Below are 42,198 nucleotides of genomic sequence, written 5' to 3'. Positions count from 1 at the left end.
GGGCTGGGCGCGAGCACCTGCGTCGCGCCGGCCTGGATTTCGGCCGAGGTCGTGAGCAGCGAGCGATCGAGCTCGTCGCTGATCCGCTGCGACGCCGTCTGGTAGCTGAAGACGCCGACGAGCACGCTCGCGGCGGCGCCGACGCCGGCGAACGCGATGACCAGCTTGCTGCGCAGGTTCACGACACCCGCACCGAATACCCGACGCCGCGCACGGTCCGGATCAAGTCGGTCGCCCCGGCCTTCTCGAGCTTGCGGCGCAGGTAGCCGATGTAGACGGCCAGGTTCTTCGAATCCGAGCCGAACTCGTAGCCCCAGATGCGCTGGTAGATCGTGGTGCGCTCGAGCACGATCCCGGCGTTGCGGACCAGCAGTTCCAGCAGGTCGAACTCGGTCTTCGAAAGCTCGACCTCCACGTCCTGCCACCGCATCCGTCGTGCGGCCGGGTCCACGGTCAGCGCGCCGAGTCGCAGAACCCTGGGCGTCACGGCGGCGTCGGGCGAGGTCCGCCGCAGCAGCGCCCGCAGGCGGGCGAGCAGCTCGTCGAGATCGAACGGTTTGACCAGGTAGTCGTCCGCCCCCGCGTCGAGACCGGCGACGCGGTCGGGCGGTTCGACGCGCGCGGTGAGCATCAGGATCGGCGTCGGGTCACCGTCGGCGCGCAGCACGCGGCACACGCCGAGCCCGTCGACGCCGGGCATCATCACGTCGAGGATCAGCACGTCGAAGCGGTCCCGCCGCGCCGCGGCCAGCGCGGCGACCCCGTCTGTCACCTCTGTGACCTCGTAGCTCTCCAGCTCCAGTGCGCGTAGCAGTGACTCGCGGATGGCGCGGTCGTCGTCGGCGAGCAGGACGCGGGGCTGCATGCCGCCATCATGCACCGGCGTTTCGTGGGATGCCGGAAGCGACGGCCCGCGCGGGCGGGAAAGGCAAGCAGACGGCAAATACCGTCCGTTGTGGACACCCGCATCCCGGCGCCGCTTCGGGTGACGTTGGTCCTTCGCCGCGATGCCTTGTGGCCGGCGCGCCGAACCCGGTGCCGGCGGTTTGCTGAGCGAGTCCGGCCAATCGACACCTTCAGGAGAAGCCGTGACCAGCGAAGCCGATTCGGCACCCGGACCGCGGGCCGGCGCCTGGACGAGCGCCGAAGCGGAGGTGCTGGGCCGCGCGGTCCTGCGCGCGCCGTCAGTGCACAACACCCAGCCCTGGACGGTCGAGCCGATCGCGGGAGCGGTCGTGCTACGCGAGCGGACGGATGTCGCGTTGCCGCGGCACGATCCCGATCGGCGCGACCTGGTGATGTCGTGCGGGGCGGCACTGGCGAACCTCGAGCTGGCGGTGCGGGTGCTCGGCCGGCGGGCGGACGTCACGATCCTGCCCGACACGGCCCATCCGGAAGTTCTGGCGCGCATCGATGCGACGGCAACGGCGCAGCCGTCGGACTCGGACCTGAGGCGGTTTTCCGCGATCACGACCCGGCGCAGTCAGCGGGCGCGGTTCACCGGAGCGCCCGTGGGGCCGAGGCTGGTCGAGCAGGTGGCGCGGGCCGCGGTGACGACCGGAGCCCAGGCGGTGCCGCTGCCCGACGCCGGTGAGCTGGCGGCGTTGTTCGGCCACGCGGCGCGAGCGATCCGTGACGACGGGGCGTACCAACGTGAGATCGCCTTGTGGACGATTCGCGACGAAGCGAGCCACCGCCACGGAGCGGGGCTCGGCCGCACCGTGGTTCCGGGCGGCGAGTTCCCGTGGGCGGGGCTGGTCCGACGCACCACCGACCTACCGGAGCTGCCCGTCTTGCGATCCAGGCTGGCGGCCGAGACGTTCCTGCTCTTCCTGACCACCGATGACGGCCGCGCCGATCACGTCCACGCGGGCTACGCGCTGGAGCGGTGCTGGCTCGAGGCGATCGCGCGCGGGCTGGCGGTGGCGGTGCTGACACAGCCCCTGCACGTGCCGGAGGTGCGATCGGCGCTGTGCGAGGACCGCGGCTTGCCCGGTTTCCCGCAGGCGTTGATGCGGCTGGGCCGTACGTCGCGCATCGCGCCGCCGAGCCTTCGCAGGGGCCTGGGTGAAGTCCCGATCGGGCAGCGGGGGAGCGAGTCGTGATCGATCACGTGGTCGTGGGTGTCGACGGCAGCGAGCCGGCGGCGGTGGCTGCCGGCTGGGCTGCCCGGGAAGCCTCGTGGTGGCACACGTCGCTGACTGTGCTCACCGTGAACGGGGTCGACGGTCCGTCCGTCGGCGGCGCCGAGTGGCGTGCGGCCAAGGAGGCGCTCGCGCTGGAGGTTGCGCGGACGACGCGTGACGAGCCGGCGGTGGCCGAGTCCGGTGTGTCGATCACCACCGAGACGAGCGGCGTCGGCGTAGAGGCCGCTTTGCGGCAGGCCTCCCAGCACGCGCTGTTGCTGGTGCTGGGCCCGCCCACCGGAACACTGTCCGGTTTGCTCGCGGGTTCACCTGACGCAGACCTCATCGCCCGCGCCGGCTGTCCGGTGGCGATCGTCCGCGGCAGTGGCGCCACGCGGGTGGACGGGCCGGTCATCGTCGGCGTGGACGGCAGCCCGACGAGCGACGCCGCGATCGGATGGGCGTTCGAGGAGGCGTCGCGGCGACGCGCCCGGCTGGTGGCCCTGCACGCGTGGCAGGACAACTACAGCGGCCGGCCGTTCGGGGAAAGAACGCGCACTGGCCCGGCGGCTGGCCGGTCGGCGCGAGCGCTTTCCGGAGGTCGACGTCGAGCTGGTCGTCGAGCGGGACCGGCCGAGCGACCGGTTGATCGAATACGGCAAGGACGCGGCCGTAGTGGTCGTGGGGCAGCCGCGGGCGAGGCGGCTTCACGGGCATGGTGCTCGGTTCCACCACCCATGCGTTGCTGCACCACGCCGACTGCCCCGTGCTGGTGGTGAGCAGGGAGCGGAACGGACAGACCTCGACAGGGGAGGAACGATGAACACGAGCACGACACCCGTCGCCGCAGTGATGACGCCCAGCCCGGTGTGCGCGCGGCTGGACACGCCGGTCACGGAGATCGCGGAAACCTTGGTCCGCCGCGGGATCAGCGCGGTGGCCGTGGTCGATCGCCAAGGTGCGATTGCCGGTGTGGTGTCCGAACGGGACTTGCTGCCGTTGTTGCGCTCGGATCGCCGTCGCGGCTGGTGGCGCCGAAACCCGTCGCCGCCGCGAACGGCGCGGGACGTGATGACGAGCCCGGCGTTGACCGTGGCTGCCGGTGCGCCCGTTGCCGACGTCGCCGCGCGGCTGGCCGAATCGGGGCTGCGACGGCTCTTCGTCGTCGCCGCCGGGCGGCCGGTGGGTGTTGTCGCGCGGCGCGACCTCGTCGGGGTGATCTCGCGCCCGGACGCTGAGATCCACCGCGAGGTGACGGTCCTGCTGAGAGAGTCCCTGCGGATCGGGCCGGATCGTGCGCGGGTGATGGTCCACGCCGGTGTGGTGACGGTCGCGGGCCGAGCCGAGCGGCGCAGCGAGATCGCGTCCGTGACCAGTCTCATCGAAGCGGTGCCCGGGGTGGTCGAGGTGTGCAACGGCCTCGACTTCGTGTGGGACGACGTGACCCGATGAACGGAAAGCACCCCGCGGCGCGGCTGTCGCGCGCGGTTTACGAGAAGGAGCTCGCCCGGCTGCAGATCGAGCTGGTGAAGTTGCAGGAGTGGGTGCGCGCGGAGGGCGCGCGCCTGGTCGTGGTGTTCGAGGGCCGTGACGCAGCGGGGAAGGGCAGCACGATCAAGCGGTTGACCGAGCACCTCAACCCGCGGGTGGCGCGGGTCGAGGCACTGCCGAAGCCGACCGAGCGGGAGCGCACGCAGTGGTACTTCCAGCGGTACGTGGAATTGTTGCCCGCCGCTGGTGAGATCGTGCTGTTCGACCGCAGCTGGTACAACCGCGCGGGCGTGGAGCGGGTCCTGGGGTTCTGCACACCCGACGAGTACCACCGGTTCTTGCAGCAGTGCCCGATTTTCGAACGCCTGCTCGTGGGCGACGGCATCCTGTTGCACAAGTACTGGTTCTCGGTGAGCCGCGACGAGCAGGAGCGCCGGTTCCGGGCACGGATCGACGACCCGCTCCGGCGTTGGAAGCTGTCCACGACGGACCTGGAATCGGTGTCCCGGTGGGAGGATTACTCCCGTGCGAAGGACGACATGTTCGTGCACACCGACATCCCCGAAGCACCGTGGTACGTGATCGAAAGCGACCAGAAGCGGCGCGGGCGGATCAACATGATCGCGCACCTGCTCGCCGGCGTCCCTTACCACGAGATCCCGCGCGAAGCCGTGACCATTCCGCCGCGGCCCCGCGACAGCGGGTATGCCCGGACGGACCGGCGGTTGCAGCGCGAGGTCCCCGACCACGCGGCGACGCTGATGGAGCACTCCGCGCTTTCGTCCCGCCCGGAAGGGACTTCCTCCCCTGACCGCGCTCATCGCGGTTGAGCGACGGTGGAGTGAGTCACCGGTCCGAGGTGGCGGGAACGGAGGCACGTCGTGACGGGAACGACAGTCCGCGCCACCGTGGTGGTCGGTGCCGGCGAACCGGAGGCGGCTTTGGCCGCCGCCCGGTGGGCGGCGGAAGAAGGGGTGCGCCGGGAGTGCGTGCTCCGGCTGTTCCACGCCGGGCTGTTCGACCCGGCCGACCTCAGCGGCCGCGAATGGTCGTGGGAAGAACCGCTGCTGCTGGAGCGCGCCCATCGCGGGATTCAACGAGTCGAAGCGGCCGCGGAGGGCGGTTCGACCGGGAGCCGGTTGCTCGCTCATGCGATGTGCCCGGCCACCGTCGTTCATTGAGACATCAGGAGGAGAGCCGTGCGCGCACGGGACATCATGACCCGGCCGGTGGTCGTGGTCGGGCCGGCGACGCCGGTGCGGGAGGCGATCGTGCTGCTCATGGAGCACGGCATCGCCGCGTTGCCCGTGGTCGACGAGGAAAACCGCGTCGTCGGTTCGTTCACGGAGGCCGACGCGCTGTGCGGGGTTCTGACCGGAGAGCCGGTCGCGCCGGGCCGGCTCGTGGAATCCGTGATGACCAAGCCAGTCGAAGTCGTCGAGCTTGACACCGATATCAGCGACATCGCCGCCCGGATGCTCGTCGACCGGCTGCGCAGCATCCCGGTGGTCGACGCGGGCGGTCTGGCGGGGATTGTCAGCCGGCGAGACCTGCTGCGCCCGCTCGTACGGCACGACGACGCCATCGCCGCGCAGGTCCGCGGCTTGTTCAAGGACTACACGGGCCACCGCGACCTGTGGTCTGTCTCCGTCACCGCAGGTCTGGTGACTGTCTGCGGCACGTTCGCCGACGAAGCCGAACGACGGCTCGTCGCCGCTCTCGCGAAGACGGTCGAGGGCGTCACCGCGGTGGAACTTGCCGGCAACACCTGACTTGTGCGGCCGCGATTCAGGCCGTCGAACGTGATCTCGAGGAGGAGTGGTGCACGCACAACCCGGCGACTGGCTCGTAGTGAAGGGTGTTCGAGTCGACCTGCCCGAACAGCGGGGCCGGATCTTCGCCGTCGGAGGGCCGGACGGCACCCCTCCCTTCAGCGTCCGCTGGCTGGCCGACGACCACGTGTCGACCGTGTTCCCCGGCCCGGACGCCATCGTCGCGACCGAAGCGGAGATCACCGTGCGTGACGAAGTGGACCGTGCGCGGTTCGAGCGGTTGCGGGCGCTGTGGCAGTCGGGCGGAGGTGCGGACAGTGTCCCGGCGTGACGACCGCGTGGTGCTGGCCGGCGTGGACGGTTCGGCTTCGGCGCGGCACGCTGCGGTCTGGGCCGCCGAGATGGCTGTGCGGCGGGGCGCGGTGCTGAGGCTCGTGCAGGCGTACGTGCTTCCCTCGCCGGGCGTCTCGGGCACGGCTGTGACAGCTGTCCGCGAAGGCTTCCGGGGCCGCGCCGAGTCGGGGGTGGCCGAGGCCGAGGGCGCTGTGTTGGCGAAGTGGCCTTCGGTGCGGATCGAGCGGTCTGTCGTGGAGGGCGGTCGGGTGGCCGTCCTGCTGCGAGAGTGTGCGGACGCCGAAGTGGTGGTGCTGGGCTCGCGCGGGCTGGGCGGGTTCACCGGGCTCTTGATCGGCTCGACCGCGGTCTCACTCGCCGCCCACGCACCGTGCCCGGTCGTCGTGGTGCGCGGGCGTCGGCCGGACGACCCGCCGCCGGTGGCCGGCCCGGTGCTTGCCGGGCTCGACGGGTCTCCCGACAGCAACGACGCTCTGGGTTATGCGTGCGAAGAAGCCGCGGCCCGCGGCACCGCGCTCGTGGCGGTGCACACCTGGAACGAGATCACGCCGGAGGGAAAGTTGCGGGCAGCGGGCACCCGCCTGGAGGACGTCGCCGCAACCGAACGCCGGCGGGTCGACGAGCAGCTCGCGCCCTGGCGCGAGAAGTTCCCCGACCTCCCGATCGACGTCCTGGTCGTCCGAGGACGGCCGGTCCGGGCTCTTCTGGAGCTCGGAGCGGACGCCCAACTCGTCGTGGTGGGCAGCCGCGGCCGCGGCGGGTTCACCGGGATGTTGCTGGGCTCCACCAGCCAAGCGCTGCTCGCGCACTCCGCGTGCCCGGTCGCGGTCGTTCGCCCGGGCGCGCAACCTTCATGAACTTTCGCAGGGCGACGGCGCGGAGGCCACTCGCCGTGTCGCAGACGGTGTGCGCGCCGTGCCCTCAGGGCGGCTTGTGATCCGGTCCGCGGTGATCGGGATCCCCGAACCCGTGCGGGTGGGCAAATTCTCTTGTGGACAGTCGTGGCGGGACAGTGCCGGCGGTGCGGGAAGCCGTGGTCCGGGGACTCGGACGGCTCGCGACCGGTGACGTTGGTCCTTCGCGGTGGTGACTCCGGACCGGCGTGGCAGGCCTTGCCCGGTGGCTACTTTCGATGCAATGAAAGAAGGGGCGAACTCCATGCGTGCACGAGACCCGTTCGCGATGCCGATCGTCGACGGCCGCCGCCTGGTCGGGATCGTCACGCGTGGTGACGTGGTCCGTGTGCTCGCCCGGGAAGACAGTGTGATCTGCGCCGACGTGCAGCACCGGCTGGAGATCCACGGCGGCACCGGTCGCCGGAAGGTCGCGGTCCGCGAGAGGGTCGTGCGGATCGTCGAGCGCTACGACGACAAGACCGGTCGCCACGTCGCGACCCTGCTCGCCCTGCGCGCGCAGGGCGTCGTCGGTGCCGAGACGGTTTCGTCGGAGAGGACCCGTGGTCATGACAACGCACAACAGCAACACCGTGGTGGTCGGTGTCGACGGTTCGGCACGTGCGGACGAGGCGGTCCGCTGGGCCGCGCGGCTCGCGTCCGGACGGGGGCTCGAGCTGGAACTCGTGAACTGCTTGCAGGGCGCTGCGCTCTACTACGGTGGCGGCCTGGCCGGAGGCGACGAGCTGTTCGAGCAATTTCGGCGGGAAGGTGATCGCCTCCTGACAGCGGCTCGCGAGCTGGCTCTGTCCGTGGACGCGGCCCTCACCGTGCGAACGGGCGTGCTCTTCGACGCTTCGACCACCGCCCTGCTCGACCGGTCGAGGCGGGTTCGGCTGATCGTGCTCGGCCGGACCGGCACCGGTGGCTTCGCCGGGATGCTGGTCGGCTCCACGGCCGCCACCGTGGCCAGCCACGCCGAGTGCCCGGTCGCGGTGGTCCGTGGGCGGCACGGCGATGGCCCGGTTCCGCTGGAGGGACCGGTTGTGGTCGGCGCGGACTGCACCCCGAACAGCGAGGCCGCCATCGCGGCGGCCTTCGAGGAAGCGAGTTTCCGCGGTGTACCGCTCGTGGCCGTGCACGCGTGGAACGACGTCACGTACGACTCCGCGGACAGCACGGCCCGCCTGATGCCCCAGCCGGAATCGCTCGAACCGACGGAGGAGCGGCTGCTGGCCCAGCGGCTGGCCGGCTGGCAGGAGAAGTTCCCCGAAGTGGCGGTCCGCCGGGCGTTGGTCCAGGACCGGCCGCGGCACGCGCTGCTCGCGGAGTCCGACCGGGCACAGCTGGTGGTGGTCGGCAGCCACGGCCGCGGCGGCTTCACGGGCATGCTTCTGGGCTCGACCGCCCAGGCGCTGATCCACCACTCGTCCTGCCCCGTGCTCGTGGTGCGGCCGGAGCCGAAGCGGTGACGGCTCTCGAGGCCACGGCCTCGACGCTTTCGCCGGTCGAGCCGGCCCCGGTCGACGCACAGTGGCGAGCGGCGAACTACCTGGCCGTGGGCCAGATCTACCTCACGAGCAACCCACTTGCTGCGTGAGCCGCTGGTGCCCGGCAGGTCAAGCCGCGCCTGCTCGGGCTCCGGGGGACCTCGCCGGGGCTGAGCTTCGGCTACGCCCACCTCAACCGTGCGATCCTCACCCACGACCTGGACGCGGTGTTCGTGACCGTCCCGGGCACGGCGGTCCGGCGCTGCTCGCGAACACGTGGCTCGAGGCGGTCGCGAATCCCGCTATCCGAACTGGATTCGCTGCTGCGTGGCGTCGGCTGGTGTAGTTGGAGGGCGACGAGCCCTCAGCGATGCACCAAGCGATGGCGGCGGCCCTCGACGCGTGGCCGACCCGGCGGCGCTGCGACGAAGTCGCGGCCGGCCCTGGCCGATGATTGTGCTGCGCTCACCCAAGGGCTGGACCGACCGGCCACTGTGGACGGAAAGCAGGTCGAGGGCACCTCGCGTGCCCACCAGGTGCCGCTCGCGCAGGTGCGCGAGGATTTCGAGCACCTCAGCGCGCTGGAGACATGGTTGCGGTCGTACCGGCCCGAAGAGCTGTTCGACGAACGAGGCTGCCCTACGGGTGCTCTCGATGGCCGACGACGGAGCGGGCCGCCGGCGGAACTCGTGGCGGGCGGACTGAGTAACGTGCACGACCGCGCGGAGTCGGCCGGCGGCCGGTTCACGCTCGATTCGCACCCTCGCCGCGGCGTGCGGATTCAGTGAACTGCGCCGTTGCCCTGAGTCCGGAGCCTCTCATCGGTCAGGCGGACGCGGCCGGGACCAGGCGTCGCCGCGGCGTCGGGCGTGACGGCCACGACCGGGCAGCGCGAATAGCGCACGCAGTCGCGCGAAACGCTGCCGGGCAGCAGCTCCCGCGTGCGGCCGGCGGGGTGTGCCGACGACGAGGAGATCGGCGTCGGTGGACGCGGTGATCAGCTCCGTGGCCGGATCGCCCGCGGCGTCGAGATCGTGACGTCCGCGGCGGAGGGGAACTCCGCGCGGATGCGCGCGATGTCGTCGTGCGGGGCGCACGCACCGGCGGGATGCCGACCGTGCGGCTGCAGCGCGAAAGACGTTCCCGGCGACAGGGTTTCCGTCGGCCGCACCAGCACGGCGTGCACGGAGTCATCGGGCTGGGCGGCAACGCCGAGCCCCCAGCCCTGCGCCGCTTCGCTCTGAGAGGAGCCGTCGAAGCCGACGACGATGAAGCGGCCGGAGGCCGGGTTCGCGGAATTCATCGCACACGCCTTTCCCCGGGTTTCCGGTCGAGCGTGGTCGAGGAGGTCGTGCGGGGGCCAGGGCATGAGGTCACCGGTGCGGGCGAGGACGTCTGCCGTGGGCGCGGTGACTTTGGGCCCCATCGGCGGGATCGCACGACGTCGACCTGATCGAGCGAGCCTCCGTGGCGTTGCCGAACCACGATCCGGAGGGCCACGACCGCATGGTGTCCTGCGGCGCGGCGCTCGCGCACCTGCAGGTGGCCGCGCGGGTGCTGTGCCGGGCGACCACCACGTCGTACCCCGCCGGTGGTGCGGTCGTGGCCACCATCCACGCCGAACCGGGCTTGAGCCCCGACCACGCCGAGCTCGCGCGCTACCACGCCATCGGGCGCCGGCGCAGCCACCGCCGCTGGTTCTCGGCCGAGCCTGTGTCCGAAGTGGACCAGGCGGCGGTGTCGGCGGCGGGCGGCGAGGCGAGCGTGCGCGCGGGCGGCGCTCGGCCCCGAATCGCTGCCTGCCGCGGGGGCTGGTGCGCTGCGAAACGCCGGTGCCGGACGATGCCAGGCTCACCGCGCGGCTCGAAGCGGAGCACCTCCTGGTCTTCTGCACGGAGGGGGACAGCCGGCGCGAGCACCTCGCCGCCGGCGCCGTGTGCGCCCGGACGTGGCTGGAAGCGACCGCGCGCAGTCTCGCCGAGTCGGTCCTCACCCAGCGCTGCACCTGTGCGGTTTCCGCGAGCTGCTCGCCGAGCGGTTGGACCTGCCCGGACTGCCGCAGGTGATCTTCCGCTACGGGCACCCGGTGGATCCCGTGCCGCCTTCGCCTCGTCGCCTCCTCGCCGATCTGCTTCCGGACTGAACCGGGCCGGCTCGACCAGGAGACCATGATGACCACAGCGCTTTCCCCGTTGTCGGCGGGCTCTGTCGGCCGCGGTCCGCGCTCCGTCACCGCACGACGCCCCAGCCGTGGCGGTTCGTGGTCGACGGCCACCGAACCGAAGTGTGGCTCGACGGCGGCCTCCTGACCGTCGCCGACCCGGACTCCCGCGAGGCGCGGCGGGTACAACCTGCTGATCATGTTGCGGGTCAACGGGTTCGGTATCGCGCCGCGGATCATGCCCGAACCCGCGCAGCCGGATCTGCTCGCCGTCGTGCGGGTCGACGGCGACGCACGCTCGTCTCTGCCCGACCGGCAGCTCGCCGATGCCGTCTGGCACCGGCACACCAACCGCCGCCCGATGTCCGCGCACCCGGTGTCGCCGGTCGCACGGGCCCGGCTCAAGGCCGCCGCGCTCGGTGAGGGCGGCGTGCTGGAGTTCCTCGACGCGCCAGGCCGATACCCGAAGGTGACCGCGCTCGTCCGCCGGGCGGAGGCCGAACTGCCGCTCGACGCCGAGTTCCGCGCTGAAGCCGCTCAGTGGACGGGCCGTGATCCGAACAGCCCGGACGGGGTGCCGACGATAGCCTTCGGCCCACCGCCGGACATCCCCGGCATTCGGCCTTGCGTTCTTCGCACGAGAACCCGGCCATCGCCCCCGCTTGTTCGAGCAAGATCCGGTGCGGGCCGCGGTGCTGACCCGCGACCAGGGTGCGGCCGCCGAGGTGCGTGCCGGGCTGGTGCTGCAACGAGTCCTGCTGCCCGCGACCGCGGAAGGCCTCGCCGCGTCGGTCGTGTCGCAGCCGTTCGAGGCGCGTGGCACCCGGGCGCCTTTGCTCGACCTCTTCCGCGGCACCGGCCGTCCGCACACGCTGCTGCGTCTCGGGCACGGCCTGCCGGGGCGGCGTCCGGTGGCGGAGGTGACGACCGGCGCGCCCCTGACGTGCCTGCTCGCTGACCACCTGGTGCGGACTCGGTGTCCTATGAGGACCGCTCCTCGGCGGGCAGGACGCGCAGCAGGTCCTGATACGTCACGATGCCCACCAGCAATCCGTTGTCCTCGACCACGGGCAGCGCGCGCACACCTGATTCGGTCATGCGGTGCGCAAGCGCAGTGGCGTCGAGGTCTGGCGTCACGGTCGGGGCCGGGGTGCGCATGACTGCGGACACGGTGCGGTGGCGGCTGAGCAGGACGCCCGTGTCAGGGTCCCCGGTGGCCGCGTCGCCGGGGAATCCGGCCTGGACGAGGTCCCTTTCGCTGATCAGACCCACGAGCTTGGCCGAACGGGTGACCACGGGCAGGGTGGTGAAGCCGTGTCGCGTCATCAGGTGAGCGGCTTCGGCGAGCGAAGCGTCGAAAGTCACGCTGATCACTGGGGTGGTCATGATGTCACGCGTTCGCATGGCGTTCTCCGTTCCGGCGGCCCGGCGTAGGTGCCTCGACCCTGATGCCGGCGACCCGGGCGGGCCAAGGGTCTTTGGTCCCTGGCGGGCCGCCGGGTGGGGCGTGCGCCGGGGACCGGTGACCCGGCGAAGCGGGCAGAAGGCCTCTTCGGATCAGCCGACGCGCGGCCCATGCTGATGAGCGGAAACCGGCCCGTCGAAACGAAAGGCGCGAGACATGTTTCCGTCGGCGAACCGCTTGTCGCGGTGGCGGCACCTGCTCGTTCCCGTGCGCGGGTCCGTCGCACGGACTTCGGACCGGTTGCAGGCCGGTCTGGTACTCGTGGTGATCCTCGGGGCCCTCGCCGCGATCCCGTTCTCGGCGGCCGCCGGCTCGTCGGTCTACGCTTCGCAGAAGGCGGTCTCGGTGCGGGAACTCGCCGAGTACGTGCCGGTGACGGCGACGCTCCTCGCGGATGGCCCGCCGATTTCCGTGAGCGGCCGCAGCGGCGCCGTCGGCAGCACGATGCCGACCGACGCGACGTGGGACTCCGCCGACGGCGTCCGTCACGTCGGGAAGGTGGATGCGAACGAAGGCTCCCACCGTGGCGATACCGTGCCGATCTGGGTGGATCGCACCGGCGTCGTGGTCGAGCCGCCGCTGAGCGCCGCCGCCGTCGTGAACGCGACCGCGGCCGCGGCCGGGCTGTTGTTCGCGGTGTGCCTCGGACTGGCGGTGGTTTACGGGATCGCTGTCTTCGCACTGAACCGTTACCGCAGGGGGGAGTGGCAGCAGGAGTGGTTCGCCTTCGTGAGCAAGAAAGCGCGCTCGTGAGCCCGGGGCGGCCGATCGACGACCATGACCGCGTGCCGACGAGGGTTCGAGGATGGTGGCCGAACCGTCCGCGGAGCAGGAGGTAGTGATGCACACCAGGCAATGGCACGTCGAACTGTTTCTCAGCGAGAACGAAGGGCGGACGAACGCCACGGCCCGGCTGCGCACCGGGTCAGGTGCGACGCTCGACGCGGAAGGCACGGCGCGGCTCAACCCGGCTGACCGCGACGTCCCGGAGATCGGGGACGAGCTCGCCGCCGCCCGGGCCCTGAGCGCGCTCGCGCATCGACTGCTGGACGTCGCCGCCGAGGACATCGAAGGCATCACACACGAGCCTGCTCGGCTCGACAGGTGAGGAGGTGGACGGGATGCGCGCGATCGTCGTGTACGAGTCCATGTTCGGCGACACCGAAGAGGTCGCACGAGCGGTGGCGGACGGGCTGGATTCCGCGGAGGTCGTCCCCGTCGACCGCGCGCCACGCGATCTGATGGGGTGCGACCTGCTCGTGGTGGGCGCGCCGACGCACGTTCACGGCCTGAGCCGGCCGTCGACGCGCAAGGCGGCGGTGGGAGCACGCTCCGGGCGGGACTCGCACGCACGAGCCGGGGATGCGCGAGTGGCTGGGCGGTTTTCACGTCCTGCCTCCGGGAACGACCACGGCCGCGTTCGACACCAGGCTCCGCAAACCTGTCTGGCTGACCGGCTCCGCCGCGAGGGCGGCCGGCAAGCTCTTGCGCCGCCTCGGTCATCCGCCGGTGATTCCGGCGACGAGCTTCTTCGTCGAGGTGGTGAACGGCGAAACGCGGCTGGTGGACGGAGAACGAGCACGAGCTCGGGAGTGGGGCGAATCCCTCGCCCGGGCCCGGCGGACCGGGTCCGGCCGCGGCTTAGGGTCCGGCGTCCCCGGGTGCCCCGTCACCGGTCTGCAGGACCACCGATGGGCGCTTCGGCCGAGCGGTGGAAGCACACTACGGCGATCACTCCGGCGACGGCCGGCACGAGCCCGAGCCCGCACGGCCGCCCGGACCGCAGGACCTGCGGACGTCGCGGCGGAATCCGACCAAGGTAAAGCTCGTATCGCAGAGCGGACGGGAGTGGTGATGACGACGGACATGTGGAGGTGACGGTCCGCCCGCCCGCGGGACGTCCGGCGGCGGTGCCGCGATCACGGTGCTTCTGACGTTCGGGGGAAGTCTCTGGCAGCGGGAAGGAGGAGCATCGTTGACGAGAGGGAACAGGCATTGATCGAAGAAGACGCGCGGCGTGAGGTCGCCGCGTGGTACTGCGATCCGCCGGTGCATGCTGGTCGGTGAACGGCGCGCGATCGAGGAGAACGAGAAGACCGTTTTACCCGAATCGACACCTGAGTCCGGATGCTGACGGGCGAGCCCGAGCCGGTTCCCGGAATCGCGGCGGGACCCGGCTCGAACGACCGTTCATTCCGGCCGGCTGTAGGCGGCCAGGGCCCGGTCCCGCGCCTCCTGGGAGATCGTCCGCACCAGCGTGGCGTGAGCCGCCTGGGCGAAGGGGCGGGCGATTCGCCAGTACCGGCGGAACTTCAGCCAGCTCTGCGGGTCCGTCATCTGCACTCGGGAGTCGACGGTCAGCAGGCTGTGGTGGATTCCGTAAGGCCGCACGCCGAACGCGATCACCAGCTTTCCGTATCCGGGTTCGGAAAAAGCCGCGAAGTCGTCCGGGTCGACCCGGCGCCAGGTGGTGACCGGGCGCCAGAACTTCCCTGCGACGCCGACGGCGAATTCGGTGCCCGGGTGTTCGCCGAGGAGCGCCCAGTCGGAACCGCTGTCGAGGTCGTCGACGGTCAGTCGGGTGGGCTGCCGTTGCGGCCCGTGCCGCCGGTCGCGCCAGCGAGCGGGCAGCTCGCGAAACCGCTCCGCGATCGTCAGAAATCCACTGTGGATGTCCGTCAGGTCGAGGTCGCGTGCCGCCGCGTATGTTTCTTTGACCGGTGCGTCGACGATCTCGTGGCGCACCAATGAGAAGTGGGGGTGCGGGGCGAACCGGTCGACGAGCAGATCGGGTGCCTGCGGGTGGGAATCCGTCATGGTGCCTCCTCGGGCGGGTGTGGAGTTCCAGGCTGGGCGCGCCCCGGTGCGTGCGCTAGGAGCGGAGGGTATGTGCGTGGCCGATTTCGTCATCGCCGGAAGTGACTTCGTGCCCTGCCGCGGGCTGTGGTGGGACGCGACGGTGAGGAGCGTCGATCGAAAGGCGGCATGCCATGAGGATTCTCGTCGCGGTGGCGACCAGACATGGGGCCACGAGGGAAATCGCCGAGCAGATCGCCGCGACGGCCGCGGCTTCGCTCGAGGAAACCGGTGTCGCGACGGAGGCCGAGGTGCGCGATGCCGAGCACGTGACGTCGTTCGCGGGGAACGACGCGGTGGTGCTCGGCAGTGCGGTCTACTTCGGGCATTGGCTCGACAGCGCACGTCGGCTCGTGCACGAGCACCAGGAGGAGCTGCGCCGCGTCCCCGTGTGGCTGTTTTCCAGCGGGCCGGCAGGGGAGCAGGCGCACCCGGGTGAGGATCCGGTGGACGTCTCGGACGTGCTGGTCGCTTCGGGTGCCCGCGAGCACCGGCTTTTCGGTGGCCGCATCGAGCGCGCGAAGCTGCGCTTCCCCGAACGGGCCGTGGTCGCCGCGCTACGGGTACCGGACGGCGACAACCGTGACTGGCCGATGATCCGGGCCTGGGCGCGGACCATCGCCGGCGAGCTGGCCACGGCGCCTGTGCAGCGGCAGGGCCGGCGATGACAGGGCGAGCCCCGACGAGCCGCGGTCGTGCCCATTCTGGTTCGTGAAGCGATTTCCCGGCTCTGTCACACCCGATCTTCACGGCCTGTGTCGCCGGTGGACGCGGCCCGTTCGCCGGGCGCGCCGCGTGGACGACGTCAGGGGGTCGCGCCCGGCGATGAACACAAGCCGGCCAATCCGTCGACAACGCAGCCCAAGGGGATGGCTGTCGGGTTGATGTCCACAGCGAGCCTCGCCTTCGCCGTCAGCTCGCCTTGCGGCGGCGGTGTCCGCTGAGGGTAACCGGCGGCTCCGGCCCGGTCATCCTCCTGCGCGCACTCGTTCGTCCGGCCGATCAGGGAGAAGTGCTGCCATCGCCGTCAATGGCGGCGGTGACGCAGCGAAGCGTGGCCGCCCGCACGGCCCGGCCTCGTTCGCCCGGCGGGAGAGCGCGTGCGATCGTGACGGCGCCGACGACCGAGGCGACCAGTGCCCACGCGCGTTCTGTCTGCTCGTCCGGTGAGCCGGGCATGGCCGGAGTGAGCAACTCGACCAGGGCCGCCATCCGACGCTCGTAGGTCTCCCGAACGGCATCACTCGCGCGCGAGACGTCTCCGCTGAGCGCCGGCATGAGACACCCGTCCACGACCTCCGCGCAGTGCTCGTCGCTCAGGTAGAAGTGGAGGAACTCCACGAGACGACGTCGGCGCTCACCCGGGTCGTCGGCCTCGATCACGGTGAACTCGACACCGAGTTGCTCCTTCACCACCTGCTCGAGGAACGCCTCCTTGCTGCCGAAGTTGGAGTAGATCGCCCCCGAGGTCACGTCGGCCGCAGCCGCGAGGCCGTCGACACCGACTCCGTGGAAGCCTTTCTCCTTCAGCGGGCGAGCTGCCGCGGTCAGGATCGCGGCGCGGGCCGTCTCCTTGTGGTCTTTCGGGTAACGCACGTCGAGTCCTCGTCTTCCCACTTGCCTTCACGCTGCCACGACCATACGATAGCGGTCGTTATATAGCGACCGTTATTCCATAACGGGCCGAACCAGGAGAGGTACGAGGACCACCCATGTCTGCAAACCACAACGAAGCCCCCACCCGCACGGTGGACGTCGGCGGAACGCCCTTCGCCTATCGGGAAGTCGGCGCCGGATCGGGCGTTCCGGTCATCCTGCTGCACCACTTCACGGCCAACCTCGACGACTGGGATCCCACCGTGGTCGACGGCCTGGCTGCCGAGCGCCAGGTCATCCTCGTGGACCTGCGCGGGGTGGGCGCTTCGGGCGGCACCACGCCCGACAACGTCGAGGCCATGGCCGCCGACGCCGTCGCCTTCGTGCAGGCGCTTGGCCTGACGAGCGTCGACCTGCTGGGCTTCTCGCTGGGCGGCATGGTCGCGCAGGCCTTCGTCCAGCAGGAGCCGGCCCTGGTCCGCCGCCTGATCCTGGCCGGCACATCGCCGGCGGGCGATGCGGGACCGGCCAACGCCTTCGGCGTACTGCAGAGTTCGGTCGAAAAGGCCACCGCCACGGGCCGGCACCCGAAACACGTCCTGTTCTTCTCCCAGACCTCGGCCAGCCAGGCCGCGGCCGACGCGTTCCTCGCTCGGCTCGACGAGCGCACCGCCGACCGGGACGCCGCGGTCACGAACGAGACCATCGGGGCCCAGGCCACCGCACTGGCCAAATGGGAGCAGAGCAGTTCGCCGACCGGCCTCGCGAACGTCTCCCAGCCCGCTCTGGTGATCAACGGTGACGACGACATCATGATCCCGACCATCAGCTCGTTCAACCTCGCGCACGTGCTGCCCCATGCCCAGCTGGGCATCTACCCGGACGCCGGTCACGGAGCCCTTTTCCAGTACCCCCAGCTGTTCGTCCAGCAGGTCCTGCACTTCCTCCGCGACTGACCGCCGCAGAAACGAGATCCGAACACCGGGTCGCGTGGCCGCGGCCCGGTGCTCCCCGTGACCGCAGCAGGCTTGCACTTTTCCTGCTCCGTCCGCGACGCTCTGCCGCCTCCCGTTGACGATGTTGAGTTCAGCGCGGCCAAACCCTTCTTCCGCGCCACCGCTGACATCGGTGGCCAGTGGGTGACCCACTTCGGCCGCGGCCACCAGTCGGATCTCCATGATCGGGTGGAGGGGTTCGGCCGCCCCCTGAGTGAGAGGACCGTCGGTTCCACGCAGCGAGAAGTCCCGCCCCTGGGCGTCGACACGGTGCGCGAGCTTCCCGGTGTCGGGCTGAACCTGGTTTCCTCGTCGCTGTTCACCTCCGGGGCCGGCTCCGTCGGCCAACACCAACGCCACGGTCTACGCCGTCGCGGAACGCGCGGCGGATCTGCTGCGGCAGAATCGCCGCTGACAAGGCCGCCGTACGGAGCAACTGCGTCGAATTGAAAGGTCAGTATGAGCGAACGCGTTGATGCACTCGAACGGACGACACCGATGTGCGAGCGGACGTCCCTGCCCCCGCTGTCGCTGCTTGGCGCGCTGCGGCGATCCGGCGAGTCCTACTGCGACCAGCTGACCGAACTGCCGGCGTACCTGGCCGGCACGAGCGCCCTCCGCGTGGTACCCGGCCTGACCGCGGTCCCGGCGCCGTGGTTGCTGGCATCGAGCGCCGAGAGCGCGGCGCTGGCCGGGGAGCTGGGCTGATGTTGTCCACACCGATCTACGACCCGGTATCGCGCGCGAGATCCCTCGAACTCGTCTGCTCGTAGTCCCGGGATCTACCGCAGCGTTGGGCGAGAACTCCGGCACAGGGATCGGTGGTCATGTCCCTGGTGCGATGAAGAACTCGAGAGCGATGTTGTCGGGGTCGCGGAAAGAGACGCCCGAGCCGTAATGCGCCTTCTTGATGCCGCCGTGGGTGATGGCGAGCTCGTCGAGGCGATCGCGCCACTGCTCGAGCTCCGCGAGGCCAGACAGTGCGAAGCCCACGTGGTCGAGGCCGGTGCGCGTCTCGGCGAAGCGGTCCTTCGACTCGCGGCCAGGGTGAGTGTGCAGACCGAAGAGCATTCCGCCGTCGAGGGCGAAGACCGTGTGGTGGAACTCGCCGCCTTCCTCGTCCTCGTCGAGTACGGGTTCGGCATCGAACAGGCGGCTGTACCACTCGGTGCTGCGCTTGAGGTCCGAAACCGTGATCGCGACGTGCTGCAGGCCGGGAAAAGCCATGTGAGCGACTCCGTTCCTTGGTCGGTATCGAATAAGGGCTCCGGGCCGGCGGCCACGCTGAATCCGGTTGTCCGGCGGGGCCTCGCATGAGCGACCGGCAGTACTAGGCGAGCAGCTTCCGTAGCCCGGCGATGCCGCTGCCGTACACGTCCTGGGCGAAGGTGCGGTTCAGCTCTTCCTCTTGACCCGCGTCGGCGTCGTACTCCGCCCACCACTCGACGAAGGACTCGCCGGTGTCGGTGACCGGGCTGACCCGGACCGTCGAAACGTAGCGGCGCACGCCGAACGGATTCGCCCCGGTGAACGCGTAGGTGAGCGTGCGACCAGGGTCGTCGAGGACGAGCAGCCGTTCGTCGAAGGGGTCGCCGCCCGCATCGAGGGTCAGCCTCCGGACGGCTCCGACCTGCCCGTCGACGCCGTCGGCGATCTCACTGTGGCCGACTGCCGGCAGGAAGGCGGAAACGTCGCCGAATGCGCGGACCTGGGCCCAGACCTTTTCGACGGGCGCGGCGACGACTCCGCTGGCGTACGGGCGCGGCATGGAAACCCCCAAATTGTCGGTCGAACACTCTCGTGCCGGCGCATCGTGGCAGCCGCTCGAAGGCCTGGAACGCACACCAGGCAGAGAGGCCGTCACGAACTCGGAATCAGTGACTCGGCTCACGCTAACCGCAACGGATTCTCAACAGAAGATCTTTGTGACGACCGGCCGCGCCTGCCCGCCGAGCGGGAGGAGCGCCCCGTCGAACGGTTCACGCCCTTGTCGTCCGTGCCGATCAGCCACACCCGGCGCCATCCGGTTCAGGGCACCATCCACGAGAGCAAAGGGGTGGACTGCAGGTAGACGAGCACGCACATCACCGCGAGGAAGAGCACGCTCCAGAGGAACACCCTGCGGAAGAGATCGCCCTCCCGGCCGGACATACCCACCGCCGCCGCGGCGATGGCAAGGTTCTGTGGGCTGATCATCTTGCCGAGCACCCCGCCGGACGAGTTCGCGGCGGCGAGCAGGGTAGCGCTCAGCTCGGCCTTCTGCGCGGCGACCACCTGCAGTGCGCCGAACAAGGAGTTCGACGACGTGTCGGAGCCGGTCACGGCGACGCCCAGCCAGCCCAGGATCGGCGAAATGAGCGCGAAGATCCCACCGGCGCCGGCCATCCACGTGCCGAGCGTCGTGGTCTGCCCGCTCGCGTTCATGACGTAGGCCAGCGCGAGCACGGCCATCACGGTCACGATCGCGGGAGCGAGCTGGCGATACGTGGCGAAGTAGATGCGCAACGCGGTCGCGGGCCGGATCCGGATCACGGGAATGGTGAGCAGCCCGGCGATGATGAGCAGCGTGCCGGCCGCGGCGAGCCAGTCGAACTTGAACATCGGCAGCGTCGACACCTTCCCGCTCGCGGACGCGATGTGCAGCCCGGGCCAGGCGAAGGTGCGCGTGACGCTGGTCAGCGCGTGCTGGATCGCCGGGATCTGTGCGAGCCCGAACACCACGATGATGATCAGGTAGGGCGAGTAGGCGCGGAACACCTCGGCGCCGCTGTCGCGGCGGCCGGCTTCGGTGTCACCGTCACCGCCTCCACCCGATGGACCGTCGCGGCCCGCCCGGGGAGCCTGCCGGTCGATCGTGGCCGTCGAGGTCGCCGCCTCCGCGCGCCCGTCCGGGCCCGCGCCGGCGGTGCGGGTGACCTCAGGTCCGCCGGCCTCGGTGAACCCCTCGACCGGCCGCCAGACCCGCAGGAACAGTACGATCGCGCCGGCGCTCAGCAGCGACGCGACGATGTCGGTGAGCGGTGCGCTCACGTAGTTCGAGATCGCGAACTGCGCGACGGCGAAGACCACGCCGCAGACGAGCGCCACGGGCCAGGTCTGGCGGACCCCGCGGGTGCCGTCGATGATGAACACGAGCGCGAGCGGGACGACGAACCCCAGCAGCGGGGTCTGGCGTCCGACCATTGCGGACAGGTCGTGCAGCGGCAGGCCGGTGACGGTGGCCAGCGTGGTGATCGGCACCGCGAGCGCGCCGAAGGCGACGGGTGCGGTGTTGGCGACGAGTGCGACGACCGCGGCCTTCAACGGCCGGAAGCCCAGCGCGATCAGCATGACGCTGGTGATGGCGACCGGGGTGCCGAACCCGGCCAACGCTTCGAGCAGCGCACCGAACGAGAACGCGACGATCACGCCCTGGATCCGCTGGTCGTCGCTGACCCGCGAGAACGAGCGGCGCAGCACGTCGAAGTGTCCGGTGTGGACCGTCATGTTGTAGATCCAGATCGCGTTGATGACGATCCAGAGGATGGGGAAGAACCCGAACGCGGCACCTTCGGCCGCCGCGAGGAACGCCGGGCCGGCCGGCATCGGGTAGACGAAGATCGCCACCACGATCGCGACCGCGAGTGAGATCAGCGCCGCGAGCCACGCCGTCATCCGGAGGATGCCGAGCAGGACGAACAGCACGATCAGTGGGACAGCGGCCACGAGCGACGACCATGCGAGCGAACCCGCGACGGGATCGAGAATCTGCTGGTACATGTGCCACCTCACCGTTGAGGACGACAACCTGGGATCTGCCGGCTTACGCCCCGGATCGGGACCTCCCGACAGCGTCCGCTGCCAGGCCACGGATCGAGGCATCGAGGACCTCGACGGTGTGGGCGACCTTCAGCTGCGCGCCGAGCCGCTCGGCCGACGCGGCCAGCTGCATCAGGCAGCCCGGGTTGGCCGTCACCAGCAGGGGTGCGCCGGTGGCGAGAACGTTGCGCGCCTTGCGGTCCCCGAGTTCCCCCGCGGCCTCGGGCTGCAGGATGTTGTAGATCCCCGCGGAACCACAGCACAGTTCGGCTTCGGCGATCTCCCGCAGCAGAAGCTCCGGGATGTCCCGCAAGAGCGCCCGGGGCTGCGTGCGGATCGCCTGCGCGTGCCCGAGGTGGCAGGCGTCGTGGTACGCGATCATGACCGGCAGCGGGTGGCGGGCGGCCACCGTTCCCCGCTCCACGAGGAATTCCGTGATGTCGCGCACCCCCTCGGCGAATCCTCGCGCGCGCTCGGCGTAGGCGGGATCGTCGGCGAGGAGGTCCGCGTACTCCTTCATCGCCGAACCGCAACCGGCGGCGTTGACCACGACCTGCTCAACCCCAGTCGCCGCGAAGGTGTCGATCAGCTTGCGGGCAAAGGATTGCGCCTCTTCCTCACGGCCGTTGTGGACACTCAGCGCACCGCAGCACCCCTGCCCTGCGGGCGCGATCACGTCGAAGCCTTCGGCGGTCAGCACGCGGGCGGTCGCCGCGTTGACGCCCGGGAAGAACTCCCGCTGCACGCAGCCCAGGAGCATGCCGACGGTGCCTCGCTTCGCACCCTGGGCGCAGGACTGTTCCGGCACCTGCTCGAACGGCTCGAGCTCCGGTGCCAGCGACTCCAGCGCCGCCAGCGCCGGGAAAGTCCTGCGCAGCAAGCGGCCGCGGCGCAACCAGCGGCTGAGGCCGGTGGCCTGGTAGGCCCGCAGCGGACCGCGCAAGGCGTGCAACCGCTTGGCGTACGGGAATACGCCGAAGACCGCGCGGCGCATCAGCCGGTCGCGGGCGGGGCGGTGGTGACGCCGCTCCACCTGCGCACGGGTGGCTTCGATGAGCTTGTCGTACTGCACGCCGGACGGGCACGCGGTCACGCAGGCCATGCACCCGAGGCAGGCGTCGAAGTGCTGCACCATCTCCGGTGTCATCGGCTCGCCGCCGAGGCCCATTTCCATCAGGTAGATCCGCCCGCGTGGAGAGTCCATCTCCTCGCCCCACAACGTGTACGTGGGGCAGGTCGGCAGGCAGAACCCGCAGTGCACGCAGTCACCGACGAGCGCCGCCGACGGCGGGTGGTGGTCATCGAAGGCAGGTTCGGACATTTAGATCCCTCCGGCGAAGCGACCGGGAGCGAGCCGGTGCTCGGGGTCGAACTGGTCTTTCACCCGGCGCATCAAGCTCAACCCCCGTACCGGCCCCCACGGGTCGAGCGCCGCCTTCACCGCAGGCGGAGCGTCCAGCACGACGACATCCCCGCCCCAGGTGGCCGACCGGTCGCGCAAGACCTGGACCAGCTCGGCGATCACGGCGGGCTCGGCGGCACCCGGCACCGCGGCGTACAGGAGACCGACGCCGGCCGAACCACGGGCCGAGACCGGTACGCCGTGACGCCGCGCCTGCTCGTCGAGCGCGTTCAGCAAGGCCGGCAGGCCCGTGATCCGGTGTGTGAGGCGCAGGGCCACGTCGCCTCGCCGCCAGGGGGCTCGGCCCCACCACTCCGGCGCGGCGTCGCACGGTTCGGCGCCGTCCCCGAGGAGTTCGAGGAACTTCGCGACCCGGCCGGCGACTCCCTGCGCAATGCCCTCGACGAGCACCGCGAGCGTCCCCGTCGCGCCGGCCGGGCGGTCGAGTTCGACCGCGTTCGGCACGAGCTGGGTGTGCAGAACCCGCCGCAGACGCTCGTACGCGACGCCTGTCGAGTCCACCGGCACCACGACCCAGCGAGCCACCGCCGGTCGCGGGTGCAGCCGGAACACCGCCTCGGTGACCAGGCCGAGCGTTCCCCAGGATCCGGTGAACAGCTTGCCCAGGTCGTAACCCGCGACGTTCTTCACGACCTTTCCGCCGGCCTTCGCCACCACGCCGTCGGCCCGGACGACCGTGATACCGATGAGCAGGTCGCGCACCGCGCCGTGGGAGAAGCGCAGCGGGCCGGAAGCGGCGGTCGCGATGAGCCCGCCGGCCGTTCCGGCGTCGGCCGCGCCAGGCGGCACCACGGGATCCGCTGCCAGCCGCTGACCCGCGGGGGAGAGGCGGTCCTGCAGCGTCGCGAGGCGCAGGCCCGCGTCCACGTGAACGACAAGGTCGCCGGCGCGGTGCTCGACGACGCGGTCCATGCGGCCGGTGTCCACGACCAGGTCGGCCTTCGCGGGCCGCTGTCCCCAGCCGAGTTTCGTCCCCGAGCCCCGGACGACGACGGCGAGCCCGTTGTCAGCGGCGATCCGCATGACGGCTGCCGCTTCCGCGGTGCTGCCCGGTGCCGCGACGAACGACGGCGCGATGCCGTCGACCTCGTCACCCACCTCCGCGGGTCGGGCATGCTTCGCGGTCGCCGCGCACAGCGCGTCCAGCATCGCCGGATCGGGCCCGCTCATCAGAAGACCTCGGCGATTCCGGCTTCCTGCAAGGGATGCGCACCCTTGTGCCGGCCTGGCACCTCACCGCACAGCCGCGGCGTCGGGAACACCTTGCCGGGATTGGCCAGCCCGGCCGGATCGAAGGCGCAGCGCACCAGCTGCATCGTGTCGAGGTCCGCCTCGGTGAACATCCGCGGCATGAACTTCGCCTTGTCCGACCCGACGCCGTGCTCGCCGGTGATCGATCCGCCGTACTCGATGCAGAGGTCGAGGATCGCCCCCGAAACCTCCTCGGCGCGCTCGGCTTCGCCGGGCACCGCGTCGTCGAACAGCACCAGCGGGTGCAGGTTTCCGTCCCCGGCATGGAAGACGTTGGCGACCCGGACTCCGCTGCTGCGCGAGAGCTCCGTCATCCGGTGCAGCACCTCGGGCAACGCGGTGCGCGGGATGACACCGTCCTGGACGATGTAGTCGGGACTGATCCTCCCGACGGCGGCGAACGCCGACTTGCGCCCCTTCCAGAACAACGCGCGCTCCACGTCGTCCTTCGCGATGCGGATCTCGAAGGCCCGGTGCGTGCGGCAGTGCCGCTCGACCTCCTCGAACTGCCGCTCGACCTCGTCGGCCGGTCCGTCCAGTTCCACGATCAGCACCGCGCCCGCACCACCGGGGTAGTCACAGTGCACGGCCGCTTCGGCCGCCTCGATCGCCAGCGCATCCATCATCTCGATCGCCGCGGGCACGACTCCGGCGCCGATGATCTCCGAAACCGCCGCTCCGGCGTCGTCGGTGCTCGGGAAGGCCGCGAGCAACGTGCGGACCGCTTCCGGCAGCCGGGTGAGCCGCACCGTCACCTCGGTGGCGATGCCGAGCGTGCCTTCCGAACCCACGATGGCCCCGAGCAGGTCGTACCCGGTCGGATCCGGCGCCTTGCCGCCGAGCCGCATGGCTTCGCCGTCGGCGGTCACGAAGGTGATGCCGGTGACGTGGTTGGTGGTGAAGCCGTACTTCAGGCAGTGCGCGCCACCCGAGTTCTCCGCGACGTTGCCGCCGATCGAGCACACCTGCTGGCTCGAGGGATCCGGCGCGTAGTAGTAGCCCTCGGGCTTCGCGGCCCGGGAAACGTCCAGGTTGATCACCCCTGGCTCGACCACCGCACGCTGGTTCTCCTGGTCGATCTCGATGATGTGGCGCATCCGCGAGGTGACGATGAGGACCCCGTCGGCGCGCGGCAGCGCACCACCGGAGAGGCCCGTGCCGGACCCGCGCGCGACGAACGGCACCTCGACCTCGGCGCAGGCACGCACGGTCTCCACGACGGCGGCCGTGTCCCGAGCGAGCACGGCGAGCGCGGGAGTGACCTTGTAGTGCGCGAGGCCGTCGCACTCGTAGGTACGCAGCCGATGGTGATCGTCGATGACCGAATCAGGACCCAGCGCCGCCCGCAGGCGCTCGGCCAGCGCCGCGATACCTGGTCGCACATCTCGTGGCTCGTAGGTCGTCATGCGCGCCCTCCCAGCCCGCTTGACTGTGGATACGGACGGCTTTTGAGCTACAGAAAGTAAACTCTGCCTTTCGGCACCGTAAGACGCTCCGGAAGGCCAGTCAACTCGAGTTCTCGGGCGGGGGACAGGGCCTCGCGGGTCGCGGGGGAAACCGCAGGTGGGCCGCGTGCGGCTACCCGGCCAAGCGCCGGATGCTGGGCCGTGCGGTGATCACGACCGAGCCGCCGCAACTCCAGCACTCGACCGCCATCCCCGGCGGAGTCCGCCCGGCGACCTCGCAGCTGGCGCATTCCCACGCGGTGAGGACGACGAACTCCATCGAGCCGTCGTCGTCGGACTTCGCTTCCACGACGCTCCACCGTTTTCTTGATCAGCATTGGTTCGACGCCGTAACAGGCAGCCGGTGCAGGACGAGGCAAGATAACGAAACGATATACCTTAAGTCAAGCCGGAGCGTGGTTTTTCGTTGCCCTTGACATCCCTGCGCGGCGTGCGAATACGCTGCGCACAGCGCGATCCCGTTCGAGATGCGGCGTCGGGCCAGTGCCGTCCTGGTCTCGGGAGTGGCCGAACGTCCTCGTGAGTCCGCCCGGGCCGTCACGGAAAGTAGCCCGCAAGCAGTCGGTTTGGCGACCGCAACCGCGATGGCGATCAGCGCCGGCCGGAGTCGTCGATGCTTGCTCGGGGCGTGGGTACGGATCGCCGGACAGCGAAGGTCTTTTCGCAGAATTTCATATCGTCGGCGAACTCAGGTTTTTGTAAATTCAGGCGTCGGTTTTTCTGCCGAACGTCGCCGAATATGACCAGGAGGTTCACACGTACTGACCAGAGAACGGCGGGCGAATTGGATCGAGGGCCCGCAAACAGAGGAGAATTCGCATGCCAGAAGTAGTGTTCAGCGTCGACCAGACGAAATCCATGCGCGATCAGGCCGTGCCGGGCCACAACCGGTGGCACCCGGACGTGCCGGTCGCCGCGATGGTCCGTCCCGGGCAGGAGTTCCGGGTGGAGTGCCGGGAGTGGACCGACGCCCAGCTCGGCAACAACGACTCGGCCAACGACGTGCGCGACGTTGACCTGAACCGCTGCCACATGCTCAGCGGTCCCATCGGCGTCGAAGGCGCGCAGCCCGGCGACCTGCTCGTCGTCGACATCCTCGACCTCGGCCCGGTTCCGCAGGAGACCGGCGACGCGCCGGGGCAGGGCTGGGGCTACACCGGCGTGTTCGCCAAGGCCAACGGCGGCGGGTTCTTGACCGACTACTTCCCCGACGCCTACAAGGCGATCTGGGACTTCCACGGTCAGCAGGCCACGTCGCGCCACCTGCCGGGCATCCGGTACACCGGAATCACCCACCCCGGCCTGTTCGGCACCGCGCCTTCGGCCGAGCTGCTCCAGCGGTGGAACCGCAGGGAGCAGGCGCTGGTCGACCGCGAGCCCGACCGCGTACCGCCGCTGGGCCTGCCGCCGTTGCTCGACGGGACGCTCGCCGGAACGGCCGACGGGTCGACCGCGGACCACATCGCCCGCGAGGGCGCACGCACGGTGCCGGCCCGGGAGAACGGTGGGAACCACGACATCAAGAACTTCACCCGGGGGTCGCGGGTCTTCTACCCGGTCTACGTCGACGACGCCAAGTTCTCCGGCGGAGATCTGCACTTCAGCCAGGGCGACGGCGAGATCACCTTCTGCGGCGCCATCGAGATGGGCGGGTACATCGACTTCCACGTCGACCTCATCAAAGGCGGCATGGAGAAGTACGGCATCACCACGAATCCGGTGTTCATGCCGGGAAACGTCGAACCCCGGTATTCCGAGTTCCTGTCGTTCGTGGGCGTCTCGGTGGATCGGGAGACCGACGAGAACCTCTACCTCGACGCGACCATGGCCTACCGCAATGCCGCCCTGAACGCGGTGGAGTACTTCAAGAAGTGGGGCTTCACCGGTGAACAGGCCTACCTGCTGCTCGGCTCGGCGCCCATCGAAGGCCGGATCAGCGGCATCGTGGACATCCCCAACGCGTGTTGCACGCTCTACGTGCCCACGGAGATCTTCGATTTCGACGTGCGCCCGACGAGCGAGGGCCCGGTGAGGGCCGATCGCGGACAGTGCGCGGTCACGTCCTGACCTGCAGAGCGGGTTCAGCGAGGCCGGACCTCGTTCGGTGTCGACCGACAGTGGCGAAACGCTCGGCTGGGACTCTCAGCCGAACGTTTCCCTGGCTGTACTGCCTGAGCGAACCGTGCACGACGAACGCCACCGGTCGCCCGTGATCGGTCGCGCGGAACCGGTTCGGATGGCAGGCCGCCGCAACGGACCGGGCTCCGAGCTCGCTGCCGGTCATCGTGGCGACGAATGCGGCCGGTGGTCCGGACATCTACGGCACGGCATCTGCCCGCCGCGTCCGGGCCGGATGCACCTGGAGCGGGTCTGAAAATGCTGCGCTCCCGGTGATTCACCGTGTGGAGGACGATCGCGGGTCGGCAGACGGCGGCAAGTCGGTGGCCGAAATGGACAAACAGCGCTAACGGGACAGCGGTCTGTCGACCTTTCCTGAACGCGCACTGATGCGGTCCGACGTACTCTTGTTCCCGGATGGGCCAACGGAACGCGCCGCCCGGTTCGCACCGGACGTGCCGTCGTCTCCACGCTCTCAGTGTCCTCGCACGGCCAGGCGACGAGGTGACGGCGATGTGCCCGACCGAGCGCGAAGGAGGCTGTGCGTGAGCCCCGATTCACCGTGCGTCGTCGGCAAGCAAGCCGTCCTGCCGCCCGTGGCGCGCCGGCTCCCGGCGCGAACGCGGCTGGCGATCGCGGCCGGGCGGCTCGGCGCGGCGATCTCGCGGGGGATGGGTCTCGGCAACGGCGGCGTCATCGGCGGGCGGATCGCACTCACACTGGATCCTCGCGTGCTGAGCCGGATCGGCGGCGGTCGGACAGTGGTGCTGGTGACCGGCACCAACGGCAAGACCACCACCGCGCTCATGCTCAGCCGGATCCTGGAGACGCTGGGCCAGGTCGCCACGAACAGCGACGGCGCGAACATGACCGACGGGGTAGTCGCCGCCCTGGTGGACAACCATCAGGCGCCCTTGGCGGTCCTCGAAGTCGACGAGACCTACGTGCCCGCCGTCGCCGCGCAGGTGCACCCGGCCTGCCTCGTGCTGCTCAACCTCAGCCGGGACCAGCTGGACCGGGTCGGCGAGGTTCGGACGACCGAACGGGCGTTGCGGGCGGTCGCCGCGGCATTGCCGGACACGACCGTGGTCGCCAACTGCGACGATCCACTGGTCACCTCGGCCGCCCTGGGCTCGGCTCACCCCGTGTGGGTCGGCGCGGGACAGCGGTGGCACGCCGACGCCGTGGCCTGCGCCCGATGCGGCCGAGCCGTGGTCCGGCAAAACACCTGCTGGCACTGTGCGTGTGGTCTTACCCGGCCGGATCCGCTGTGGACACTGACCGGTGATGCCGTGCAAACCACGGCGGGCTCGAAGATCACGCTCGGCCTCCGCCTGCCGGGCCGGGCCAACGCCGCGAACGCCGCGATCGCGGTGGCCACCGCCGCTCGGCTCGGTGTCCCGCCGGAGGTCGCCGTCGCACGACTTCGCCCGATCGCCGACGTCGCCGGCCGATACCGCCAGGCTCGGGTGTCCGGGCGCAGTGTGCGGGTGATGCTGGCGAAGAACCCGGCGTGCTGGGAGGAAACGTTGCCGCTGCTCGACTCCCGGTTGCCGGTCGTGATCGCGGTGAACAGCGGTGAGGCCGACGGGCGGGACATGTCGTGGTTGTGGGACGTGCAGTTCGAGCAGCTGCGTGGACGGCAGGTCGTGGCGGCCGGCGAACGGGCGACCGATCTGGCCGTCCGCCTCACTTACGCCGAGGTGCGGCACACGCTCTGCCCCCGTCCGTTCGCCGCGGTCGACTCACTGCCGCCCGGCCCGGTCGAGCTCGTCGCGAACTACACGGCGTTCCGAGATCTCCGGCAGCAGCTCGGCGATGACTGAGTCAGCCGTCCGGATCGGGGTGCTGCTGCCCGACATCCTCGGCACCTACAGCGACGGCGGCAACGCCCAGGTGCTGCGGCGGCGATCGCAGTGGCGGGGCATCGCCGCGAGCGTGACGGAGACCCGCCACGGCGAGGCGGTGCCGTGCTCGCTCGACCTGTACTTGCTGGGCGGTGGCGAAGACGATGCCCAAGCTCTTGCGACGGCGCACCTGCACGAGCATCCCGGACTGCAGCGGGCGGTCACACGAGGTGCCGTGGTGTTCGGCGTCTGCGCCGGGCTTCAGGTCCTCGGTATGAGCTTCACGACGCCCGACAACGTCTCCCATCGGGGTCTGGGCCTGCTCGACGTGGTGACGTCTCCCGGGCGGGGGCGTGCGGTGGGGGAGATCGTCGTCGACGTCAGACCCGAGCTGACGGCACAGCCCCTCACCGGCTTCGAGAACCACCTCGGCCGCACGCTCGTCGGCCCCGGCAGCTGTCCGCTCGGCTCGGTACGCACCGGCGTCGGCAACGGGGATGGCACAGAGGGCGCGGGAACCGGCCGGGTACTGGCGACCTACCTCCACGGCCCGGTGCTGGCGCGCAACCCCGCGCTGGCCGACCGGCTACTGGAATGGGTGCTCGGCACCCCGCCCTCGCCGCTGGCCCTGCCGGAGGTCGATGCCTTGCGGGAAGAACGATTGCGCGCAGCCATGCACGGCCCGCGGTGGTGATCCCCCCCCGGACACCCAGCGCTCGCGTCGGACCATCGCAGCACGAACCACGGCCGGCAGCCCGAACGGTCGGCGTTGCACCGGGGGTGAAATCACCAGGGCGCAGGCGCGGAGTCGCCTGACTTCACGGCGACTCAGACGTCGATCCGGGCCGCGCACCACCAGCCGCGTTCGGTGCGCTCGCACCGGACATGCCGCCGGGACACGGCTTTCGGAATCGCCCCGGTCGGGATGACGGCGCCGAGGTCGGTCATCTGGCAGCGCAGCCGCACCGTCGAGCCGTCCACGACGATCCCCTCCGCGGTGACCGGGATCAGGCTCCTGGTCCGCATCATGAGGATGACCTTGTCGAGCAACGCGACCAGCACCGAACCGTCCGTCGCGCCGCAGACCTCGAACGACCAGGCCGCGGACCCGCGGTGCAGACGTGTACGGGCGAAACTCTCCACCAGCGCGCGGACGGCTTCCGTCAGGCACGCTTCCCGCGTCGGTCCCCACGCTTCGATACGCAGGTCAGCGGCGTGCACGACGCGTGGCGTAGCGCGGGCGTCCTGCTTTGGCAACGGTTTCCGGTCGAACCTCCCCACCAGTGCAGCATCCGGGCGAGGGCCCGTGTCCGGCTTCACCCGGACCAGGCGAACCTTGGGCCCGGCCGAACCCGGCGCGCCCGCATCGGGTTTGGACCGGTCGAGTTTCACCAGTGGTGACCGAGTGGCCGGTTTTCCGGCCGGATCAACAACACCGGCCTCTCCTCGGTAGGAAAGTTGCGGTCGGTCGGCCGTGTTCGTGACCGTGTGCCGGGAAGTGGTGCATCCACACAGTGCGGTGCTCGCGTGCAAACTTGCGCAGGTGACAGCCCTCTTGACGGAATGTGAATTCGGACACACCCTGTAGGGAGGTGTGAGGGAGCCGTCGAGCGCAGACCGCCTCGGAGATCCTCACGCAGGGGAGGTCCATGTGGGGACCACACCGGGCGAACAGCCACCGTCGAGCGAACCCTCTTGGCAGCAGGGCAATCCTGCCCATCGGATCAGCTATCCCACCCCGAGTACCGGGCGCACCGTGCTCGTCGCCGCCACGGCGGCGCTCGGCGGTTTCCTCTTCGGCTACGACACCGCGGTGATCAACGGCGCCGTCAAGGCGGTCGGGGAAACCTTCAACGCGTCGCCGTTCGTCCTCGGGTTCGCAGTCGCCGCTGCGCTGATCGGCTGCGCGATCGGCGCCTGGTTCGCGGGTGCGATCGCGGACCGCTACGGTCGGATCCGCGTCATGTGGCTCGCGGCGATCGCGTTCGCGATCAGCGCGCTGGGCAGCGGCTTCTCGTTCTCGATCTGGGAACTGGCGTTCTGGCGGTTGGTCGGAGGCCTCGGTGTCGGTGCCGCATCCGTGATCGCTCCCGCCTACATCGCGGAGATCTCGCCGGCGCACCTGCGCGGCAGGCTGGGCTCGCTGCAGCAGTTGGCCATCGTGTCCGGCATCTTCGTAGCGTTGCTCGTGGACTACGCACTGGTCGCCGGATCAGGCGGCGCGCTGGATCCCCTGTGGTTCGGCCTCGCGACGTGGCGGTGGATGTTCCTGTCGCTGCTGATTCCCGCCCTCGCCTACGGCCTCCTGGCCTTGACGATCCCGGAGTCGCCGCGACACCTGGTCCAGAAGGAGCAGCTGGCCAGAGCGGCAGAGGTGCTGCGACGGTTTGTCGGCGGAGACGTCGACGCGAAGATCACGCAGATCATCCGGACGGTCAAAGGAAAGACCGAACGCACCGGCTTCGTGACCGTCCGTGGCCCGAGGCTGGGGTTGCTGCCGATCGTCTGGATCGGCATCGGACTGTCGATTTTCCAGCAGTTCACCGGCATCAACGTGATCTTCTACTACTCCTCGGTGCTGTGGCAGGCGGTGGGGTTCAGCGAGCAGAACGCACTGGCGATCACCGTGATCACGTCGGTGACCAACATCCTCACCACGGTCATCGCCATCGCACTGGTCGACCGGATCGGCCGCAAGCCACTGCTGGTGATCGGCTCGATCGGTCAGTTCGTCTGTCTGGGCGTGCTCGCCCTGCTCTTCGGCACCGCGCCGATCGTGAACGGCACGCCGGACCTGGGTTCGGCCGGGCCGATCGCGCTCATCGCCGCCAACGTCTACGTCGTGTTCTTCGGAGCGACGTGGGGCCCCGTGGTGTGGGTGCTGCTCGGTGAGATGTTCAGCAACAAGATCCGCGCGATGGCCCTGTCCGTCGCGGCGGCTGCGCAGTGGCTGGCCAACTTTGCCATTTCCACGACCTTCCCCGCGCTGTCGGATGTCGGGCTGGGACTTGCCTACGGCGTCTACACGTTCTTCGCCTTCGCGTCGATCTTCTTCGTGATCAAGTACGTCAAGGAGACGAAGGGGCGTGAGCTGGAGGAGATGGCCTGACGATGACCGAGTCGACGTCGACGGTCCGAGAACTTCCCGACGCACTGCGCGACGGTGATCGGTTCGCCGAGCGGTTGACCGGCCGACGCCCGGCGGTGTTCCTCGACTACGACGGTGTGCTGGCCCCGATCGTGAACCATCCCGAGGACGCCCTGATCTCCGACCGCATGCGTGCCACGGTGCGCGCGCTGGCCCTGCGCTGCCCGGTGTGCGTGGTCAGTGGCCGAGACCGGCTCGACGTGCAGCGGTTGATGGGGATCGACGACCTGGTGGTAGCAGGCAGCCACGGCTTCGACATCTGGAGCCCGGCCGCCGGCGAAATCCACCACGATGCCGCGAGCGGGTTCGAGGACGTCATCGGCGAGGTCACCGATCGCCTGCGCACCGAAACCGGCTCGATCCCGGGCGTGGTGATCGAACCGAAGAAGGCCTCGGTTGCGGTGCACTATCGGCTCGTCGACCCGGACCGGCGCCAACGGATCGCCACCGTGGTCGAGACCCTCCTCGCCGAGCATCCGGACCGGCTGAAGATGACGCCGGGCAAGATGGTCTACGAGCTTCTGCCGAAGATCGACTGGCACAAGGGCAAAGCCGTGCTCCACCTGCTCCGCGCCCTGCACCTGGACTCGCCGGACGTGGTCCCGATCTACCTCGGCGACGACATCACCGACGAGGATGCCTTCCGGGCACTGGCCGATCGTGGTGGAGTCGGCATCTTCGTCGGCCGGGCCGACGACCCCGAAGTGGCCGATCGCAGCACGTCGGCCGACTTCGCCCTCTCCTCCCCGGAAGAGGTCGCGCAGCTGCTGTCCACTCTGGCCGTCGGTGACGGCCCGCCCCCGGACGAGCGGAAATCCGTGTCCGACTGCGTGCTCGTCTACGACCACTTCGATCCCGGCGTCGAAGGTCTGCGGGAGTCGCTGACGTCGACGGGCAACGGATACTTCTGCACCCGCGGCGCAGCCGAGTGGGAGGACGCCGGCAAAGTCCACTACCCGGGCACCTACGCGCACGGTGGTTTCAACCGCGAGACCACCATCCTCGGGGGACGCCCGGTGCAGAACGAGGACCTGGTCAACCTGCCGAACTGGCTGGTGCTCAAGCTGCGCATCGAGGGCGAGGAGGCGATCAGGCTCGGCAACGTCGAACTGATCTCCTACGAGCACTCCTACGACATCCGGCTCGCGACCGTTCAGCGCGTCCTGCGCTTCCGCGACCGCGCCGGACGGGAGACGACGCTGCGCAGCCGCCGCTTCGTGAGCATGGCCCACAGCCACCAGGCCGGCATCGAGTGGACGCTGACGCCCGAGAACTGGTCGGGTCGCGTCGAGGTGATCTCCGGGCTGGACGGCCGGGTGACCAACCAGATGGTCGCCCGCTACCGCGAGCTGGAGGGGCGTCACCTCGACCCGGTGTCTCCGCGCACTTTCGGTCCGGAGACCATCGCGTTGAAGGTGCAGACCCGGCAGTCGGACATCTACGTCACCGAGGCCGCCCGCACCCGCGTCTTCCTCGACGGCGAGCAGCTTCCGGTGGAGCGCACCCTGGATCAGATGGATGACTACATCCAGCAGGTGATCACCTTCGACGTGGCGCGGGGCCGGCCGGCTCGGGTGGAGAAGATGGTGTCGCTGTTCACCTCGCACGACAACGCGATCACCGAAACGCTGGCGGCCGCGGGCCGGGGCGTCCTGCGCTACCCGGACTTCGCCGAGGCACTGGTGGAGCATGCTTCGGCGTGGACGGAGCTGTGGGAGGTCTGCGACCTCGAGCTCCCGCGGGAACCACGGGTCGAACTGCTGCTGCGGTTCCACGTGGCGCACGTGTTGCAGGTCTGCTCCCGGCACACCGCACGGCACGACGCGGGTGTCCCGGCCCGGGGGCTCAACGGCGAGGCTTACCGCGGGCACGTGTTCTGGGACGAGCTCTTCATCCACCCGTTCCTCAACTTCCGGCTGCCCGGCATCACCCGCGGCTTGCTCCTCTACCGCTATCGCAGGCTCACCGAGGCCCGCGCGGCTGCCCGGGAAGCCGGCTTCCAGGGCGCGATGTTCCCGTGGCAGAGCGGCAGTGACGGCACCGAGGAGACCCAGGTCGTCCACCTCAACCCGCTCTCCGGTCAGTGGGACCCCGACCTCAGCCACAACCAGCGCCACGTCAACGCGGCCATCTTCTACAACGTCTGGCAGTACTACCAGGCCACCGACGACCGGGAGTTCCTGCGCGACTACGGCGCCGAGCTGATGCTCGAGATCGCGCGGTTCTGGGCTTCGATCGCCCGGTACGACCCGGAGCGCGACCGCTACGAGATCCACGGCGTGATGGGACCCGACGAGTTTCACGAGCGCTATCCCGGCAGCGAAGAGGGCGGATTGCGCAACAACGCCTACACCAACGTGATGGTGGCCTGGATCGCCGACACCGCACCGCGGGTGCTGAGGCTGTTGCCGGCCAGCCGCCGCGCCGCGCTGCGCGCCCGCCTCGGACTGACCGATGACGAGCTGCACACGTGGGACGAGATGAGCCGCAAGATGTACGTGCCGTTCCACCCGGACGGCATCGTCAGCCAGTTCGAGGGCTACCTGGACCTGGACGAACTCGACTGGGAGCACTACCGGGCCGAGCATGCCAACATCCAGCGGCTGGACCGGATCCTCAAGGCGGAAGGCGAAGAACCCGACCGCTTCAAACTGGCCAAGCAAGCCGACGCGGTCATGTTGTTCTTCCTGTTCTCCGACGAAGAGCTCCGCACTCTCTTCCGCCGGCTCGGCTACGAGCCCGATGCGGAGCTGACCCGGCGCACGATCGACTACTACGACCGGCGCACCTCCCACGGTTCGACGCTGAGTCTCGTCACCCACGCCGGCGTGCTCGCCGCGCTGGACCCGAAGAGTTCCTGGGACCGGTTCATCGTGGCGCTGGAGAGCGACATCGGTGACGTCCAAGGAGGAACGACCAAGGAAGGCATCCACATGGGTGTGATGTCCGGGACCTTGGACCTGCTGCAGCGCTACTACGTCGGCAGCGCCGTGCGGGACGGCGTGCTGTACTTCGCGCCGACCCAGCTCAACCGGCTCGACGGCCTGGTTTTCTCGATGCAGTACCGCGGCGTGCCGCTGCGGGTGTCGATCACGGGCGACGAGCTGACCGTCTTCGCGCTTCCCCAAGGCTTCCGCGGGCCGGTCTTCATCGGCGTCGGAGACGAGGTCCACGAGCTCGGGGCGGGGGACAGCCGGGTCTTCACCCTGTCCCACGAATCCGGACCCGCAACCCGGGAGAGCCACCCGGGCCACGCGGAAGGGAGTCACCATGGCGAACGGCTTTGAGGGCGCGATCTTCGACGTCGACGGCGTGCTCGTCGACTCCCCGCACGAGCGGGCCTGGAAGGACTCGCTGCGCGAGCTGATGGAGACCGAGTGGGCCGACATCCGCGACCGGACCACGTGGTCGGACGACCGCTTCACCCCCCAGGTCTACCAGCAGGTGATGTCCGGCAAACCCCGAGCCGCCGGAGCTTTGGCCGCCCTCGAGTACTTCGAGGTCCCCGACGCGAAGGCGCGCGTCGAGGTCTACGGTGCGCACAAACAGGACATGGTCATCAAGCTCATCGAGGCCGGCGAGTTCGAGGCCTACCCCGACGCGCTGCGCTTCGTCTTAGCGGTGAAGGCCGCGGGCATTCCGACCGCGGCGGCGTCGTCGTCGAAGAACGCCGGGCTTTTCCTGAGGCAGATCCGTCTCGACACCTTCGCCGCGCAGAACGGCCTTTCCCACGACTTCGTGACGCCCGGACTGAGCCTGCTCGACTCCTTCGACGCCGACATCTCGGGCCGCGACTTCGCCCACGGCAAGCCACACCCGGAGATCTTCCTGACCGGCGCGGCCGAACTCGGCGTCGCCCCCGAAGACTGCTTCGTCGTCGAGGACGCGGCCAGCGGCATCGAAGCAGCCAAGGCCGGCAGGATGTCGGCGCTGGGTGTCGCCAGGGCCGACGACGAGGAGCTGCTCTCAGCCGCACGGGCCGACCTCGTGGTGACCTCCCTCGACGAGATCGACGTCGCGGCGCTCGGCCGTCACGTGCTGGCCGGGCGGGCGTCATGACCAGCCCGGTGGCCGAGGCGGTTCCCCGGCCGGTCCACGAGGCCGCCGAGGGGACGTTCGCCATCGGCGTCGACATCGGCGGCACCAAGATCGCCGCGGGGGTGGTCGACGAGGGCGGGCACATCGTCGCCCGCACCCGGCGTCCGACGCCCGCCGACGACCCGTCGAAGACCCAGGAGTCCATCGCCGACGCCGTTCGCGAGCTGACCAGCGAGTACACCGTGGTCGGGGTCGGCCTTGGCGCGGCGGGTTTCGTCGACGAGACGCGTTCGACCGTGATGTTCGCGCCGAACCTCGCCTGGCGGGACGAGCATTTGCGGGAATCGCTGGAGGCCCGGCTCGGCCTGCCGGTGATCGTGGAGAACGACGCCAACGCGGCCGCGTGGGCCGAGGCCCGGTTCGGCGCCGCCCGCGGCGAGACCCACGTCGTCATCCTGACCATCGGTACCGGGATCGGCGGCGGTGTCGTCCTCGACGGGAAGCTCTTCCGGGGCCGCTACGGGCTGGCCGCCGAGATCGGGCACTTCACCATCGTCCCCGACGGACGGCGCTGCGGCTGCGGCCTGCACGGCTGTTGGGAGCAGTACGGCAGCGGGCGTGCGCTCGTGCTCGAGGCGCAGGAGCAGGCGACCGTCGCGCCCTCGATGGCCCAGGAGCTGCTGCGGCTCGCCGGGGGGCGTCCGGCGGGCATCACCGGCCACATCGTCACCGAGGCCGCGCAGTCCGGCGACGTGACCGCCCTGAACTGCTTCGACGAGCTGGGCAAATGGCTCGGGCGCGGGATGGCCGCGCTGGCCGCGATCCTCGACCCGGGCATGTTCGTCATCGCCGGCGGCGTGTGCGAGGCCGGGGAAATTCTCCGCGCGCCGACGGAGGCCGTCTTCCGCAAGAACCTCACCGGCCGTGGACACCGCCCAGCCGCGAAGGTGCGGATCGCCGAGCTGGGCAACGAGGCCGGACTCGTGGGCGCCGCCGACCTGTCCCATCGGCGGTGAACCCGGCGGGTTCGAGGCGCCGGTCGGGATTCTCGACCGGCAAGTCCTTTGTGGACCTCTTGGCCCGGGTGGTGCGCGGGTTCCACCTCGTCTCGACGGCGACCGCCGCGGCCCTTCGCCCGTAGACCACGGCACGTGCGGCGACTTATCATGAGATTGCACAGCGTGTCAAGGGCTGACCGAGTGGGTGGTCTTCATGCGCAGTTATCTCGTGGTCGCGAACCAGACCCTCCTGGGTCCGGAGCTGCAGAACGAGCTCCACAAGAGGATCGAGGCGGGGCCGAGCTCCTTCTATGTGCTCGTCCCGAACACCGCCGCCGCGCACTACCACACAGTGCCCGCTGCCGGCGGCTTGATGCCGATGCCCAGCGTGGTGATGGACTTCGGTCGACCTGCCTCCGACGAGGAGGCGACAGTGCAGGCCCGGCAACGGCTGGAACAGGTGCTCGCCGACCTCGCCGTGCAGAAGGTTCAGGCGGACGGCGACCTCGGGAGCGCCCAGCCGCTCGAAGCCATCGAGAAGGTGATGGCGGGTCGCGAGTTCGACGAGATCATCGTAGCCACGCTGCCCCGGCGCGCCTCCCGCTGGCTCCGGGCCGACCTGCCGCACCAAGCCGAGCGCCGGTTCGGCCTGCCGGTCACCACGATCACCACGAAACGCTGACCGGCCCGCGCGGCAATGAAATCGACGCAGGAGAATCACCGTTCTGTTTGATCAGGTACCGAGTCGGAAAGTCACGGACCTGGTGACCTAGGATCGCGAGGGAAACATTCCCTCGTGATTTCGCGGTAGCTTTCTCCGGGCGAACTTTTCACCGCACCGGCCCGGTTGCCGAAATCGATCCGCGGCCCTACTTGGCGCGACCACTGTCGACCGAGAAGGCTCTAGCACGAAGATCGCGACCCGGGCCGGGTGCCCGAGTTACGCGAGCGTGCGACGGGTGCGTGCGAAGAAATTGTCGATCAGCCCGACTGTCCGACGGCGCTGTTTCAGGACGGCATGCCGCGCCAAGACGGGTGAGCACGCGCGATACCCCACCGTCCGGTAATCGAACCGGGCGGCCGCGGTCCATGCCGATCGCCGGAATTTTCACGTTAATGTGGATTCTGCTCGGGTTCGGGGTACTCGCCCTGCCTCGGAATTGGAAGGAGCTGGGATGACGACGACGGGCACCACGACCGAAGACAGATATCCGACGCGGATCGGCGGCGAACCGGCGCTGCTGCGCCGGGAGGTGCCCGCGGTGTGGCCGGGTCGGCTGCGCGAGCCGTTCACCCCGGCCGAGCTGGCCGCGCACGCCGAACGGGGATATTCGATCGTCCCGTCGTCGGTCACGGGGGAGGAGCTGGATCTGCTGCGTGCGGAGCTGGATCGGCTCTGCGCCGACGAGACGCTGGCAGCGGACGAACGCGTGGTGCGGGAGAAGGCTTCCGGGGCAGTGCGGTCGATCTTCGAGGTCCACCGCATCAGCCCGCTCATCGCACAGCTGGTGCGCGATCCCCGTGTGCTGGACCGGGCCCGGCAACTGCTCGGCTCGGAGGTGTACGTGCACCAGAGCCGGATCAACTGCATGCCCGGCTTCCGCGGCAAGGGTTTCTACTGGCACTCCGACTTCGAGACCTGGCACGCCGAAGACGGCATGCCCGTTCCCCGCGCGGTCAGCCTGTCACTGGCACTGACGGACAACCACCCCTACAACGGTGGTCTCATGGTGATGCCCGGTTCCCACCGGGAGTTCGCGCAGTGCGCCGGCGCCACCCCCGGGGACCACTACCGGGATTCACTCAAGGAGCAGCAGGTCGGCGTGCCCGACGAGACCACGATCGCGCGCCTGGCGGCGGCCCACGGGATCGACCAGTTCACCGGTCCCGCCGGGCACGCGCTGTGGTTCGACGCCAACCTCATGCACGGATCCGCCGACAACATCACTCCCTACCCCCGTTCCAATGTGTTCGTGGTCTTCAACAGCGTGGAGAACACCTTGCGCGAACCGTATGCCGCTGCCTCGCCGCGTCCCCCGTTCGTCGCCGCCCGCGACTTCACGCCCCTCACGCCCGCGCACTAGCCGCAACCTGGCCCGCAGTCGAGAGTTCCCGGCGGTACTCGCAGGGGCGGTCCACCGCGTGGACCGCCGCGAGATTCGCTGCTGTTCGGCGAACCCTGTCCAATCTGGACGCCGATCTGCGCGACCGATCCCGCCGTTCGACAACGCTGCCGGGACACCGGGAACCACTCGACACCGGATGCCTCGTGCCGCCGGCCGGGAGGCGGCGCAACCGGGCGAGAGGCGCTGACCCGCCCGCTCACGGCCGGAATGTCGTCCCTGCTGGGAAACCCGCGCTCCCGCTGTGCGGGCGCCGTGGAGCAGCGCCCCAAAGGCCTCGACGCAGTGCGCCATCGCGTTGAGACCGCTCGCGGCTGACAGGTCCATGGGCAGCGTGCAAGTCAGCTCCAGGTAGTAGATGACCGTCCGCGGCAGCACCGCGGATCGGTCCCCGTCGTTTTGTGGGCCGCGTCGGTGAGCCCCACACCCGAGTGGCTTCCGACCCTACGTACATCGTCGAGATCGCGATGATCGGCGGGCCGGTGCTCAGCGCGACGGCCTTCGCGGTGTCGGTCGTCGAGCCGCCACCGACGCTCAGCAGCGAATCCGCGCCGGCCGAGCGCGCCGGCTCGCGGGTCTCACCCGCGACCGCGACCGGAACACCGGCTTTCCTGACACCTGGCGCCGGCCGCTCGACTGCCGGCAGTCGCCGAGCGGCACGGCGCGACACCCGGCGCGCTCGCGGTGGCCTGGACGCTGCGCAACCCGGCCGTCACCGGCGCACCGGTTTCGGTGAGCACTGGTACGCACCGCCGGCGCGGACGCAACCCGTGCCTGGAGATCGATGCACCCTTCCTCAGTCACTGCGAAATGGCGGAACGGTGGCCGTCCTCTGGGTCGAAAAGCTGGCCCTGTATCCGCCAGCGGACGGGTTCCGTCCCTGGACGCCGCTCGCCTTCGCGTCGCGCGGCTGTCACGGAACCGTGGATAGTCGAAGGGCCAGTCGTCTGGGGACCACCAGCCTCCGGCCTTGCCTGCGAGCCCATAAGCGCCCCTGGCGACGCGGGTGAGGTTTTCGCTTCAGCCCGGTGCTGCGCGTACAGCTTGGCGTACGGTCCGCCAAGGTCCAGCAGGTCTTGGTGCCGACCGGATTCGATCAGCCGCCCGTGGTCCAACATCAGGATGTGATCTGAAGCCGGAGCCAGGGACAGATCATGGCTGATCAGGATCGTCGTCTTGCCGCTGGCCAGCCGGCGCAGTGGTTCGATCACACGCTGGACGGCACGCGCATCCAGCCCGGCGGTGGGCTCGTCCAGGACCAGGATCGGGGTGTCGCGGACGATGGCCCTGGCGATCGCCAGCCGTTGCCGCTGCCCACCGGAGAGCCGGTGGCCGGCGCCGTCCAGCGCGGTCTGATATCCCTCCGGCAGGGCGGAGATGAACTCGTGGGCGTCCGCCGCGACCGCCGCGGCCACGATCTGGGAATCCGTGGCCGAGGGCCGTCCGTAGGCGATGTTGTCACGCACGGTGCCATGGAAGACCTGGGTCTGCTGCAGCACCAGGGTCACCTGTTCGCGCAGCGATTCGGTGGTGATACCACGCAGGTCGAAGCCGTCGAGCCGAATACTGCCTGAAGACGGGTCGGCGAAGCGCAGTAGCAATTTTGTGATGGTCGACTTGCCGGCGCCGCTGGCCCCGGTGATCACCACCAACTGGCCACGGCGGACCGTGAACGACAGCTCAGTCAGCGCGGACCGGTCGGCATCGGGATAGCGGTAGCTGACCCGGTCCACGCTGATCTCGCCACGGGAGTGGGCCAGCACGTGGGCACCCGCGTGGTCGACGACCGTCGGTCTTGTGTTCAGCAATTCCGAGATGCGGTCGGAGCTCGCCGTGGCCGCGTTCACCATGATCGTCAGAGAGCCGAGCTGGCGCAGGGGAGGATAGAGATAGCCGACGTATGCGGTGAACGCCAACACGCCCCCCGGGGTCAGGTGATGCTGGCTGATCTCCCAGATCCCTGCGCCGACCACCAGCAGCAACGCCGTGACCTCCGTGATGTCCACCAACGGTGCGTACGCTCCGGACACCCGTGCTTCGCGCACCTTGGTTCGCATCCAGGACGCGCCGTGTGCGTGCAGCCGCTGTTGTTCGGTGTGCTGTTGGTTGTAGGCCTGCACCAGGGGCAGGTTCGTCAGGCTTTCCTGGACCGCAGCGGTGATCATGCCGTTGTAGTCGCGCTCGTCGCGGGAGACTGTCTTGATTCTCTTCGAAAACGACCGTGCCGCCAGTCCGAATAGCGGGGCGAGAATAAATGACGCGAGTGCCAGGTGCCAGGATACGATCAGTGCGGCGCCGGCGTAGAAAATCGCGGTTACGATCGCACTGACGGTTTCGACCGTCCCGGACGCGGTCAACTGTTCGACCATCTCGATGTCACTGGTCACCCGGGCCACCAGATCACCGGTGTCATGCCGGGCGAAGAAGTCGGGGGAAAGCTGTTGCAGGTGTGCGTATACGGCGTCGCGTAGGCGAAGCAGAAACCGCTCTGACACCCAGGAAGTCAGGAGGCCGCCTCCGAACGAGGCGAAGCCCCCGACTGCGGCCATGCCGACCCAGATTGCGGCGGGCCGCCAGAACCCGCGGAGGTCGCCCGTGGTCAAGGCATCGTCGATGATCACACCGAAGGTCCAGATCGCCACGGTCTCCGCGACCGCGCTGATCACCAGCAATAGAATGGCCAGCAGCAGCAGACTGATGCGCCCCGGGTTCTGTGCAGGCTCTGATCTCAGGGAGGATGCAGAGCATGCCGGCACCGAAGAAGTACAGCGACGAGCTGCGTGAGCGGG

General features: G+C 69.7%; 40 protein-coding genes and 5 pseudogenes. 29 read left to right on the top strand and 16 right to left on the bottom strand.

Going from position 1 to position 42,198, the window contains the following annotated elements:
• Together AB0M56_RS48200 and AB0M56_RS48195 are read right to left on the bottom strand one after the other, a co-directional pair.
• Positions 1-182, bottom strand: a pseudogene (locus AB0M56_RS48200) (sensor histidine kinase); the annotation flags it as partial.
• Positions 179-865, bottom strand: coding sequence for a response regulator transcription factor (locus AB0M56_RS48195; protein WP_364189716.1), 687 nt, complete (start codon positions 863-865; stop codon positions 179-181). The pseudogene AB0M56_RS48200 and the gene AB0M56_RS48195, both read right to left, overlap by 4 nt.
• A 223-nt stretch (positions 866-1,088) precedes the next feature.
• Between AB0M56_RS48195 and AB0M56_RS48190 the strand changes: the two genes are divergently transcribed.
• The 14 genes and pseudogenes from AB0M56_RS48190 (at position 1,089) to AB0M56_RS48125 (ending at position 8,914) form a co-directional block, all read left to right on the top strand.
• Entirely contained in the window at positions 1,089-2,105 is a 1,017-nt protein-coding gene (locus tag AB0M56_RS48190; protein WP_364189714.1) for a nitroreductase, read from the top strand.
• A pseudogene (locus AB0M56_RS48185) lies at positions 2,102-2,674 on the top strand (universal stress protein); the annotation flags it as partial. The gene AB0M56_RS48190 and the pseudogene AB0M56_RS48185, both read left to right, overlap by 4 nt.
• A 167-nt stretch (positions 2,675-2,841) precedes the next feature.
• A complete protein-coding gene (locus AB0M56_RS48180; protein WP_364189711.1) occupies positions 2,842-2,949 on the top strand; it encodes a universal stress protein in 108 nt (35 codons plus the stop codon).
• The gene (locus AB0M56_RS48175; RefSeq protein ID WP_364189709.1) at positions 2,946-3,578 is read left to right on the top strand and encodes a CBS domain-containing protein; all 633 of its coding nucleotides are present in this window, start codon (positions 2,946-2,948) and stop codon (positions 3,576-3,578) included. Before AB0M56_RS48180 ends, AB0M56_RS48175 begins: the two co-directional genes overlap by 4 nt.
• A complete protein-coding gene (gene ppk2 / locus AB0M56_RS48170; protein ID WP_364189707.1) occupies positions 3,575-4,447 on the top strand; it encodes a polyphosphate kinase 2 in 873 nt (290 codons plus the stop codon). Before AB0M56_RS48175 ends, ppk2 begins: the two co-directional genes overlap by 4 nt.
• 51 nt (positions 4,448-4,498) lie before the next feature.
• A complete protein-coding gene (locus tag AB0M56_RS48165) occupies positions 4,499-4,798 on the top strand; it encodes a hypothetical protein (protein WP_364189704.1) in 300 nt (99 codons plus the stop codon).
• An 18-nt stretch (positions 4,799-4,816) separates the two neighbouring features.
• The gene (locus tag AB0M56_RS48160; protein WP_364189701.1) at positions 4,817-5,389 is read left to right on the top strand and encodes a CBS domain-containing protein; all 573 of its coding nucleotides are present in this window, start codon (positions 4,817-4,819) and stop codon (positions 5,387-5,389) included.
• A 49-nt stretch (positions 5,390-5,438) separates the two neighbouring features.
• Entirely contained in the window at positions 5,439-5,720 is a 282-nt protein-coding gene (locus AB0M56_RS48155; RefSeq protein WP_364189699.1) for a DUF1918 domain-containing protein, read from the top strand.
• Positions 5,707-6,600, top strand: a complete 894-nt coding sequence (locus AB0M56_RS48150; protein WP_364189696.1) for a universal stress protein — start codon at positions 5,707-5,709, stop codon at positions 6,598-6,600. Before AB0M56_RS48155 ends, AB0M56_RS48150 begins: the two co-directional genes overlap by 14 nt.
• A gap of 280 nt (positions 6,601-6,880) precedes the next feature.
• Positions 6,881-6,982: pseudogene (locus AB0M56_RS48145) on the top strand (CBS domain-containing protein); the annotation flags it as partial.
• A gap of 223 nt (positions 6,983-7,205) precedes the next feature.
• Positions 7,206-8,108 (top strand): universal stress protein, encoded by a 903-nt coding sequence (locus tag AB0M56_RS48140; protein WP_364189693.1) that lies wholly within the window; start codon positions 7,206-7,208, stop codon positions 8,106-8,108.
• A complete protein-coding gene (locus AB0M56_RS48135) occupies positions 8,105-8,236 on the top strand; it encodes a hypothetical protein (RefSeq protein WP_364189691.1) in 132 nt (43 codons plus the stop codon). The genes AB0M56_RS48140 and AB0M56_RS48135 overlap by 4 nt, the downstream gene beginning before the upstream one ends.
• Positions 8,237-8,260: 24 nt before the next feature.
• Positions 8,261-8,365 (top strand): annotated as a pseudogene (locus AB0M56_RS48130) (hypothetical protein); the annotation flags it as partial.
• A 255-nt stretch (positions 8,366-8,620) separates the two neighbouring features.
• On the top strand, positions 8,621-8,914 hold the full coding sequence (locus AB0M56_RS48125; protein ID WP_364189688.1) for a hypothetical protein: 294 nt from the start codon (positions 8,621-8,623) through the stop codon (positions 8,912-8,914).
• Between the two features lie 209 nt (positions 8,915-9,123).
• On the opposite strand, the gene AB0M56_RS48120 is transcribed toward AB0M56_RS48125, so the two are convergent.
• A complete protein-coding gene (locus AB0M56_RS48120) occupies positions 9,124-9,429 on the bottom strand; it encodes a hypothetical protein (RefSeq protein WP_364189685.1) in 306 nt (101 codons plus the stop codon).
• Between the two features lie 645 nt (positions 9,430-10,074).
• Between AB0M56_RS48120 and AB0M56_RS48115 the strand changes: the two genes are divergently transcribed.
• Positions 10,075-10,269 carry a hypothetical protein gene (locus AB0M56_RS48115; protein WP_364189683.1) on the top strand — a complete coding sequence of 65 codons (195 nt, stop codon included), beginning with the start codon at positions 10,075-10,077 and terminating at the stop codon, positions 10,267-10,269.
• A gap of 999 nt (positions 10,270-11,268) precedes the next feature.
• Here AB0M56_RS48115 and AB0M56_RS48110 read toward each other — a convergent pair.
• Complete coding sequence (locus tag AB0M56_RS48110; protein ID WP_364189681.1) at positions 11,269-11,691, bottom strand: CBS domain-containing protein; 423 nt, start codon at positions 11,689-11,691, stop codon at positions 11,269-11,271.
• A 217-nt stretch (positions 11,692-11,908) separates the two neighbouring features.
• On the opposite strand from AB0M56_RS48110, the gene AB0M56_RS48105 reads away from it, so the two are divergent.
• Together AB0M56_RS48105 and AB0M56_RS48100 are read left to right on the top strand one after the other, a co-directional pair.
• The gene (locus tag AB0M56_RS48105; RefSeq protein ID WP_364189678.1) at positions 11,909-12,505 is read left to right on the top strand and encodes a hypothetical protein; all 597 of its coding nucleotides are present in this window, start codon (positions 11,909-11,911) and stop codon (positions 12,503-12,505) included.
• A gap of 52 nt (positions 12,506-12,557) precedes the next feature.
• Positions 12,558-12,860: a DUF1876 domain-containing protein gene (locus AB0M56_RS48100; RefSeq protein ID WP_364189675.1), complete on the top strand. Its 303-nt coding sequence runs from the start codon at positions 12,558-12,560 to the stop codon at positions 12,858-12,860.
• Between the two features lie 1,082 nt (positions 12,861-13,942).
• On the opposite strand, the gene AB0M56_RS48095 is transcribed toward AB0M56_RS48100, so the two are convergent.
• Positions 13,943-14,569, bottom strand: coding sequence for a hypothetical protein (locus AB0M56_RS48095; RefSeq protein WP_364189673.1), 627 nt, complete (start codon positions 14,567-14,569; stop codon positions 13,943-13,945).
• 173 nt (positions 14,570-14,742) lie between these two features.
• Between AB0M56_RS48095 and AB0M56_RS48090 the strand changes: the two genes are divergently transcribed.
• Positions 14,743-15,276 carry a flavodoxin domain-containing protein gene (locus tag AB0M56_RS48090; RefSeq protein ID WP_364189667.1) on the top strand — a complete coding sequence of 178 codons (534 nt, stop codon included), beginning with the start codon at positions 14,743-14,745 and terminating at the stop codon, positions 15,274-15,276.
• Positions 15,277-15,610: 334 nt separating this feature from the next.
• Here AB0M56_RS48090 and AB0M56_RS48085 read toward each other — a convergent pair whose 3' ends face one another.
• A complete protein-coding gene (locus AB0M56_RS48085; protein ID WP_364189664.1) occupies positions 15,611-16,204 on the bottom strand; it encodes a TetR/AcrR family transcriptional regulator in 594 nt (197 codons plus the stop codon).
• Between the two features lie 116 nt (positions 16,205-16,320).
• Between AB0M56_RS48085 and AB0M56_RS48080 the strand changes: the two genes are divergently transcribed.
• A complete protein-coding gene (locus AB0M56_RS48080; RefSeq protein WP_364189661.1) occupies positions 16,321-17,160 on the top strand; it encodes an alpha/beta hydrolase in 840 nt (279 codons plus the stop codon).
• A gap of 537 nt (positions 17,161-17,697) precedes the next feature.
• On the top strand, positions 17,698-17,907 hold the full coding sequence (locus tag AB0M56_RS48075) for a hypothetical protein (protein ID WP_364189658.1): 210 nt from the start codon (positions 17,698-17,700) through the stop codon (positions 17,905-17,907).
• A gap of 117 nt (positions 17,908-18,024) precedes the next feature.
• Here the strand turns inward: AB0M56_RS48075 and AB0M56_RS48070 are convergent, their stop codons facing one another.
• The 7 genes from AB0M56_RS48070 to AB0M56_RS48040 form a co-directional block, all read right to left on the bottom strand.
• A complete protein-coding gene (locus tag AB0M56_RS48070) occupies positions 18,025-18,426 on the bottom strand; it encodes a VOC family protein (protein WP_364189655.1) in 402 nt (133 codons plus the stop codon).
• A 103-nt stretch (positions 18,427-18,529) separates the two neighbouring features.
• Positions 18,530-18,967 (bottom strand): SRPBCC family protein, encoded by a 438-nt coding sequence (locus AB0M56_RS48065; RefSeq protein WP_364189652.1) that lies wholly within the window; start codon positions 18,965-18,967, stop codon positions 18,530-18,532.
• 260 nt (positions 18,968-19,227) lie between these two features.
• Complete coding sequence (locus AB0M56_RS48060; protein ID WP_364189649.1) at positions 19,228-20,958, bottom strand: L-lactate permease; 1,731 nt, start codon at positions 20,956-20,958, stop codon at positions 19,228-19,230.
• A 43-nt stretch (positions 20,959-21,001) separates the two neighbouring features.
• Positions 21,002-22,318 (bottom strand): heterodisulfide reductase-related iron-sulfur binding cluster, encoded by a 1,317-nt coding sequence (locus AB0M56_RS48055; RefSeq protein WP_364189646.1) that lies wholly within the window; start codon positions 22,316-22,318, stop codon positions 21,002-21,004.
• Entirely contained in the window at positions 22,319-23,590 is a 1,272-nt protein-coding gene (locus tag AB0M56_RS48050) for an FAD-binding oxidoreductase (protein ID WP_364189643.1), read from the bottom strand. It lies immediately after the preceding gene.
• Positions 23,590-25,077: an FAD-linked oxidase C-terminal domain-containing protein gene (locus AB0M56_RS48045; protein ID WP_364189640.1), complete on the bottom strand. Its 1,488-nt coding sequence runs from the start codon at positions 25,075-25,077 to the stop codon at positions 23,590-23,592. Before AB0M56_RS48045 ends, AB0M56_RS48050 begins: the two co-directional genes overlap by 1 nt.
• A 172-nt stretch (positions 25,078-25,249) precedes the next feature.
• On the bottom strand, positions 25,250-25,426 hold the full coding sequence (locus AB0M56_RS48040) for a hypothetical protein (protein ID WP_364189637.1): 177 nt from the start codon (positions 25,424-25,426) through the stop codon (positions 25,250-25,252).
• Between the two features lie 530 nt (positions 25,427-25,956).
• Here AB0M56_RS48040 and fmdA point away from each other — a divergent pair.
• From fmdA to AB0M56_RS48025, 3 genes are all read left to right on the top strand, one after another.
• Entirely contained in the window at positions 25,957-27,204 is a 1,248-nt protein-coding gene (fmdA, locus tag AB0M56_RS48035; protein ID WP_364189634.1) for a formamidase, read from the top strand.
• A gap of 596 nt (positions 27,205-27,800) precedes the next feature.
• On the top strand, positions 27,801-29,081 hold the full coding sequence (locus tag AB0M56_RS48030; RefSeq protein ID WP_364189631.1) for a MurT ligase domain-containing protein: 1,281 nt from the start codon (positions 27,801-27,803) through the stop codon (positions 29,079-29,081).
• Positions 29,074-29,796 carry a glutamine amidotransferase gene (locus tag AB0M56_RS48025; protein ID WP_364189628.1) on the top strand — a complete coding sequence of 241 codons (723 nt, stop codon included), beginning with the start codon at positions 29,074-29,076 and terminating at the stop codon, positions 29,794-29,796. The genes AB0M56_RS48030 and AB0M56_RS48025 overlap by 8 nt, the downstream gene beginning before the upstream one ends.
• A 134-nt stretch (positions 29,797-29,930) precedes the next feature.
• Here AB0M56_RS48025 and AB0M56_RS48020 read toward each other — a convergent pair whose 3' ends face one another.
• Positions 29,931-30,323: an archease gene (locus AB0M56_RS48020; RefSeq protein WP_364189625.1), complete on the bottom strand. Its 393-nt coding sequence runs from the start codon at positions 30,321-30,323 to the stop codon at positions 29,931-29,933.
• 430 nt (positions 30,324-30,753) lie between these two features.
• Here AB0M56_RS48020 and AB0M56_RS48015 point away from each other — a divergent pair, with 430 nt between their 5' ends.
• From AB0M56_RS48015 to thpD, 6 genes are all read left to right on the top strand, one after another.
• On the top strand, positions 30,754-32,211 hold the full coding sequence (locus AB0M56_RS48015; RefSeq protein ID WP_364189622.1) for a sugar porter family MFS transporter: 1,458 nt from the start codon (positions 30,754-30,756) through the stop codon (positions 32,209-32,211).
• A 2-nt stretch (positions 32,212-32,213) separates the two neighbouring features.
• Complete coding sequence (gene otsB / locus AB0M56_RS48010; RefSeq protein ID WP_364189619.1) at positions 32,214-35,537, top strand: trehalose-phosphatase; 3,324 nt, start codon at positions 32,214-32,216, stop codon at positions 35,535-35,537.
• Positions 35,521-36,309, top strand: a complete 789-nt coding sequence (locus tag AB0M56_RS48005; RefSeq protein ID WP_364189616.1) for an HAD-IA family hydrolase — start codon at positions 35,521-35,523, stop codon at positions 36,307-36,309. The genes otsB and AB0M56_RS48005 overlap by 17 nt, the downstream gene beginning before the upstream one ends.
• Positions 36,306-37,304, top strand: a complete 999-nt coding sequence (locus AB0M56_RS48000; RefSeq protein ID WP_364189614.1) for an ROK family glucokinase — start codon at positions 36,306-36,308, stop codon at positions 37,302-37,304. Before AB0M56_RS48005 ends, AB0M56_RS48000 begins: the two co-directional genes overlap by 4 nt.
• Before the next feature lie 196 nt (positions 37,305-37,500).
• Complete coding sequence (locus tag AB0M56_RS47995) at positions 37,501-37,968, top strand: hypothetical protein (protein ID WP_364189611.1); 468 nt, start codon at positions 37,501-37,503, stop codon at positions 37,966-37,968.
• A gap of 493 nt (positions 37,969-38,461) precedes the next feature.
• The gene (thpD, locus tag AB0M56_RS47990; protein ID WP_364189609.1) at positions 38,462-39,370 is read left to right on the top strand and encodes an ectoine hydroxylase; all 909 of its coding nucleotides are present in this window, start codon (positions 38,462-38,464) and stop codon (positions 39,368-39,370) included.
• Positions 39,371-39,890: 520 nt separating this feature from the next.
• Here thpD and AB0M56_RS47985 read toward each other — a convergent pair.
• Together AB0M56_RS47985 and AB0M56_RS47980 are read right to left on the bottom strand one after the other, a co-directional pair.
• A pseudogene (locus tag AB0M56_RS47985) lies at positions 39,891-40,079 on the bottom strand (iron-containing alcohol dehydrogenase); the annotation flags it as partial.
• A 130-nt stretch (positions 40,080-40,209) separates the two neighbouring features.
• Positions 40,210-42,198: ABC transporter ATP-binding protein (locus tag AB0M56_RS47980; RefSeq protein WP_364189606.1), on the bottom strand; the 1,989-nt coding region annotated here is incomplete at its 5' end.

It is taken from the genome of Amycolatopsis sp. NPDC051372, from assembly GCF_040682095.1.
Taxonomy (GTDB): Bacteria; Actinomycetota; Actinomycetes; order Mycobacteriales; family Pseudonocardiaceae; genus Amycolatopsis.
Note: the sequence above shows the minus strand (reverse complement) of the source record. Positions and strands in the feature narration are given on the sequence as shown.

Coding starts and splice junctions, on each gene's coding strand:
- AB0M56_RS48195 (WP_364189716.1), bottom strand. CDS start 865: ATGCAGCCCCGCGTCCTGCTCGCCGACGACGACCGCGCCATCCGCGAG.
- AB0M56_RS48180 (WP_364189711.1), top strand. CDS start 2,842: ATGGTGCTCGGTTCCACCACCCATGCGTTGCTGCACCACGCCGACTGC.
- AB0M56_RS48175 (WP_364189709.1), top strand. CDS start 2,946: ATGAACACGAGCACGACACCCGTCGCCGCAGTGATGACGCCCAGCCCG.
- ppk2 (WP_364189707.1), top strand. CDS start 3,575: ATGAACGGAAAGCACCCCGCGGCGCGGCTGTCGCGCGCGGTTTACGAG.
- AB0M56_RS48140 (WP_364189693.1), top strand. CDS start 7,206: ATGACAACGCACAACAGCAACACCGTGGTGGTCGGTGTCGACGGTTCG.
- AB0M56_RS48120 (WP_364189685.1), bottom strand. CDS start 9,429: ATGAATTCCGCGAACCCGGCCTCCGGCCGCTTCATCGTCGTCGGCTTC.
- AB0M56_RS48110 (WP_364189681.1), bottom strand. CDS start 11,691: ATGCGAACGCGTGACATCATGACCACCCCAGTGATCAGCGTGACTTTC.
- AB0M56_RS48105 (WP_364189678.1), top strand. CDS start 11,909: ATGTTTCCGTCGGCGAACCGCTTGTCGCGGTGGCGGCACCTGCTCGTT.
- AB0M56_RS48100 (WP_364189675.1), top strand. CDS start 12,558: ATGGTGGCCGAACCGTCCGCGGAGCAGGAGGTAGTGATGCACACCAGG.
- AB0M56_RS48095 (WP_364189673.1), bottom strand. CDS start 14,569: ATGACGGATTCCCACCCGCAGGCACCCGATCTGCTCGTCGACCGGTTC.
- AB0M56_RS48090 (WP_364189667.1), top strand. CDS start 14,743: ATGAGGATTCTCGTCGCGGTGGCGACCAGACATGGGGCCACGAGGGAA.
- AB0M56_RS48080 (WP_364189661.1), top strand. CDS start 16,321: ATGTCTGCAAACCACAACGAAGCCCCCACCCGCACGGTGGACGTCGGC.
- AB0M56_RS48075 (WP_364189658.1), top strand. CDS start 17,698: ATGTGCGAGCGGACGTCCCTGCCCCCGCTGTCGCTGCTTGGCGCGCTG.
- AB0M56_RS48070 (WP_364189655.1), bottom strand. CDS start 18,426: ATGGCTTTTCCCGGCCTGCAGCACGTCGCGATCACGGTTTCGGACCTC.
- AB0M56_RS48065 (WP_364189652.1), bottom strand. CDS start 18,967: ATGCCGCGCCCGTACGCCAGCGGAGTCGTCGCCGCGCCCGTCGAAAAG.
- AB0M56_RS48060 (WP_364189649.1), bottom strand. CDS start 20,958: ATGTACCAGCAGATTCTCGATCCCGTCGCGGGTTCGCTCGCATGGTCG.
- AB0M56_RS48055 (WP_364189646.1), bottom strand. CDS start 22,318: ATGTCCGAACCTGCCTTCGATGACCACCACCCGCCGTCGGCGGCGCTC.
- AB0M56_RS48050 (WP_364189643.1), bottom strand. CDS start 23,590: ATGAGCGGGCCCGATCCGGCGATGCTGGACGCGCTGTGCGCGGCGACC.
- AB0M56_RS48045 (WP_364189640.1), bottom strand. CDS start 25,077: ATGACGACCTACGAGCCACGAGATGTGCGACCAGGTATCGCGGCGCTG.
- fmdA (WP_364189634.1), top strand. CDS start 25,957: ATGCCAGAAGTAGTGTTCAGCGTCGACCAGACGAAATCCATGCGCGAT.
- AB0M56_RS48025 (WP_364189628.1), top strand. CDS start 29,074: ATGACTGAGTCAGCCGTCCGGATCGGGGTGCTGCTGCCCGACATCCTC.
- otsB (WP_364189619.1), top strand. CDS start 32,214: ATGACCGAGTCGACGTCGACGGTCCGAGAACTTCCCGACGCACTGCGC.
- AB0M56_RS48005 (WP_364189616.1), top strand. CDS start 35,521: ATGGCGAACGGCTTTGAGGGCGCGATCTTCGACGTCGACGGCGTGCTC.
- AB0M56_RS48000 (WP_364189614.1), top strand. CDS start 36,306: ATGACCAGCCCGGTGGCCGAGGCGGTTCCCCGGCCGGTCCACGAGGCC.
- AB0M56_RS47995 (WP_364189611.1), top strand. CDS start 37,501: ATGCGCAGTTATCTCGTGGTCGCGAACCAGACCCTCCTGGGTCCGGAG.
- thpD (WP_364189609.1), top strand. CDS start 38,462: ATGACGACGACGGGCACCACGACCGAAGACAGATATCCGACGCGGATC.